Source organism: Antarcticirhabdus aurantiaca (assembly GCF_009765365.1).
Lineage (GTDB): Bacteria > Pseudomonadota > Alphaproteobacteria > Rhizobiales > Rhizobiaceae > Antarcticirhabdus > Antarcticirhabdus aurantiaca.
The window spans coordinates 1-56,582 of record NZ_VTOM01000020.1 but is presented as its reverse complement, the minus strand read 5'-3'; the positions used below and the strand labels follow the sequence as shown (position 1 = coordinate 56,582).

49 protein-coding genes and 2 pseudogenes (1 of these 51 running past the window's edge) are annotated in these 56,582 nt (G+C 69.2%); 34 read left to right on the top strand and 17 right to left on the bottom strand.

Annotated features, from left to right (window positions below):
- The 4 genes from bchE to FZN60_RS21145 all read left to right on the top strand — a co-directional run.
- Positions 1-1,343 carry the 3' portion of a magnesium-protoporphyrin IX monomethyl ester anaerobic oxidative cyclase gene (bchE, locus tag FZN60_RS21160; RefSeq protein WP_158875505.1) on the top strand. Its footprint begins 205 nt before the window's first position, so 1,343 of the gene's 1,548 nt are visible here — the last part of the coding sequence; the start codon falls outside the window, past its left edge; it ends in the stop codon at positions 1,341-1,343.
- 113 nt (positions 1,344-1,456) lie between these two features.
- Entirely contained in the window at positions 1,457-2,896 is a 1,440-nt protein-coding gene (locus tag FZN60_RS21155) for an NAD(P)-dependent oxidoreductase (protein ID WP_158875504.1), read from the top strand.
- 17 nt (positions 2,897-2,913) lie between these two features.
- Positions 2,914-4,257 (top strand): NAD-dependent dihydropyrimidine dehydrogenase subunit PreA, encoded by a 1,344-nt coding sequence (gene preA / locus FZN60_RS21150; RefSeq protein WP_158875503.1) that lies wholly within the window; start codon positions 2,914-2,916, stop codon positions 4,255-4,257.
- Positions 4,258-4,380: 123 nt separating this feature from the next.
- Positions 4,381-6,831, top strand: coding sequence for a putative bifunctional diguanylate cyclase/phosphodiesterase (locus FZN60_RS21145; RefSeq protein WP_158875502.1), 2,451 nt, complete (start codon positions 4,381-4,383; stop codon positions 6,829-6,831).
- A gap of 6 nt (positions 6,832-6,837) precedes the next feature.
- Here the strand turns inward: FZN60_RS21145 and rutR are convergent, their stop codons facing one another.
- Entirely contained in the window at positions 6,838-7,485 is a 648-nt protein-coding gene (gene rutR, locus FZN60_RS21140) for an HTH-type transcriptional regulator RutR (protein WP_158875571.1), read from the bottom strand.
- A 172-nt stretch (positions 7,486-7,657) separates the two neighbouring features.
- On the opposite strand from rutR, the gene aptA reads away from it, so the two are divergent.
- The 3 genes from aptA to hydA all read left to right on the top strand — a co-directional run bounded on the left by aptA (position 7,658) and on the right by hydA (position 12,010).
- A complete protein-coding gene (aptA, locus tag FZN60_RS21135) occupies positions 7,658-8,986 on the top strand; it encodes an omega-aminotransferase AptA (protein ID WP_158875501.1) in 1,329 nt (442 codons plus the stop codon).
- A 252-nt stretch (positions 8,987-9,238) separates the two neighbouring features.
- Complete coding sequence (locus tag FZN60_RS21130; protein ID WP_158875500.1) at positions 9,239-10,486, top strand: Zn-dependent hydrolase; 1,248 nt, start codon at positions 9,239-9,241, stop codon at positions 10,484-10,486.
- A gap of 72 nt (positions 10,487-10,558) precedes the next feature.
- A complete protein-coding gene (gene hydA, locus FZN60_RS21125; protein WP_158875499.1) occupies positions 10,559-12,010 on the top strand; it encodes a dihydropyrimidinase in 1,452 nt (483 codons plus the stop codon).
- Between the two features lie 25 nt (positions 12,011-12,035).
- On the opposite strand, the gene FZN60_RS21120 is transcribed toward hydA, so the two are convergent.
- On the bottom strand, positions 12,036-12,455 hold the full coding sequence (locus FZN60_RS21120) for a cupin domain-containing protein (RefSeq protein ID WP_158875498.1): 420 nt from the start codon (positions 12,453-12,455) through the stop codon (positions 12,036-12,038).
- A 75-nt stretch (positions 12,456-12,530) separates the two neighbouring features.
- On the opposite strand from FZN60_RS21120, the gene FZN60_RS21115 reads away from it, so the two are divergent.
- From FZN60_RS21115 to FZN60_RS21095, 5 genes and pseudogenes are all read left to right on the top strand, one after another.
- Positions 12,531-13,352, top strand: a complete 822-nt coding sequence (locus FZN60_RS21115) for an ABC transporter ATP-binding protein (RefSeq protein ID WP_158875497.1) — start codon at positions 12,531-12,533, stop codon at positions 13,350-13,352.
- 82 nt (positions 13,353-13,434) lie between these two features.
- Positions 13,435-13,845, top strand: a pseudogene (locus FZN60_RS21110) (endonuclease domain-containing protein); the annotation flags it as partial.
- A gap of 122 nt (positions 13,846-13,967) precedes the next feature.
- The gene (locus FZN60_RS21105) at positions 13,968-14,912 is read left to right on the top strand and encodes an ABC transporter permease (RefSeq protein ID WP_158875495.1); all 945 of its coding nucleotides are present in this window, start codon (positions 13,968-13,970) and stop codon (positions 14,910-14,912) included.
- Positions 14,909-15,907: an ABC transporter permease gene (locus FZN60_RS21100; RefSeq protein ID WP_158875494.1), complete on the top strand. Its 999-nt coding sequence runs from the start codon at positions 14,909-14,911 to the stop codon at positions 15,905-15,907. The genes FZN60_RS21105 and FZN60_RS21100 overlap by 4 nt, the downstream gene beginning before the upstream one ends.
- Before the next feature lie 18 nt (positions 15,908-15,925).
- Positions 15,926-16,918, top strand: coding sequence for an ABC transporter substrate-binding protein (locus FZN60_RS21095; RefSeq protein WP_158875493.1), 993 nt, complete (start codon positions 15,926-15,928; stop codon positions 16,916-16,918).
- Positions 16,919-17,128: 210 nt separating this feature from the next.
- Here the strand turns inward: FZN60_RS21095 and fliI are convergent, their stop codons facing one another.
- Both fliI and flgF read right to left on the bottom strand, forming a co-directional pair.
- Positions 17,129-18,472: a flagellar protein export ATPase FliI gene (fliI, locus tag FZN60_RS21090; RefSeq protein WP_158875492.1), complete on the bottom strand. Its 1,344-nt coding sequence runs from the start codon at positions 18,470-18,472 to the stop codon at positions 17,129-17,131.
- Positions 18,469-19,194 carry a flagellar basal-body rod protein FlgF gene (gene flgF / locus FZN60_RS21085; RefSeq protein ID WP_158875491.1) on the bottom strand — a complete coding sequence of 242 codons (726 nt, stop codon included), beginning with the start codon at positions 19,192-19,194 and terminating at the stop codon, positions 18,469-18,471. The genes fliI and flgF overlap by 4 nt, the downstream gene beginning before the upstream one ends.
- A gap of 172 nt (positions 19,195-19,366) precedes the next feature.
- On the opposite strand from flgF, the gene motA reads away from it, so the two are divergent.
- The 7 genes from motA to FZN60_RS21050 all read left to right on the top strand — a co-directional run bounded on the left by motA (position 19,367) and on the right by FZN60_RS21050 (position 24,950).
- Entirely contained in the window at positions 19,367-20,236 is an 870-nt protein-coding gene (motA, locus tag FZN60_RS21080) for a flagellar motor stator protein MotA (RefSeq protein ID WP_158875490.1), read from the top strand.
- Positions 20,237-20,240: 4 nt separating this feature from the next.
- On the top strand, positions 20,241-21,185 hold the full coding sequence (locus FZN60_RS21075) for a FliM/FliN family flagellar motor switch protein (protein ID WP_158875489.1): 945 nt from the start codon (positions 20,241-20,243) through the stop codon (positions 21,183-21,185).
- The gene (locus FZN60_RS21070) at positions 21,166-21,483 is read left to right on the top strand and encodes a hypothetical protein (protein WP_158875488.1); all 318 of its coding nucleotides are present in this window, start codon (positions 21,166-21,168) and stop codon (positions 21,481-21,483) included. The genes FZN60_RS21075 and FZN60_RS21070 overlap by 20 nt, the downstream gene beginning before the upstream one ends.
- Before the next feature lie 223 nt (positions 21,484-21,706).
- Positions 21,707-22,006 (top strand): flagellar motor switch protein FliN, encoded by a 300-nt coding sequence (gene fliN / locus FZN60_RS21065; RefSeq protein WP_199266619.1) that lies wholly within the window; start codon positions 21,707-21,709, stop codon positions 22,004-22,006.
- 19 nt (positions 22,007-22,025) lie between these two features.
- Positions 22,026-23,075 carry a FliG C-terminal domain-containing protein gene (locus tag FZN60_RS21060; protein WP_158875486.1) on the top strand — a complete coding sequence of 350 codons (1,050 nt, stop codon included), beginning with the start codon at positions 22,026-22,028 and terminating at the stop codon, positions 23,073-23,075.
- Positions 23,076-23,164: 89 nt separating this feature from the next.
- Positions 23,165-24,253, top strand: a complete 1,089-nt coding sequence (gene flhB / locus FZN60_RS21055; RefSeq protein WP_158875485.1) for a flagellar biosynthesis protein FlhB — start codon at positions 23,165-23,167, stop codon at positions 24,251-24,253.
- Between the two features lie 265 nt (positions 24,254-24,518).
- A complete protein-coding gene (locus FZN60_RS21050) occupies positions 24,519-24,950 on the top strand; it encodes a BspJ family T4SS effector nucleomodulin (RefSeq protein WP_158875484.1) in 432 nt (143 codons plus the stop codon).
- Positions 24,951-25,128: 178 nt separating this feature from the next.
- On the opposite strand, the gene FZN60_RS21045 is transcribed toward FZN60_RS21050, so the two are convergent.
- The 5 genes from FZN60_RS21045 to queF form a co-directional block, all read right to left on the bottom strand.
- Positions 25,129-26,118, bottom strand: a complete 990-nt coding sequence (locus FZN60_RS21045) for a threonine ammonia-lyase (protein WP_158875483.1) — start codon at positions 26,116-26,118, stop codon at positions 25,129-25,131.
- A 231-nt stretch (positions 26,119-26,349) separates the two neighbouring features.
- Complete coding sequence (gene cysG / locus FZN60_RS21040; RefSeq protein WP_158875570.1) at positions 26,350-27,810, bottom strand: siroheme synthase CysG; 1,461 nt, start codon at positions 27,808-27,810, stop codon at positions 26,350-26,352.
- 212 nt (positions 27,811-28,022) lie between these two features.
- Complete coding sequence (locus FZN60_RS21035; protein WP_158875482.1) at positions 28,023-29,642, bottom strand: alpha-amylase family protein; 1,620 nt, start codon at positions 29,640-29,642, stop codon at positions 28,023-28,025.
- Positions 29,643-29,716: 74 nt separating this feature from the next.
- Complete coding sequence (gene ribB / locus FZN60_RS21030; RefSeq protein ID WP_158875481.1) at positions 29,717-30,832, bottom strand: 3,4-dihydroxy-2-butanone-4-phosphate synthase; 1,116 nt, start codon at positions 30,830-30,832, stop codon at positions 29,717-29,719.
- Between the two features lie 92 nt (positions 30,833-30,924).
- Entirely contained in the window at positions 30,925-31,383 is a 459-nt protein-coding gene (gene queF, locus FZN60_RS21025; protein ID WP_158875480.1) for a preQ(1) synthase, read from the bottom strand.
- A 290-nt stretch (positions 31,384-31,673) separates the two neighbouring features.
- Between queF and FZN60_RS21020 the strand changes: the two are divergent.
- The 9 genes and pseudogenes from FZN60_RS21020 to FZN60_RS20980 form a co-directional block, all read left to right on the top strand.
- Positions 31,674-32,288 (top strand): annotated as a pseudogene (locus tag FZN60_RS21020) (TerC family protein); the annotation flags it as partial.
- Positions 32,289-32,523: 235 nt separating this feature from the next.
- Positions 32,524-33,405 (top strand): LysR family transcriptional regulator, encoded by an 882-nt coding sequence (locus FZN60_RS21015; protein ID WP_158875478.1) that lies wholly within the window; start codon positions 32,524-32,526, stop codon positions 33,403-33,405.
- A 97-nt stretch (positions 33,406-33,502) separates the two neighbouring features.
- Positions 33,503-33,979 carry a formate dehydrogenase subunit gamma gene (locus FZN60_RS21010; RefSeq protein ID WP_439647311.1) on the top strand — a complete coding sequence of 159 codons (477 nt, stop codon included), beginning with the start codon at positions 33,503-33,505 and terminating at the stop codon, positions 33,977-33,979.
- Positions 33,976-35,532, top strand: coding sequence for a formate dehydrogenase beta subunit (locus tag FZN60_RS21005; RefSeq protein WP_158875476.1), 1,557 nt, complete (start codon positions 33,976-33,978; stop codon positions 35,530-35,532). Before FZN60_RS21010 ends, FZN60_RS21005 begins: the two co-directional genes overlap by 4 nt.
- Before the next feature lie 199 nt (positions 35,533-35,731).
- A complete protein-coding gene (gene fdhF, locus FZN60_RS21000) occupies positions 35,732-38,578 on the top strand; it encodes a formate dehydrogenase subunit alpha (protein ID WP_158875475.1) in 2,847 nt (948 codons plus the stop codon).
- 214 nt (positions 38,579-38,792) lie between these two features.
- Positions 38,793-39,638 (top strand): formate dehydrogenase accessory sulfurtransferase FdhD, encoded by an 846-nt coding sequence (gene fdhD / locus FZN60_RS20995; protein WP_158875474.1) that lies wholly within the window; start codon positions 38,793-38,795, stop codon positions 39,636-39,638.
- Positions 39,628-39,885 carry a formate dehydrogenase subunit delta gene (locus FZN60_RS20990; protein WP_158875473.1) on the top strand — a complete coding sequence of 86 codons (258 nt, stop codon included), beginning with the start codon at positions 39,628-39,630 and terminating at the stop codon, positions 39,883-39,885. The genes fdhD and FZN60_RS20990 overlap by 11 nt, the downstream gene beginning before the upstream one ends.
- Before the next feature lie 96 nt (positions 39,886-39,981).
- Positions 39,982-40,890 (top strand): polysaccharide deacetylase family protein, encoded by a 909-nt coding sequence (locus tag FZN60_RS20985; RefSeq protein WP_158875472.1) that lies wholly within the window; start codon positions 39,982-39,984, stop codon positions 40,888-40,890.
- A gap of 34 nt (positions 40,891-40,924) precedes the next feature.
- Entirely contained in the window at positions 40,925-41,587 is a 663-nt protein-coding gene (locus FZN60_RS20980; RefSeq protein WP_158875471.1) for an HAD-IA family hydrolase, read from the top strand.
- 255 nt (positions 41,588-41,842) lie between these two features.
- Here FZN60_RS20980 and FZN60_RS20975 read toward each other — a convergent pair whose 3' ends face one another.
- The 5 genes from FZN60_RS20975 to FZN60_RS20955 all read right to left on the bottom strand — a co-directional run bounded on the left by FZN60_RS20975 (position 41,843) and on the right by FZN60_RS20955 (position 48,713).
- Entirely contained in the window at positions 41,843-43,015 is a 1,173-nt protein-coding gene (locus FZN60_RS20975; protein WP_158875470.1) for an osmoprotectant NAGGN system M42 family peptidase, read from the bottom strand.
- 4 nt (positions 43,016-43,019) lie between these two features.
- Positions 43,020-44,810 (bottom strand): N-acetylglutaminylglutamine synthetase, encoded by a 1,791-nt coding sequence (gene ngg, locus FZN60_RS20970; protein ID WP_158875469.1) that lies wholly within the window; start codon positions 44,808-44,810, stop codon positions 43,020-43,022.
- 16 nt (positions 44,811-44,826) lie between these two features.
- Entirely contained in the window at positions 44,827-46,602 is a 1,776-nt protein-coding gene (locus tag FZN60_RS20965; protein WP_158875468.1) for an N-acetylglutaminylglutamine amidotransferase, read from the bottom strand.
- A gap of 127 nt (positions 46,603-46,729) precedes the next feature.
- Positions 46,730-47,608 carry a DMT family transporter gene (locus FZN60_RS20960; protein ID WP_158875467.1) on the bottom strand — a complete coding sequence of 293 codons (879 nt, stop codon included), beginning with the start codon at positions 47,606-47,608 and terminating at the stop codon, positions 46,730-46,732.
- Positions 47,609-47,672: 64 nt separating this feature from the next.
- The gene (locus FZN60_RS20955) at positions 47,673-48,713 is read right to left on the bottom strand and encodes an alcohol dehydrogenase catalytic domain-containing protein (RefSeq protein WP_158875466.1); all 1,041 of its coding nucleotides are present in this window, start codon (positions 48,711-48,713) and stop codon (positions 47,673-47,675) included.
- A 109-nt stretch (positions 48,714-48,822) separates the two neighbouring features.
- Here FZN60_RS20955 and FZN60_RS20950 point away from each other — a divergent pair, with 109 nt between their 5' ends.
- Entirely contained in the window at positions 48,823-49,647 is an 825-nt protein-coding gene (locus FZN60_RS20950; protein ID WP_158875465.1) for an SDR family oxidoreductase, read from the top strand.
- Positions 49,647-50,159: a MaoC family dehydratase gene (locus FZN60_RS20945; RefSeq protein ID WP_158875464.1), complete on the top strand. Its 513-nt coding sequence runs from the start codon at positions 49,647-49,649 to the stop codon at positions 50,157-50,159. Before FZN60_RS20950 ends, FZN60_RS20945 begins: the two co-directional genes overlap by 1 nt.
- A gap of 9 nt (positions 50,160-50,168) precedes the next feature.
- Here the strand turns inward: FZN60_RS20945 and FZN60_RS20940 are convergent, their stop codons facing one another.
- Entirely contained in the window at positions 50,169-51,005 is an 837-nt protein-coding gene (locus FZN60_RS20940) for a transglutaminase-like domain-containing protein (RefSeq protein WP_158875463.1), read from the bottom strand.
- 137 nt (positions 51,006-51,142) lie between these two features.
- On the opposite strand from FZN60_RS20940, the gene gph reads away from it, so the two are divergent.
- Positions 51,143-51,859: a phosphoglycolate phosphatase gene (gene gph, locus FZN60_RS20935; protein WP_158875462.1), complete on the top strand. Its 717-nt coding sequence runs from the start codon at positions 51,143-51,145 to the stop codon at positions 51,857-51,859.
- Between the two features lie 96 nt (positions 51,860-51,955).
- Entirely contained in the window at positions 51,956-52,207 is a 252-nt protein-coding gene (locus FZN60_RS20930; RefSeq protein WP_158875461.1) for a DUF2188 domain-containing protein, read from the top strand.
- A 244-nt stretch (positions 52,208-52,451) separates the two neighbouring features.
- Here the strand turns inward: FZN60_RS20930 and FZN60_RS20925 are convergent, their stop codons facing one another.
- Together FZN60_RS20925 and FZN60_RS20920 are read right to left on the bottom strand one after the other, a co-directional pair.
- The gene (locus FZN60_RS20925) at positions 52,452-53,051 is read right to left on the bottom strand and encodes a tyrosine phosphatase family protein (protein ID WP_158875460.1); all 600 of its coding nucleotides are present in this window, start codon (positions 53,049-53,051) and stop codon (positions 52,452-52,454) included.
- 17 nt (positions 53,052-53,068) lie between these two features.
- Complete coding sequence (locus FZN60_RS20920) at positions 53,069-54,688, bottom strand: peptide chain release factor 3 (RefSeq protein WP_199266614.1); 1,620 nt, start codon at positions 54,686-54,688, stop codon at positions 53,069-53,071.
- Positions 54,689-54,888: 200 nt separating this feature from the next.
- Here FZN60_RS20920 and FZN60_RS20915 point away from each other — a divergent pair, with 200 nt between their 5' ends.
- Entirely contained in the window at positions 54,889-55,335 is a 447-nt protein-coding gene (locus FZN60_RS20915; protein WP_158875459.1) for a DUF2383 domain-containing protein, read from the top strand.
- A 196-nt stretch (positions 55,336-55,531) separates the two neighbouring features.
- On the top strand, positions 55,532-56,582 hold a 1,051-nt coding region (locus tag FZN60_RS29030; RefSeq protein WP_246727038.1), incomplete at its 3' end, for a methyl-accepting chemotaxis protein.

Here is a 56,582-nt window from a genome sequence, read left to right as displayed (position 1 = left end):
TCTTCGGCCATTCCGGCTCGACCTCCGGCCACCCGGTGATCCGCGACGTCGCCCGCCGCGTTTCGCTCGCGCTGCCCGGCGTCGCGATCGTCTACGGCGGCGTCTTTCCCACCTATCACTGGCGCGAAATCCTCGCCGACGAGCCCTGGGTGACGGCGATCGTGCGCGGCGAAGGCGAGGAGACCGCGCGACGGCTGATGGCGGCGCTGTCGGTGGACGCGCCGCTCGGCTCGATCCCCGGCATCGCCTATCGCGGCGAAGCCGGCCCTTGCGCGACGCGCCCCGCGCCGGTGATCGCCGACCTCGACGCCTACCGCGTCGGCTGGGAGCTGATCGACCACGCGCACTACAGCTACTGGGGACGGCTGCGCGCCGTGGTCGTCCAGTTTTCGCGCGGTTGCCCGCACCTGTGCAGCTATTGCGGGCAGCGCGGCTTCTGGACGCGCTGGCGCCATCGCGATCCCGTCCGCTTCGCCCGCGAGATCGCCCGCCTCCACCGCGAGCACGGCGTCAAGGTCTTCAACTTCGCCGACGAGAACCCGACCGTGTCGAAGAAGGCGTGGCGGCTGTTCCTCGAAACGCTGATCGCCGAAGAGGTCGACGTGATCCTCGTCGGCTCGACCCGCGCCGACGACATCGTGCGCGACGCCGACATCCTGCCCCTCTACAAGCGGGCCGGCTGGCAGCGCTTCCTTCTCGGCCTGGAGAACACCGACGAGAAGACGCTGGAGATGGTGAGGAAGGGCGGCGCGACGGCGAGCGACCGCGAGGCGATCCGGCTCCTGCGCGAGAACGGCATCCTGTCCATGGCGACCTGGGTCGTCGGCTTCGAGGAGGAGACCGACCGCGATCTCTGGCGGGGCCTTCGCCAGCTCCTCTCCTACGATCCCGACCAGGTGCAGCTGCTCTACGTGACGCCGCACCGCTGGACGCCCTTCTTCCGCCAGGCGGCGGAGCGCCGCGTCATCCAGACCGATCGCCGCCGCTGGGACTACAAGCACCAGGTGCTGGCGACGCGCCACATGCCGCCCTGGCGCACGCTTCTCTGGGTCAAACTCATCGAGGCGATACTGCAAGGGCGCCCGAAGGCGCTGCGCCGCACCTTCCTCCACCCCGACCCCGGCCTGCGTCATGCCATGCGCTGGTACGCGCAGATGGGCCGGCGAGTCTGGCCCTACGAGATCGTCAACTTCGTGCTGCGCCGCCGAATAGCCGGCGGTCCGACCGTGTCGTCCTTTTGGGGCCTGCCGCAGGACGCCGAGGAGGAGTCGATGGTGCCGGCCCGGCACGCGACGTCACCCGCCCGCCGCGACGTTGTCCCAGGCTTGCCGGTCGATCTTTGACCATCCGATAAAAAATTTGACCTTCCGATAAAGTCGCGGCAGTCTCCTTTTGAACGGTTCCAGACTAGCCCGGCAGGCGGGCCGTCGGACCGGCAGGGGAAAGGGTCGTCGCGATGAACGAGTTGGCTCCTCAACGCCCGGATATCGCGGGCGCCCGCCTCGATCCGCAGGCGCTCGCCCGTAACTTCTCGGACGTTCATCCGCCGCTGGAGGCGCACGAGGCGCTGGTCGAGGCGGACCGCTGCTACTTCTGCTACGACGCGCCCTGCATGGAGGCCTGCCCGACCTCCATCGACGTGCCGCTGTTCATCCGCGAGATCCAGGCCGGCAACCCGATCGGCGCGGGCAAGACGATCCTGTCCGCCAACATCCTCGGCGGCATGTGCGCCCGCGTCTGCCCGACCGAGACGCTTTGCGAGGAGGCCTGCGTTCGCGAGGCGGCCGAGGGCAAGCCGGTGAAGATCGGCCTCCTCCAGCGCTACGCCACCGACGCCGTGATGGACACGGGACGCCACCCCTTCACCCGCGCGGCGCCGACGGGCAAGCGCGTCGCGGTGGTCGGCGCCGGGCCGGCGGGCCTGTCCTGCGCCCATCGCCTCGCCATGCTCGGCCACGACGTCGTGCTCTTCGACGCGCGCCAGAAGCCGGGCGGCCTCAACGAGTTCGGCATCGCCGCCTACAAGGCGACCGAGCGCTTCGCGCAGAAGGAAGTCGACTTCATCCTGTCGATCGGCGGCGTGAGCGTCGAGACCGGCAAGGCGCTCGGCCGCGACATCCACCTCGCCGACCTGCGCCGCGACTACGACGCCGTGTTCCTCGGCCTGGGTCTCGCGGGCGTCAACGCGCTCGGCCTCGACGACGAGACGGCGGGCGGCAGCCACGATGCCGTCGCCTGGATCGCCGAGCTGCGGCAGACGACGGACCTCGCGGGCCTGCCGGTCGGGCGGCGCGTGGTCGTGATCGGCGGCGGCATGACGGCGATCGACGCGGCCATCCAGGCCAAGGCGCTGGGCGCGCAGGAGGTGACCGTCGCCTATCGCCGCGGCCAGGATGCCATGAACGCGTCGCGCTACGAGCAGGAGCTGGCCCAGACCCGCGGCGTCCACATCCGCTGCAACCTCACCCCGAAGCGCATCCTCGCCGCCAACGGCCACGTCTCGGGCATCGAGCTGGAGCGCACGGCCACCGTCGACGGCCGGCTCGTCGGCACGGGCGAGACGGTGATCGTCGAGGCCGATCAGGTCTTCAAGGCGATCGGCCAGGCCTTCGATCCCGCGGGCATCGCCTCGGACGGCTCGGAGGCGCAAGGCCTCGCCACCGAGAACGGCCGCATCAAGGTCGACGCCGAGCGCCGGACCAGCCTCCCCGACGTCTGGGCCGGCGGCGACTGCGTGGTCGGCGGCGAGGACCTGACCGTGGTGGCGACGGAGCACGGCAAGGTCGCCGCGATGAGCATCCACGCGGCGCTGACGGCCGAGCCGCGCGGCGCGGTCGAGGCGATCAAGAACAAGGTGCTGGGCGCCGTCGAAGCGCTGACCGGCGCGACTCGCTGAAGGGAAGGGGAACCATCATGGCCGACCTGTCGACGACCTTTCTGGGGATCCGCTCGCCCAACCCCTTCTGGCTGGCCTCGGCGCCGCCGACGGACAAGGAATACAACGTCCAGCGCGCCTTCGAGCAGGGCTGGGGCGGCGTCGTCTGGAAGACGCTCGGCGAGGATCCGCCGGTGGTCAACGTCAACGGCCCGCGCTACGGCGCCTTTCACGGGCCGGACCGGCGGCTGCTGGGGCTCAACAACATCGAGCTGATCACCGACCGGGCACTCGACACGAACCTCGAGGAGATCGCGCGGGTCAAGCGCAACTGGCCGGACCGGGCGATGATCGTCTCCCTGATGGTCCCCTGCGAGGAAGCGCCCTGGAAGAAGATCCTGGCGCTCGTCGAGCAGACCGGCGCGGACGGCGTCGAGCTGAACTTCGGCTGCCCGCACGGGATGAGCGAGCGCGGCATGGGCTCGGCGGTCGGGCAGGTGCCGGAATACATCGAGATGGTCGCGCGCTGGTGCAAGCAGCATTCGCGCCTTCCGGTGATCGTGAAGCTGACGCCCAACATCACCGACGTGCGCTATCCCGCGCGCGCCGCCAAGCGCGGCGGCGCCGACGCCGTGTCGCTGATCAACACGGTCTCCTCGATCATGTCGATCGACCTCGACAACTTCGCGCCGACCCCGACCATCGACGGCAAGGGCTCCCACGGCGGCATGTGCGGGCCGGCGGTGAAGCCGATCGCGCTCAACATGGTGGCGGAGATCGCCCGCGACGCGGAAACCGCCGGCATCCCGATCTCCGGCATCGGCGGCATCACCACCTGGCGCGACGCGGCGGAGTTCATCTCGCTCGGCTGCGGCACGGTGCAGGTCTGCACCGCGGCGATGACCTACGGCTTCAAGGTGGTGAAGGAGATGGCCTCGGGCCTGTCCGAATGGATGGACGAGAAGGGCTATCGCACCATCGAGGACTTCCGCGGACGCGCGGCGCCCAACGTGACGGACTGGCAGTACCTGAACCTCAACTACGTCACCAAGGCGCGGATCGACCAGGACCTCTGCATCAAGTGCGGCCGCTGCCACATCGCCTGCGAGGACACCTCGCATCAGGCGATCACGTCGATGCTGGACGGCCGGCGCCACTTCGAGGTGATCGACGAGGAATGCGTCGGCTGTAATCTCTGCGTCAACGTCTGCCCCGTCGAGAACTGCATCACCATGGAGCAGATCGCCGGATGCGATCCGCGCACGAAGAAGCCGATCCCCGACGCCTACGCCAACTGGACCTCGCATCCCAACAATCCGATGGCGCGCGAGAAGCAGCAGTTCGCCGCCGAGCCGGTGCTGCTGCCCGACGCGGCAGAATAACAAGGCGCCCGGGCGAAGAGACCGGGCCGTAAGAGAAGAGAAACCAGGATGTCCTAAGACTGCAGAGGACGGGGCGGTGCCGATCGGGCGCCGGCCGATCTTCAATCGCATGCGCCGGCATCCATGTCCCTGCAACTGAAGCTCCTGGCCGGCGGTGTCATCTTCGCTCTCGCGACGATCCTGTTTGCTGCCTTCAGTCACGGCACCCTGGTCGAGTCGCGCGCCCTGTCGTCGGACCTCTACGAGCGGGGCATGCATTCGCTGAACCGCCTGCAGGAGGCTCAGCGCTACGCCTCCGTCCTGTCCGACCGCTACCAGCGCATCCTGTCGGAAGTCGGGGGATCGACGCCGGCCTATTCGCTCGGCAGCGCCGAATCGCTCGACGTGCCGATGTCCGACATCTCGGCCATGCTGAAGGAAGCGGCCGACGGCACGGCGTCCCCTGAGGTGACGAAGCGGATCGGCGACCTCCTGTATCCGCTGAGCCGGCTCGCGGCCTCGCAAGGGGAGGTGAGCCTGCGTCTCGCCTCGCGCGAGCTCGCTCGCATCGCCTCCAACCTCGACGTCATCGTGTCCGAGGTGCGCGCCGAGGTCACGCAGACGCGCGAGCAGGCGGACCGGCAGTTCAACGGCGCCGCGACGCAGACCTGGATCGGGCTCGCCATCGTCGTCGCGCTGGGGCTGGCGGCGACCGGCATCATGAGCTGGCGCGTCGGCCGGCTCGTCGGCGATCTGCGCCGTCAGGCGCGCAGGATCGCGCGGGGCGACATCCTCCACCCGATAAAGCGCAACGACGAGCGGGAGTTCGCCGAGGTCTTCGACGCCATCGAGGTGCTTCAAGCGTCCTGCGCGTCTCTGCAGGAGCGGATCGGCCGGCAGGCGACGACCTTCGACGAGCGCCTGCAGAACCATGAGAACCGGTTCCTCGCGGCGCTCAACAACATGCCGCAGGGCCTGTGCATGCTCGACGGCGGCTTCAATCTCCTGGTCTACAACGACCCCTTCGCGGCCATGTTTCCGAACCTGAAGCCGGGAATGTCGGCGCGCGAGATCCTCGGCGACAAGCGCTTCCACACGGTCCTCGAGCCCGACGCGACCGGCGAGTTCGTCAAGGAGATGCCGGACGGGGAGGTGATGCGCATCAAGCGCCGCGGCATGCGCGACAAGGGCCTGCTCGTCACCTTCGAGAACATCACCGCCCAGCATCATGCCTCCCAGCGGATGGAGCACCTGGCAGGTCACGACGGGTTGACCGAACTCGCCAACCGCCGCCGCTTCTGCGAGCGGCTGGACGAGATTCTGGCTCTGCGCGGCTCGGCCGCGCAGGACATCGCCGTCATCACCCTCGACGTGAACGACTTCAAGTCGGTGAACGACACCTTCGGCCATCCCGTCGGCGACGCGCTCCTCAAGGCGGTCGGCGACCGTTTGCGCGCGGTGACGGGCCGGCGCGACGTGGTCGCCCGGCTCGGCGGCGACGAGTTCGCGGTGATCCAAGTCGGCGCCCGCCAGCCCGAGGGCGGCGAGCGGCTGGCCGCCCAGATCGTCGCGGCGATGGGCGAGCCCTTCGAGATCAACAACCGCCACATCCACAGCGGCGTGTCGCTCGGCGCCGTTCCCGTGCCGCGCCGGATGGTCGGCACCATGGGCGATGCCGATCACGTCATGCAGAACTGCGACCTCGCGCTGTATCGCGCCAAGGCCGAGGGTCGCAGCGGCTACCGCATCTTCGAGCCCTCGATGCGCGAGGCGCTGAACGAGCGCCGCGAACTGGAGCGCGACCTCCGGCTCGCGCTGGAAAACGACGAGCTGGAAATCTTCTACCAGCCCTTCGTTCATGCCGACCGGCAGGCGGTCTCCGGCTTCGAGGCGCTGCTGCGCTGGCGTCACCCCAGGCGCGGCCTGGTCTCGCCCGGCGTCTTCATTCCGCTGGCGGAGGAGATCGGCCTCATCGAGCAGATCGGCGTCTGGGCGCTGCGGACGGCGTCGGCCCAAGCCGCCAACTGGCCGGGAGACCTCATCCTGTCGGTCAACCTGTCGCCCGTCCAGTTCCGCAGCCGGACGCTCGTGGCGGACGTCCGCCAGGCGCTGGCGCGCTCGGGTCTCTCGCCGCGCCGGCTGCAGCTCGAAGTCACCGAATCGCTCTTCCTCGACGACGGCGACAACACGCTGGCGATCCTGACCGACCTGCGGTCGGACGGAATGATCATCTCGATGGACGATTTCGGCACGGGGTATTCCTCGCTCGGCTATCTCAGCCGGTTCCCCTTCGACAAGATCAAGATCGACCAGTCCTTCGTGCGCGACATGACACTGCCGGAGAACATGGCGATCGTGCGCGCCGTGATCGGCCTCGGCCGCGCGCTGAAGATGCCGGTCATCGCCGAGGGCATCGAGACGGTGGAGCAGCTGCGCATGCTGCGCGCGGAGGGCTGCCGCGAGATGCAGGGCTTCCTTTTCTCGCGGCCGCGTCCGGCCGGCGACCTGCCGCGCATCCTCGCCGAGGTGCAAGCCTTCTGGGCGAGCGAGCGGGAGGCGGCGCACTCCGTCGCGCGCGTGGCGGAAAGCGGCTGAGGGCGCTCAGGCCCGGGGGCGGACGCCGTTGAGGATGATCGACAGGACGGCCTGGGCCGCCTGCTCGGGAAAGCCGCGGCCGTCGACCTGCTCGCCGAGGATGGCGCGCACCTGGACGTCGAAGTCGGCATAGTGCTGCGTCGTCGCCCAGATCGCGAAGATCAGGTGCACGGGGTCGATGGGCGCGAGCCGCCCGTCCGAGACCCAGCCGCGGATCACGCCCGCCTTCTCCTCCACAAGTGTCCGGAGATCGGTGGCGAGGAAGCCGCGAATCACCGGCGCGCCGGCCAGGATCTCGTTGGCAAAGAGGCGCGAGGCCTGCGGCTGCTCCTGGCTCATGCGCAGCTTGAAGGTGATGTAGCGCCGCAGCTCCTCGATCGGCTCGCCGTCGGCGCGGATCGCCGCCAGCGGCTCGAGCCAGAGCGCCAGCGTGTCGCGCAGCACCGCCTCGTAGATGTCCTGCTTGCGGCGGAAGTAGTAGAGGAGGTTGGGCTTGGAAAGCCCGGCCTTGGTCGCGATCTGGTCCAGGGTCGAGCCGCGGAAGCCGTGGACCGAGAAGACCTCCAGCGCCGCCTGGAGGATGATCTCGCGGTTGATCGCCTGGATGCGGGTCTGCCCGCCGCCCGCCGGTTCCTCGTCCACCCGCGCGTCCATCTCGCCCTCGTCGCGCCGCCGGTCCGAGCGGATCCGCACTGCACAATTTTGAACCATTCAAGAGAGCTTGACCGGCCCTCAGGCACCTTCTAGCCTGACATTTGACCAATCAGTCAAGTTTCCGCCGAGGCCGTTTCGTGCACCGGCGGAGTGTGCGGGAGGATGCGGCGCGATGAACGAGATGACCAGGGTCGCTCCCAACAATCTCGACGCCTTCTGGATGCCGTTCACGGCGAACCGTCAGTTCAAGCAGGCGCCGCGCATGTTCGTGGGCGCGAAGGACATGCACTACACCACCGCCGACGGGCGGCAGGTGCTGGACGCGACCGCCGGCCTCTGGTGCGTGAATGCCGGCCATTGCCGGCCGAAGATCACCGAGGCGATCGCGACGCAGGCCGGCGAGCTGGACTACGCGCCGGCCTTCCAGATGGGCCACCCCAAGGCCTTCGAGCTGGCCTCGCGCCTCGCGACCATCGCGCCGGCCGGCCTCGACCACGTCTTCTTCACGAACTCCGGCTCCGAATCGGTCGAGACCGCGCTGAAGATCGCGCTCGCCTATCACCGGGCGAAGGGCGACGGGTCGCGCTTCCGGCTGATCGGGCGCGAGCGCGGCTATCACGGCGTCAACTTCGGCGGCATCTCGGTCGGCGGCATCGTCGCCAACCGCAAGATGTTCGGGACGCTTCTGACCGGCGTCGACCACATGCGCCACACCCACGACCCGGCCCGCAACGGCTATTCGCGCGGCGAGGCCGAGCACGGCGTGGAGCTCGCCGACGACCTCCTGCGCATCGCGACGCTCCACGACCCCTCGACCATCGCCGCCGTGATCGTCGAGCCGGTGTCGGGCTCGACCGGCGTCCTGCCCCCGCCCAAGGGCTACCTCAAGCGCCTGCGCGAGATCTGCGACCAGCACGGCATCCTCCTCATCTTCGACGAGGTCATCACCGGCTACGGGCGCATGGGCACGGCCTTCGCGGCCGACTATTTCGACGTGACGCCGGACCTGATGGTGACGGCCAAGGGCCTGACCAACGGCGTCATCCCGATGGGCGCGGTCTTCGCGTCGGGCAAGATCCACGACGCCTTCATGGGCGGGCCGGAACACCTGATCGAGTTCTTCCACGGCTACACCTATTCCGGCAATCCGATCGCCGCGGCCGCGGGCCTCGCCACCCTCGACACCTACAAGGAGGAGGGGCTGTTCGAGCGGGCCAAGGCGCTGGAGCCGGTCTGGGCCGACGCGCTTCACTCGCTGAAGGGCGAGCCGCACGTCGTCGATATCCGCACCATCGGCCTCATCGGCGCCGTCGAGCTTCAGCCGATCGACGGCCAGCCGACCAAGCGCGCCTTTTCCGCCTTCCTCGACGCCTACGAGAACGGCCTCCTGATCCGCACCACGGGCGACATCATCGCCATGTCGCCGCCGCTGATCGTTTCGGAGGCGCAGATCGGCGAGATCGTCGACGGGCTGCGCGCGATCCTGAGGCGGCTGAACTAGGGCAGCGGGAGGCGTTTCGATGAAGCCGATGGGATGGAGATTAGCCGAATCCTGGTGGTTGCCTCCTGTGCTCGGCGGGCTCGCAGTCGGACCGGTTCTGGCTGGACTCGCGGCCATGGGTGTCGAGCCGACCTACGCCACATGCGCGGTGGTCACGGTTGCCACCATCGCGGCCGTCGACCTTGTCTTCCGGCGCGTTCAGTCACGAAACTGAGCCTTATCCTGCAAGCCCTTTCGTAGAAGAGTTGTCCTATGGACCTTGCTTCCAACCTCCAGATCAACGGCGACCGGCTCTGGGACTCGCTGGAGGAGATGGCGAAGATCGGCCCAGGCATCGCCGGTGGCAACAACCGGCAGACGCTGACGGATTCCGACGCCGAGGGGCGGCGCTTGTTCCAGCGCTGGTGCGAGGAGGCCGGCCTGTCGATGGGCGTCGACACGATGGGCACGATGTTCGCCCGCCGCGAGGGCGCGGACCCGTCGCTGCCGCCGGTCTATGTCGGCAGCCACCTCGACACCCAGCCGACCGGCGGCAAGTACGACGGCGTCCTCGGCGTCCTCGGCGCGTTGGAGCTGGTGCGCTCGCTGAACGACCTCGGCATCCGCACCAAGCACCCGATCGTCGTCACCAACTGGACCAACGAGGAGGGGGCGCGCTTCGCCCCCGCCATGCTCGCATCCGGCGTCTTCGCCGGCGTCCACGACATGGGCTGGGCCTACGACCGGCGCGACGCGGAGGGAAAGCGCTTCGGCGAGGAGCTGGAGCGCATCGGCTGGAAGGGCGAGGAGCCGGTCGGCGGGCGGCCGATGCGCGCCTTCTTCGAGCTGCACATCGAGCAGGGTCCGATCCTGGAGGACGAGGGCATCGACATCGGCGTCGTCACCCACGGCCAGGGCCTGAAATGGCTGCAGGTGACGCTGACCGGCCGCGAGAGCCATACCGGCTCGACGCCGATGCCCAAGCGCCGCAATGCCGGGCTCGGGATGGCGCGGGTGACGGAGCTCGTCCACGAAGTGGCGATGGCCTACCAGCCCGACGCGGTCGGCGCGATCGGCCACGTCGAGGTCTACCCGAACTCGCGCAACATCATCGCCGGGCGCACGGTCTTCACGATCGACATCCGCTCGCCCGACAAGTGCGTCCTCGACGCCATGGACGGGCGCATCCGCGCCGGCATCGCGCAGATCTGCGAGGCGCTCGACATCGCCCACGAGATCGAGCAGGTCGGCCACTTCGACCCCGTCGCCTTCGACGAGGGATGCGTGAAGGCCGTGCGCGACGCCGCCGAGCGGCTCGGCTACAGCCACCGCGACATCGTCTCGGGCGCCGGCCACGACGCCTGCTGGATCAACCGCGTCGCTCCCACCGCCATGGTCTTCTGCCCCTGCGTCGACGGCCTCAGCCACAACGAGGCGGAGGCGATCACCAAGGACTGGGCGAAGGGCGGCGCCGACGTCCTTCTCCACGCGGTGGTCGAAACGGCGGGCATCGCGGAGTAGGGCGGAACCGGCGCCCCACGCTCTAGGCACATTCCGAACCGACCTCTCCGACGGACAAGAAGGAACGCTCTCATGACCATCGCGATCAAGGGCGGCACCGTTGTCACCGCCGACCTGACCTACCGGGCCGACATCCTGGTCGACGGCGGCACGATCGTCGCGGTCGGGCCGGATCTCCATGGCAACGAGGTGATCGACGCGTCCGGCGCCTTTGTCATGCCGGGCGGCATCGATCCGCACACGCACCTCGAAATGCCCTTCATGGGCACCTTCTCCTCCGACGACTTCGACACGGGCTCGGCCGCCGCACTGGCCGGCGGCACGACGATGACGGTCGATTTCGTATTGCCCGCGCCGAACCAGGGTCTCATCGAGGCGCTGCAGGAATGGCACCAGAAGGCCGGCAAGGCGCGCACCGACTTCTCCTTCCACATGGCGATCACCTGGTGGGGCGAGCGCGTCTTCGAGGAGATGCCGAAGGTCGTGGCGGAGGGGATCAACACCTTCAAGCACTTCATGGCCTACAAGGGCGCGCTGATGGTGAACGACGACGAGATGTTCGCCTCGTTCTCGCGCTGCGCCGAACTCGGCGCCATGCCGCTCGTCCACGCCGAGAACGGCGACGTCGTCGCCTTTCTCCAGCAGAAGCTCCTGGCCGAAGGCAACAACGGCCCCGAGGCGCACGGCTATTCGCGCCCGCCCGAGGTCGAGGGCGAGGCGACCAACCGCGCCATCATGATCGCCGACCAGGCGGGCGTGCCGCTCTACGTCGTCCACGTGTCCTGCGAGCAGAGCCACGAAGCCATCCGCCGCGCCCGCGCCAAGGGCATGCGCGTCTTCGGCGAGCCGCTGATCCAGCACCTCGTCCTCGACGAGAGCGAATACTTCAACGCCGATTGGGACTATGCCGCCCGCCGCGTGATGAGCCCGCCCTTCCGCAACCAGCTGCACCAGGATTCGCTCTGGGCCGGTCTCCAATCCGGCTCGCTCCAGGTGGTGGCGACCGACCACTGCGCCTTCACGACGGCGCAGAAGCGCACGGGGCTCGGCGACTTCACCAAGATCCCGAACGGCACGGGCGGCCTCGAGGACCGGATGCCGGTGCTCTGGACCAAGGGCGTCAACACCGGCCGTCTGACCATGAACGAGTTCGTCGCGGCGACCTCGACCAACATCGCCAAGATCCTCAACATCTATCCCCGCAAGGGCGCGATCCTGCCCGGCGCCGACGCCGACCTCGTGGTCTGGGACCCCACGGCGACGAAGACGATCAAGGCCGCCGCCCAGAAGTCGGCGATCGACTACAACGTCTTCGAGGGCATCGAGGTGAAGGGCCTGCCGGCCGTCACGCTCTCGCGCGGCAAGGTCGCTTACCGCGACGGCGAGGTGCGCGCCGAGACCGGCGACGGCCGCTTCGTCGAGCGCCCGGCGAACGCGCCGGTGACCAAGGCGCTCTCGACCTGGAAGGAGCTGACGGCGCCCCGCAAGGTCGAGCGCAGCGGCATCCCGGCGAGCGGCGTCTGAGACGCCGCCCGTCATGCTCGACCCGTCAGCCCAGGCGATCGGCCACCAGCGCTTCGAGGTCGGGGCGCAGGACGACGCTTTCCTGCTCGTTCGGATCGGTGCGCGCGATGACCGCCACGCAGGGCTCGCTGCCCGGGTTGAAGGGCAGGTGGGGCATGCCGGCGGGGATATAGAAGAGGTCGCCGGCCCTGGTGACGGCGTGATGCTCCAGACGTTCGCCGTAGAAGGTCTCGGCGATGCCGCTGACGACGAAGATCGCCGTCTCATGCGCCTCGTGAAGATGCGCCTTGGCCCGGCCGCCGGGCGGAATGGTCAGGAGATGCATGCAGATGCCGCTTGAGCCGACGCTTTCCGCCGAGATGCCCGCCCGGTACGTGAAGCCCTGTTTGCCGTCATACGTCTCCTCCGGCCGGATCAGCGCGCAGTCCTTCGCTCTCGTGTCCATGGTCATGAGCTCCCTCGTCTCCGCGATGCGCCATCCTATCCGGCTTTTGAACGGCCTTCACGCGGAGTTCGGCCGATGAGCGCCGCGCCCTCGCTCGCGCCTGCGCCCGCTCCCGCAGTCGGTGACGAGGTGATCGCCGCGCGCAAGCTCGGCCTCGTCTTCGGCACGAACGACGGGTCCGTCCACGCGCTGAAGGACGTCGACCTCACCATCCGGCGCGGCGAGTTCGTGTCCTTCATCGGCCCGTCCGGCTGCGGAAAGACGACGCTTCTGCGCGTCGTCGCGGACCTGGAACAACCGACGGCCGGCTCCATCACCGTCAACGGCATGACCCCCGACGAGGCCCGGCGCGCCCGCGCCTACGGCTACGTCTTCCAGGCCGCGGCGCTCTATCCCTGGCGCTCCATCGCGCGAAACGTCGCCCTGCCGCTCGAGATCATGGGCGTGCCCAAGGCCGAGCGCGCGCGGCGTATCGCAGCCAACCTCGACCTCGTCGGCTTGGCGGGCTTCGAGACGAAGTTCCCCTGGCAGCTGTCGGGCGGCATGCAGCAGCGCGCCTCCATCGCCCGCGCGCTGTCCTTCGACCCCGACCTCCTCCTGATGGACGAGCCTTTCGGCGCCCTCGACGAGATCGTCCGCGATCACCTCAACGCCGAGCTCCTGAAACTCTGGGCGAAGACGCGGAAGACGGTCGTCTTCGTCACCCACTCCATTCCCGAAGCCGTCTTCCTGTCCACCCGCATCGTCGTCATGAGCCCGCGCCCCGGCCGCATCACCGAGATCATCGACTGCGACCTCGGGGCCGAGCGCCCGCTGGAGATCCGCGAAACGCCGCGCTTCCTGGAGATCGCCCACCGCGTGCGGGAAGGCTTGAGGGCGGGGCATGGGTATGAGTGAGCGGGCCGATACTGCGTTAGCAACGGCAAAGGACGAGACGCCCCCTTCTCCCGTTTCGGGAGAAGGTGCCCCGAAGGGGCGGATGAGGGTCTTTCATGCCAAGCCGAAACGCCTCACCAAGAACGCTCGGACTCTTCGGCGCGAGGACACGGATGCCGAGCAGCGGCTCTTGAGCGAGCTGCGCGACCGCAGATTGAACGGTCACCGCTTCGTGCGTCAGTTCGTCGTAGAACCATACATTCTGGACTTTGCCTGTCGCGCAGCTCGCCTCGTCGTGGAATTGGACGGCAGCCAGCATGGAGAAGCGGCCTATGATGAGCGACGCACCGATCAACTGAACCGTCGGGGATGGTCCGTGCTGCGCTTCTGGAATGACGAGGTGCTGAAGGAGCGGGCGGCTGTCTGCGAAACGATCCTGGCGGTGCTTGATGGACGGATGATGGAGCGCTGCGATGGCGGCGGCTTGATCCATGGCCTGAGGTTTGCGCCCGGCAGACCCTCACCCGTCCGCACCGCTATCGCGGCGCGTCCACCCTCTCCCGAAACGGGAGAGGGGTGTGCGCCCCGTCCGGCAACGCTATCGCGAGCGATTGAGGCTGCTGAGGACCTGTGCCCATGACCCTCTCCGCCCCCATCGCAGAGCCCGGCGCCGGCATCGGGTACCGCGCTCGGCCGTCGCTGCGCTCGCGCATCGCGGGCGGTCGTGCCGGGCCCGTGCTGGTCGTTCTGATCGCCGTTCTGGCCCTGTGGTACGCGGGCGCCGTCCTGTTGAACTGGCCGACGGAGAGCGCGCGGCTTGCCCGTGGCGATCCGGATGTCTCCTCGGCTGAGATCCTCGCCGCCACGCTGTCCGCGCAGCGCCCCGTTCTCCCGGCGCCGCACCAGATCGCGGTGGAGATCTGGAACACGACAGTGAAGGTCTCGCCGACGGCGCCGCGCTCGCTCGTCTACCATGCGGGCGTGACGCTCGGGCCGACGCTACTCGGCTTCGCGCTGGGCACGCTGCTGGGCGTATTGCTGGCGGTCGGGATCATCCATTCCCGGACGCTCGACAAGAGCCTGATGCCCTGGGTGATCACCTCGCAGACCATCCCCATCCTCGCCATCGCGCCGATGGTGATCGTGGTCCTGAATTCGATCGGCATTTCGGGGCTCGTGCCGAAGGCGATCATCTCGACCTACCTGTCGTTCTTTCCCGTGACGGTCGGCATGGTGAAGGGGCTCCGCTCGCCCGACGCCATGCATCTCGACCTGATGCGGACCTACAATGCGAGCGGGCGGCAGACGCTCGCCAAGCTGCGGGCGCCGGCCTCGCTGCCCTTCCTTTTCGCCAGCATGAAGGTGGCGGTCGCCGCCGCGCTCGTCGGGGCCATCGTCGGCGAGCTTCCGACGGGGGCGCAGGCGGGGCTCGGAGCGCGGTTGCTCGCCGGCTCCTATTACGGGCAGACGATCCAGATCTGGTCGGCGCTGGTGGCGGCCTCGGTGATGGCGGGCGTCCTGGTCTGGCTCGTCGGGCTGGCGGAAACGGCGGCGCGGCGCCGGGCGGGGGCGCGGACATGAGCGCGGTCGCATCGCCCATGCTGCGCAGAGGCCCGGCCGCGCCGATGTCGATCCTGGCGAGCGCCGCCGTGGCGCTCGGCGCCGCGGCACTGGCCTTCGGGCTTCTCGGCGGCGGGCGCGGGGGCGTCGGCCTTTTCTTCTGGCTCGCCGTCCTCGTCTTCTGGCTCGGCGCTTGGCGACTGACGGGCGGCATCGCCGCGCTCTCGCCGAAGGGCGCTGCGGCGCGGCGGACGGCGGACCTCGCAGTGCCCGTCCTCTTCGGCCTCACCTGCATCGTGCTTTGGGAACTCGTGGTGCGCGGGCTCGACGTGCCGATCGTGCTCCTGCCGGCCCCGAGCCAGATCGCCGCGCGCATCGCCGCGTCCACCGGCATTCTCTGGGCCGACTTCCGGCAGACCTATCTCAAGGCCGTGCTCGCCGGCTGGGCACTCGGCTGCGGGCTCGGCTTCCTCGCGGGCGTGGCGGTGGATCGCTCGCCCTTCCTCAAGCGCGGGCTGATGCCGGTCGGCAACCTCGTCTCCGCGCTGCCGGTGATCGGCATCGCGCCGATCATGGTCATGTGGTTCGGCTTCGACTGGCCGTCCAAGGCGGCCGTCGTCGTCGTGATGACCTTCTTCCCCATGCTGGTGAACACGGTGGCGGGGCTGGAGGCGGCGGGCGCGATGGAGCGCGACCTCATGCGCACCTATGCGGCCAGCCCCGGCCAGACGCTGCTCAAGCTCAAGCTGCCGGCGGCGATGCCGTTCCTGTTCAACGCCTTGAAGATCAACTCGACGCTGGCGCTGATCGGGGCGATCGTCGCGGAATTCTTCGGCACGCCGATCGTCGGCATGGGCTTTCGCATCTCGGCCGAGATCGGCCGCTTGAACACCGACATGGTCTGGGCCGAGATCGCGGTGGCCGCGCTCGCCGGGTCGCTTTCCTACGGGCTGCTGGCGCTTCTCGAGCGCGCGGCGACGTTCTGGCATCCATCCACCCGCGCGGGGCGGGCGTGACACGAAGGAGCTAAGGGCATGAGGCATCTTCTCGGGGGCGCGGCGATCATGGCGATCGTTGCAGGGAGCGCGCTGCCCGCCGCGGCGCAGGACGCGCTGACGCTGCAGCTGAAATGGGTGACGCAGGCGCAGTTCGCCGGCTACTACGTCGCCGAGGCCAAGGGCTATTACGACGAGGCGAACCTCGACGTGACGATCAATCCCGGCGGCCCGGACGTGGCGCCGACCCAGGTCATCGCCGGCGGGGGCGCGGACGTCGTGATCGACTGGATGCCCTCGGCGCTCGCCGCGCGCGAGAAGGGCGTCTCGCTCGTCAACATCGCCCAGCCCTTCGCGCGGTCCGGCATGCAGCTCACCTGCCGCAAGGATTCCGGCATCGCCTCGCCGGCCGACTTCAAGGGCAAGACCCTCGGCGTCTGGTTCTCGGGCAACGAGTACCCGTTCCTGTCCTGGATGTCGAAGCTCGGCGTGTCGACCGAGGGCGGGCCGGAGGGCGTCACCGTCATCCGCCAGGGCTTCAACGTCGATCCGCTGATCCAGAAGCAGGCCGACTGCATCTCGACCATGACCTACAACGAGTACTGGCAGGTGATCGACGCCGGCATCCCGGCCGAGGATCTCGTGGTCTTCAACTATACCGACGAGGGCGTGGCGACGCTGGAGGACGGGCTCTACGTCCTGGAGGCGAACCTCGGCGACGCCGCCAACGTCGACAAGTACGCCCGCTTCGTGACGGCTTCGATGAAGGGCTGGCAGTATGCCAAGGAGCACCCGGACGAGGCGGCGCAGATCGTCCTCGACAACGACACGACCGGCGCCCAGACCATCGAGCACCAGACGCGCATGATGACCGAAGTCGCCAAGCTGCTCGGCGATAATGCGAAGCTCGACGTGGCGGCGGCCGAGGGCACGGTGAAGGTGCTGATGGGCGGTGGCTCGGACCCGGTGATCACCAAGCAGCCGGAAGGCGCGTGGTCGAGCGCGGTGACGGACAAGGCCGGCGCGATGTGAGGACGCTGTCGCGGCGGCATCGATGAACGATGTCGCCGCGGTATCGAACGAGGCGCCTTCACTCGCCCGCTCGCGGGTGAGGGTGTCGGCCGCGCAGGCGGCTGATTACGGACCAACGTCGCGTCCGCCTTGAACCACTCTCATCCGCCTGCCGGCACCGTCTTCCGCCGGCGGGAGACGGGAGCAACATTCAGCACAGCGGAGATGGGCTCACCCCTTCGGCGCCATGCCTTCCTTCAGCCGGCGGCTGATCTCGTCGAAGGGGGCGCGGACCTGGGGGTCTTCGGGCTTCTGGATGAGGATGTCGTAGAGGATCGGCACGAGGTCCACGGCGATGTCGAGGGTCTGGTCGCTGCCGCGCTGGTAGCCGCCGAGGAGCCGCAGGTCGCGGGTGTCCTCGAAGCGGGCGATCATGGAGCGCAGGCGCGTGACGAGCTCGCGCTCGCTGCCCTGCCAGGCATGGGGGGCAAGGCGCGAGATCGACTTCAGGACGTCCATCGCCGGAAAGCGGCCCTGCTCGGCGATGGCGCGGTCGAGGACGATGTGGCCGTCGAGCGTGCCGCGGATTGAGTCGGCGATCGGGTCGTTGTGGTCGTCGCCGTCGACCAGCACGGTGAAGATGCCGGTGATCGTCCCCGAGCCTTCGCGCCCCGGGCCGGCGCGCTCGAGGAGCATCGGCAATTCGGAAAAGACGCTCGGCGGATAGCCGCGCGAGACCGGCGGCTCGCCGGCCGCCAGCGCCACGTCGCGGGCGGCATGGGCGAGGCGGGTGACGGAATCGACGATCAGGAGGACGTTCTCGCCCTGGTCCCGGAAGCACTCGGCGATGGCCATCGCGGTCTTGGGCGCGAGGCGGCGCATCATCGGGCTCTCGTCGCCGGTCGCGACCACCGCGACGACCTTGCCCAGCGTGTCGCCCAGCGTGTCCTCGACGAATTCGCGCACCTCGCGGCCGCGCTCGCCGACGAGCGCGACGACGACGCTGTCGAAGCCGTCGGCGCGCGCCAGCATGCCCATCAGCGTCGACTTGCCGACGCCGGAGCCCGCGAAGATGCCGATGCGCTGGCCGAGGACGAGGGGCGTGAAGACGTCGATCAGCATGACGTTGGTCTTCACCGGACGGCCGGTGCGGGCGCGGTCGAGCGCGCGGGGCGGCTCGCCGTCCTCGGGCGCGAAGCGCTGCGCGCCCTGCTCGATCGGGCCCTTGCCGTCGCAGGGGCGGCCGAAGGCGTCGACGACGCGACCCTTCCAGGCCGCGTGCGGGGCGATGGTCATCGGGCCGATGCGGCGGGCGAAGCTGCCGACCTGCGCGCCGACGCCGACGCCGAAGGGCTTCACGGTGGCCGCGTCGTTCTCGACGCGCACGACCTCGCCGAGCTCCTCGCCGTCCGGGCCCTCGCAGGCGATGCAGTCGCCGAGCCGCACGAAGGGCGACAGGCCGCCGACGCGCCAGGAGGTCGGCGCGACGTCGACGACGCGGCCGGAGATGGCGAGGCGAGGGGCGTCGAGCGCGGCGAGCGCCGAGAGGCGGGCCTCGGTCGCGGTCGCCGTCACGACACCGTTCCGAGGTCGCGCACCGCCCCGTCGAGCGTCTTCTCGGAGCTCTGGATGAGGTTCGAGGCGCTCTCGAAGGCGCGCTGCACCTCGATCAGGCGGGTGATGGCGAGGATCGGGTTGACGTTGGAGCCCTCGACGAAGCCCTGCTCGACGGCGATGCCGTTGAAGTCGAGGACGGGCTGGACGGCCTGGTCGGGGATGACGCCGGAATTCTCGAAGCGCGCGAGGTTGGCGTTCGCGGGGATCGCGAAAAGGCCGACCGCGCCGATCTGCTGGCCGCGCTGCTGGATCATGCCGTCGCGGGCGATGGTGAGCGGGCCGCCGTTCGGATCGACGCTGATCGGCGAGCCGCCGGCGTCGACGATGCCGTAGCCGTTCAGCGTCTGGAGGTTTCCTTCCGCGTCGATCCGCATGCGCCCGTCGCGGGTGTAGACGCGACCCTGCGGCGTCTGGATGCCGAACCAGGCGTCGCCGCCGATGGCCATGTCCAGCGTATTGCCAGTCTGGGTCAGCTCGCCGCTCTCGCGCGACAGGTAGGTCTGGCCCTCCGACACGAAGGCGACCGGCTTCTGGGCGGCCGACGAGATCATCTGCTCGAACTTCACCTCTTCCGAGCGGAAGCCGGCGGTGCGGGCGTTGGCGAGGTTGTGCGCGATGGTCTCGAGCCGCTTCTCCATCGCGAGCTGGGCGGAGAGCGAAACGGGAAGAGCGGTCTGCATGGGGCTCAGGCCTTTGATTCGACTGCCTTGAGCATTCCGGCATGTCGCTTGCCTCAGCCTGTTGATCGGCAAGGCTGTCGCGACGCGAAAGAAAAGGTTAACGCGGGCAAGGTTTGGGCAAGCGCCTTGCCCCAAACGATTTCCATTCTTCGCAAAAACCAAGGGCGAATCGATGGGAATCCTGCTCGGTCTGGTGGTGACGCTAGGCTGTCTCCTCGGCGGCTTCGTCGCGATGGGCGGCCACCTCGAAGTGCTGGTTCAGCCCTTCGAATACGTCATCATCCTCGGCTCCTCGATCGGAACCTTTCTCGTCGCCAACCCCACCAAGGTGGTGAAGGACACGGGCAAGGCCGTCATGGAGGCCTTCAAGAACAAGGTGCCGACGCAGAAGGACTATCTCGAAGTCCTCAGCCTCCTGCACCAGCTGATGCGCGAGATGCGCTCGAAGTCGCGCTCCGAGGTCGAGACGCACATCGACACGCCCGCCGAGTCGCCGATCTTCAAGGCCTACCCGAACATCCTCGCCAACACCTCGCTGCTCCACTTCATCTGCGACTATGCCCGCCTGATCATCATCGGCAACGCACGGCCGCACGAGATCGAGTCGCTGATGGAGGAGGAGATCGGCACGATCACCCGCGACACCATGAAGCCCAAGCAGGCGCTCCAGGACATGGCCGACGGCCTTCCCGCGCTGGGCATCGTCGCGGCCGTTCTCGGCGTCATCAAGGCCATGGGCGCCCTCGACCAGAGCCCGGAAGTCCTCGGCCACCTCATCGGCGCCGCGCTCGTCGGCACCTTCGCGGGCATCTTCTTCTCCTACGGCGTGGTCGGCCCGATCGCGACCAAGGTGAAGGCGGTGCGCGACAAGAAGGCCCGGGTCTACACGATCATCAAGTCCACCCTCATCGCCTACATGAACGGCGCGATGCCGCAGGTGGCGCTCGAATACGGCCGCAAGACCATCTCGGCCTACGACCGCCCGAGCATCGATCAGGTCGAAGCCGCGACCATCGGCGGCGGCGCGGCGCAGGCGGGCTGATCCGATGAGCGCCGTCGAAGCCATCGTCCCGTCCTCCGAGGTTCCCGAGCGCCTGCGCTCGGTCGCCGGGATCGATCCCGCCCGCCTGCCCGGGCTGCACCGCCTCGCCGCCCGCATCGCGGCCGCCGCGGCCGAAGCCCTCAAGGAAGCGAGCATCGCTCCGCCCGACATCGCGCTCGACGCCATCGAGCGGGTGGAGGCTCCCACTGTCGCCGACGACAGCCTGTTTCCGGACGGCGGCTTCTTCGCCCCGCTGACCGGTCCCGCCTTCGAGACGGCCGGTTTCCTGTCGATCGGGCCGCGCTTCATGGACGGCGCGATCAGCGCCTTCTTCGGCGGCTCGCGGGCCGGCGGCGCTTCAAGCGGCCGGGCGCCGACCAACTTCGACCGCAGCGTCGCCGAGTTCGTCTTCGCGGCCGTCGCGGAAGTCGTCGAGACGGAGCTGCGCCCCCTCACGGCGCTGCAGATCAGCAAGGAGCCGCTCTGCACCCCGGCCGAGATCCCGCGCCTTCTCGGCGAGGACGCGGCGCCCGTCCTCGTGTTCCGCTTCGCGGTCCTGGCGGGCGGCGAGAAGGACCCGCTCTGCGTGATCATGCCCGAGCGCCTCTTCACGCCGCATCGCCGGGCCCTTGCGGTCGTCCCGAAGGACGAGAAGCCGACGCTCGACCCGGCCTGGCTGCGCGACATGGAAACGGGCGTCAGCCGCTCCGTCATGAACGTGCGCGTCGTCCTGTCCGCCCAGCACGTGCCGCTTTCGCGCGTCGCCTGCTTCGCGGTCGGGCAGACGATCGAGCTCGCCGCCACGCTGGACAGCCTCGTGGACGTCGAGATCGAGGGCCAGCGCTTCTTCCGCGGCCATGTGGGCCGCTCGCGCGAAAACTACGTCGTGCGCGTCGACGGGCAGATCGATCCGGGACAGGAATTCCTCGATGACATCCTATCTGATTGATTTCATTCTTCTGGCTGCCCTCGTCTTCACGAGCTGGCGGGCAGGCCGCATGCATCGCGAGATCGTCGCCCTGAAGCGCGACGAGCGCGAGCTCGCCGAGATGCTGGCCGTCGCGGACCGCTCGATCAACGAGGCCGCCCATTCGGTGGTGGTGCTCAAGGGCGAGGGCCTCGAGGCCGCGCGGATCCTCGCCTGCGTCACCGCCGAGGCCAAGGACGCGGCCGACCGGCTCCAGGGGCTCGTCGAGCGGGCCGACTGGCACGCCGGCCTGACCCGCCAGGACCGCAGCGCGGCCTGAGCCTCGATAAGCCCGGCATCCGGTTTCGCACCAGCGTCGGGCGTTAACAAAGTCATAACGGATCATCCGAAGCCCGCCCTTCGGGGCGGCGCCGGCGGAACCCTTCGAGCGGGGCGCCGGAGACCAGGAGCATGGAACCATGACGGACGACGACTTCATGATGAACCCGGCCCTGACCGCGTCCTTCGGCGACGAGGAGGGAGAGGGCTTCGGCGCGGAGACCATGCTGGAGGCCAACGGCGCCGGCGGCGAGGACACGCCCGATCTCGGCCTGGTGATGGACATCCCCGTCAACATGCAGGTCGTGCTCGGCACCGCCACCATGCCGGTCGGCAACCTCGTCAAGCTGTCGCGCGGCTCGGTGGTCAAGCTCGAGACGCGGGTCGGCGAGCCGGTGGACGTCATCGTCAACGGGCGCACGGTCGCGCGGGGCGAGATCGTCATCCTGGAAAAGGAAGAGCAGCGCTTCGGCATCACGCTGACGGAGATCGTCAAGCATTCGGCGCGCGCCGTCCGCAACTGATCCCGCAGGACCGCCTCCCATGTCGCCGCTCATCGCCTATCGAGACGCCGAGGAAACGGCCGCGCCGGCCGGCCCCGCCCGCGCCGTCATCCTGCTCCTCGCGCTCGGCGCGGAAGGGGCGGGCCGCCTCCTCAAGCACCTGCATCCGGACGAGATCCGCGACCTGAAGCTCTGCGCCGACCAGCTCCCGACGGTCTCGCGCGAGCAGATCGACGCGCTCGTCGAGGAGTTCCAGGAGCAGTTCCGCATCGGCCCGGCCCTGACGGGGCCCGCGCGCCAGATGCAGGACCTCCTCGAGGCCTCGCTGAGCCCCGAGCTCCTAACCGCGATCATGGAAGTCGGCGACGTCGGCGGCGCGGCCTTCGAGATCGACGAGAACATGTTCGGCCCGCCGCCCAGTGTGTGGGACGAGGTCGAGAAGCTCGAAGGCGCGGTGCTGGCGGGCAAGCTCGCCCAGGAGCATCCGCAGGTCGTGGCGCTCCTGCTCACCCGCATCTCCAGCCCGACCGCCTCGGCGATCGCGCGCCACCTCGACGCGCGCTTCCGCAACGAGGTCATGCGGCGGATGCTGGCGCTCAAGCCCCTGGCGCCGCCGATGGAAACGCTGTTCGAGGAGCACGTGCGCCTGGCCTACCTGCCGAGCGCCGAGGCCCCGGAGGAGGGCGGCAGCCACATCCTTCTCGCCGACATCATGAACCTCATGGACAAGCAGCACAGCGAGGCGCTGATCGAATCGATCCGCGAGTCGCAGCCGCGCGACGCCGAGAAGCTGCAGAGCCTGCTCTTCGCCTTCGAGGACGTGGCGGGGCTCACCCAGAAGGCGCGGCTCGTCCTGTTCGACCAGATCAACGCCGAGGTGGTCACCAAGGCGCTGCGCGAGATCGACGGCGAGCTCAAGGAGGCCGTCCTGTCGGCGCTCGGCGCGCGCACCCGGCGCATGGTCGAGGCCGAGCTCGGCCAGGCCAGCGAAACGCCGCCCGACGAGATCATCGGCGCCCGCCGCATCATCTCCTCGACGGCGCTCCGCCTCGCCGGAGAAGGCCGCATCCAGTTGCGGCCGGCCGCCTGAACGTTTGCGACGTTCCGAAATCGTTGACCCTGAAGCGACGTCGCCGCCGCCATTCACGCGGCGGCAACCGGCCCCGAGGTAGGTGATCCGTGGCGGAAGCAGCCGATCGGGACTCGAAAACAGAGGAACCGACAGAAAAGAAGATCCGCGATACGGTCGAGAAGGGCAACCTTCCGGTCTCGCGGGAGGCGCCGATCCTCGCCTCCCTTCTTGCCAGCATGGCGTTCATCGCGTTCCAGTCGCGCGAAGGGGCCCATCGGCTGCTTCTCACCCTCGAAACGACTTTCGAGAATCCCCTTCAATGGGATCTGGAGACCGGCGCCGATGCCCTACACCTCCTCAGGATGTTCTCGATCGAGTCGGGGCACATCGTCCTGCCGGCGACCGCCTTCTTTCTCATCGGCGGCATCGTCGCGGCTCTCGTCCAGAACCCGCTGCAGTTCAACGTCGAGCGCGTCCGCCCGAAATATTCCAACGTGTCGCCGACGTCGGGCTGGTCCCGAATCTTCGGCCTTCGCGGCCTGATCGAGTTCGGAAAGGCCGTGTTCAAGTTCGTTGTCATCGGAGCCGTCAGCGGCTTCATTCTCTTCGGGACGCTGCCGACGCTTCTGCGCACGATGCAGTCGGACCCGGTGCTCCTGCCCGAGCTCATCCTCGAAATGGCGATGAAGCTCCTGGCCGGCGTGTCGATGGCGACGATCATCCTCGTCGCGGCCGACCTCGCCATGAGCCGGATCACCTGGCGCCGCGACCTGCGCATGACCAAGCAGGAGATCAAGGACGAGCACAAGCAGAGCGAAGGCGACCCCATGGTCAAGGCGCGCCAGCGCCAGATCGCCCGCGACCGCGTGCGCAAGCGCATGATGAGCGCGGTGCCCGGGGCGACGCTCGTCATCGCCAATCCGACCCACTACGCCATCGCCCTGCGCTACGTGCGCGAGGAGGGCGGCGCGCCGACCGTCGTCGCGAAGGGCACGGACCTCGTCGCGCTGAAGATCCGCGAGATCGCCGAGGAGCACGACATCCCCGTCATCGAAGACAAGCTCCTGGCAAGATCGATGTACGACCATGTCGAAATCGACCAGATGATCCCGCCCCAGTTCTTCAAGGCCGTGGCGGAGCTCATCTACTTCCTTTATTCCCGTACGGGAGCGAAAGTCGGCATCCACGCGGCCTGATGGCTCTTGCGCGGACAGCGACGGCGCCCTGCCGACGGTCCAACCGGCCGCCCGAATGCGGCCCAGCGGGAGCGCGAGAGACCCTTATGCCGGCACCGTCGACACCGTCTCGCAGCGTTGAATCCGCGACCCGCGGCACGCGTTCGGCCTCGGCCGACCGCGTTTCGGGATCTCGCATCCCCGTCTTCGTCGCCGCCGAGCCGTCTCTGTCGTCACGAAATGATATGGTAAGCATGTCAAATATCGTGCGGCAGGTCGGCTGACGATGCTCGATATCCGCAAACGCCACACGCTCGCCCGCGAGCGGCTCCTCGCCGAAGCGATCAAGGAACTCGCGGCCGAGCTGCGCCTCGTGGACGTGATCGACTTCGTCGCCTTCGTGCGGCTCGAGCACTTCGGCAACATCGCCGATATCGTGCACTCCTCGTCCGAGCTCTACTTCAAGCCGGGTGTCCTGCGCTTCGCCGACTCGGCGGAGGTGGATCTGGCCTGGAATTCGAAGCCGATCGTGGCGCTGGCGCTCCAGTTCCGCCACGGCGGGGTCGAGGCGCATTTCCGCCTGGAGCTCGCTTCGGCCAGCGCCGCCGTCGACATCACCTACATGTCCTTCGACGTCGTCGACGGCGATCCGGAAGCGAACACGCAGGCCTTCGCCGCGGCGATCAAGGATTCCCGCATCCTCGACGAGGACGACTGAGAGCGTCTGACAGAACCTCCGGGTGGAGGGCTGGCGAGGGATTTTTCGTCGCAGCGACGAGCCGAGCGGAGCCTATGCAGCGCATGGGCGAGCATCGGGGAGGAAGCGGCGGCGGAAAAGCACCGACAGACCGACCCCGCGAAGTTTTGTTAGACGGTCCAAGGCGGGCCGGCGGCGATCAGCCGCCGAGGACGCCGGCGAACTGCGCCGGATCGACGTTGCCGCCCGACAGGACCACCAGCACCGTCCGGTCGCGGCAGTCCACCTTGCCCGACAGCACCGCGGCGAGCGCCACAGCGCCGCCCGGCTCCACCACCACCTTCAGCTCCAGGAAGGCGGCGCGCATCGCCTCCGCGACCTCCGCGTCGCTGACGAGCGCGACGCCCGACAGGAGACGGCGATTGACCGCGAAGGTCAGCTCGCCCAGGCGCCCGAGCAGAGCGTCGCAGAAGGACGTTCCGCCCGGCACGATGTCGAGCCGCTCGCCCGCCCGGAGCGAGCGCGCCGTGTCGTCGAAGGCTTCCGGCTCGGCGGCGTAGAGACGCGCTTCGGGGAAGGCGTCGGCGACGGCCGTCGCCGAACCGGCCGTGAGCCCACCCCCGCCGCAGCACACCACGAACGTATCCACCGACAGCCCGAGGGCGCGCGCCTCGTCCGCCGCTTCCAGGCCGACCGTGCCCTGGCCGGCGATGATGCGGGGATGGTCGAAGGGCGGGATCAGCACCGAGCCGCGCTCCTGCGCGATCGTCCGCGCGATCGCCTCGCGGTCCTCGCGCCAGCGGTCGTAGAGAACGACCTCGGCGCCGAAGGCGCGGGTGCGGGCGATCTTCAGCGCGGGCGCGTCGGCCGGCATGACCACGACGGCCGGACAGCCGGCTTCGGTCGCGGCGAGCGCCACGCCTTGCGCGTGGTTGCCGGAGGAAAAGGCGACGACGCCGCGCTTCTTCTCCTCGGGCGTCATCTGGGCGATGAAGTTGAAGGCGCCGCGGTACTTGAACGAGCCGGTCTTCTGCAGCGGCTCGGCCTTGATCAGGATGCGGCCGCCGACGCGGCGCGACAGGCTTTCGCTCTGGAGGAGGGGCGTTCGCACCGCGTGGCCTTCGAGCCGCGCCGCCGCCGCCCGGATCTCGCCGATCAGCCCGTTGGTCTCGTCAAGCCGCGTATCCATGCCCCAATCTCCGTTCCAGTCCGCCGGACGACAACAGGATTAGGCACGCGAAGGAGGCGAGGCAAACCGGCTCTTGTCACCGGGACACTTTTCGCCGTCACGCGTTCGCTGCGGCCAGTCGGACGTCGGATTGGTTAATGGTGCCAGCGCGATAGCGGCCGCGGCTCAGACGGTGCCCGAACGGCTTCACTTTCCTCTGGAGGATGAGCGGTGCGCGCGTGGTGTCCGCTCTCACCCGGCCGCCGCCGTGCTCCAGCTCTCGGCTTCGCCGCGGCCATCGCCGGACTGGGCGCGGGCGGCGGCGAAGACGCCGCCGACGCCGATGAGAATCGGCCGATCGACGCCCACGGCCTCGACGATGGCGCCGAGGTCGGCGAGGCGGCCGGCACGGCGCGTCTCGTCGGCGCGGGACAGGTTGGCGGCCACCGCCACCGGGGTTTCGGGCGAGAGGCCCTCGCGAACGAGCGCCTGCGCGATGCGCCCGGCCATGCGCCCGCCCATGTAGAAGATCGTCGTCGCGCGCGGGTTGGCGAGCGCGCGCCAGTCGAGGTCGTCCGGCAGGTCGCCCTTGCGGGAATGACCGGTGACGAAGCGCAGTTCCTGCGCGTGGTCGCGGTGGGTGAGGGACACGGAGAAGGCGGCGGCGAGCGCGGAAGCCGCGGTGATGCCCGGCACGATCTCGACCGGGATGTTCTCGCGCCGCAACTCCTCGATCTCCTCGCCGGCCCGGCCGAACACCGACACGTCGCCGGACTTCAGGCGCACGACGTGACGGCCGGCCTTGGCCAGCGCGATCATCGTCGCGTTGATGTCCTCCTGCTTGCAGCTCGTGCGGCTGGCGCGCTTGCCCACCAGCATGCGCTTGGCCTCGCGGCGGGCAAGTTCCAGCACTTCCGGCGAGACGAGGTCGTCGAACAGGATGACGTCGGCGGCCTGGAGGGCGCGCACCGCCTTCAGCGTCAGGAACTCGGCTTCGCCCGGACCGGCGCCGACGAGCGTCACGCGTCCGCCCGCGTCCGGCGCGGTGGCGAGGCGCTCGATGAGGCCGCGCGCCTTGGCCTCGTCGCCCGCGTCCGGCGCCTTGGCACCGAAGGCCTCCCCGGAGAAGCGCTCCCAGAAGGCGCGGCGGGCGGGGCCGGGGGCCAGCCGCTCCATGACGCGCTCGCGCAGGCGTGCGGCGAGGCCCGCCCAGGCGGCGAGGCTCTGCGGCAGCAGCGTTTCGATGCGGCGGCGGATCGCCTGTCCGAGGATGGGCGCCGCGCCGTCCGTCGAGATTCCGATCACGGCGGGCGAGCGGTTGACGATGGTGCCGAAGCGGAACTGGCAGAAGGCCGGCTTGTCGATCACGTTGACCGGCACGCCGGCCGCCCGCGCCGCGCAGGCGAAGGCCTGCGCCTCGCCATCCGTTTCGATGTCGGCGACGGCGAGCGCCGCGCCTTCGAAGACGTCCGTCGCCCAGGGGCGGTCGTGATGGCGGAGCGAGCCGGGCACGTCGAGCGTGCCGGCCGCGAGGGCCGCGAGAAGCGCGCGCATCTCCTCGCCGAGGCTTTCGGCCGGCTCATACAGATCGACGCGGGCACCCGCCGCCGCGAGGAGCTCGGCCTTCCAGGCCGCGCCCGCCGAGCCGCCGGCCATGGCCGCGCGCTTGTCCGACAGATCGAAGAAGACGGGAAGGGTGGCGAGCGGACCCATGCGCCCGAAGCGCAGCGGCGCAGCGTCCGCTGCGGCCCTCCCGTCGAGGTTCGACTCTGCCATCGTGCCGTCCATGCGCTGCGCGGCGCCCGAGCCGCTCGTCCGTGACGGCAGTCTAGAATCCTTGCAGCTGGCTCGCGAGAGCAAAGATTGGGCGATCCGCACAAAGATTGGAACGCCTTACCGCGTCCGCCCCCATCGACGAAATCGCGTCAGCTCAGCCGCAGCCAGGCATAGCCGTAGGGGCCGAGCCGCACGTGGCGCGGCTCGCCGCCCTCGCCGAAGCTCGCCTCGCGGCTGATCACCGGTCGGCAGCGGCCGAGATCGAGGTCGGCCGGAAGGGTGACGCTGCGCGGCCCTTCCGCGAGGTTGTGGAGCGTCAGCGTGCGGCTTCCGCGCCAGTCGTAGGCGAGGGCGATCACCGCCGCATCGCCGCAGTCGAGCACGCTGGCCTGCGACCAGCCGATCTCGGGGGCCGCGCGCCGAGCGCGGATCAGCCGCTCGACCTGGGTGAGGGTTGAGTCCGGGTCGACCTCCTGCTCCTCGACGTTGAGGTGGGAGAAGGCGAAGGGGCCGTCGGAAACGGGTGGGCGCACCAGCTTGTCCGGGGCCGCCGAGGAGAAGCCGCCGTTCGCCTCGGCGCTCCACTGCATGGGGGTTCGCACGGGGTGGCGCTCGGGCAGGTCGAGGTTCTCGCCCATGCCGATCTCGTCGCCGTACCAGATCACCGGCGTTCCCGGCAGCGACAGCATCAGGCTCATCGCCATCTGGATGCGGCGCTCGTCGCCGCCGAGCATGGGCGCGAGGCGCCGCCGGATGCCGCGCTCGTAGATCTGCATCGACTCGTCCGGCCCGAACGCGGCGAAGACCTCCGCGCGCTCCTCGTCCGACAGGCGGCCGAGATCGATCTCGTCGTGATTGCGCAGGAAGGTCGCCCACTGGCTCGCGGGCGGGATCTCGGGCAGCGCCTGCAGGAACTCGGCGACCGGCGCCGCGTCCCGCCGGGCGAGGCCGAGGAAGAGCTTCTGGTTGAGGGGGAAGTTGAAGACCATGTGCAGCCGGTCGCCGTCGCCGAAATAGGCGCCGGCTTCCTCCATGGGGATGTTGGCCTCGGCCAGCATGATCGCCTCGGCGCGCCGCCAGGACAGGAACTGCTGCATGTGGGCGAGGTAGCGCTCCGGCTCCCAGCCGGCGTGCTCGCCGGCGAGGTCCTCCAGCATGAAGGGCACGGCGTCGAGCCGGAAGCCGGACACGCCGAGCTGCAGCCAGAAGGCCATGATCCGCTCGATCTCCTCGCGCACGGCGGGGTTGGCGATGTTGAGGTCGGCCTGGTGCTTGTAGAAGCGGTGGAAGTAGTATTCGCCGCGCTTGCGGTCGAAGGTCCAGGTCGACTCCTGGACGCCTGGGAAGATGACGCCCTTCTCCGCGTCGGCCGGCTTGTCCTTTCGCCAGACGTACCAGTCCCGGTAGGGCGAATCCGGGTCGGAGCGGCTCGCCTGGAACCAGGGATGGTCAATCGAGCTGTGGTTCAGGACGAGGTCGACGATGACCTTCAGTCCGTGGTCGCGCGCGGCGTGGGTGAAGGCGACGAAGTCGCCGAGCGTGCCGAGCCGCGGGTCGACGCCGTAATAGTCGGTGACGTCGTAGCCGTTGTCGCGGTTGGGCGTGGGATAGAAGGGCAGGAGCCAGATGCAGGTGGCGCCGAGCGCCTCGATGTGTCCGAGCCGGTCGGCGAGGCCCCGGAAGTCGCCGACGCCGTCCCCGTTGCCGTCAGCGAAGGTCTCGACGTCGAGGCAGTAGATGACGGCGTTCTTGTACCAGAGATTGAGCATGCGCGTCGCGGCCTCCGAGCGGGCGAGGGGATCCCGCCCGCGCAGATAGCGCCCGCGCGCCGTTCGACCCGTTCTCAGTCCTCGACGAGGATGGTGCCGGCGATTTCGATGCCGAAGCCGGTCAGGCCGACATAGTCGCGCTCGGTGGTGGCCAGCACCGCGATGGAGCGGACTTTGAGATCGCGCAGGATCTGCGCGCCGACGCCGACCTCCCGCCAGCGCTGGCGGCGCTTCAGCGCGCTGCCGTGGCGCTCGCCGTCGGCATGGTCGGCCGGCGCGTCGAGGTTCAGCTCGGCGTCGTCGATCTGCGGCGTGCGCAGAAGCATCAGGACGCCGTGGCCGGCTTCGCGGATCTTGTCCGCCGCCTGGCTGACCCAATCCTGACCTTGGCGGGGCCGGGCGAACTGGTCGACCACGGGCTGCTCGCGATGGATGCGCGTCGGCACCTTCTCGCGTCCGCGCACGTCGCCGAACACGGCGACGACGTGCTGCATCTCGTCGAAGGGCGTCTCGTAGACGATCAGCGTCGCGGGCATGCCGGCCACCGTGGTCTTCTGCTCCTTGATCGGCGTCACGAAGCTTTCGCGCCGGATGCGGTAGGAGATGAGATCCTCGATCGAGACGATCTTGAGCGCGTGCTCCTTGGCGAACTCGATGAGTTCGGGCAGGCGCTTCACCGTGCCGTCGTCGTTGACGACCTCGGCGAGGATGCCGACCGGCGGCAGGCCGGCGAGCGTCGCGAGGTCGGTGCCGGCTTCGGTGTGGCCGGAGCGGGTGAGGACGCCGCCCTCGCGCGCGATCAGCGGAAACATGTGGCCAGGGCGCAGGAAGTCGGAGCCGACCGCGTTGTCGTTGGCGAGCGCGCGGGCGGTGTTGGCCCGCTCGTCGGCGGCGATGCCCGTCGTCATGCCGATCTTGTAGTCGACCGAGATGGTGAAGGCGGTGCGCATCGGGTCGAGGTTGTTGGCGACCATCGGCGGCAGGTTCAGCCGCTCGGCGCGATCCGCCAGCATCGGCACGCAGATGATGCCGCTGGTGTGGCGGATCATGAAGGCCATGGTCTCGGGGCTGGCGCGGCTCGCGGCCATGATGAGGTCGCCCTCGTTCTCCCGGTCGGTGTCGTCCACGACGATCACCAGCTCGCCCCTTTCGATCGCGGCGATCGCGTCTTCGATCCGGTCGAGTTCCATGGCGTTCCGCTTTCCCGCTTGCGACGTAACTGTTTGATCCAAGCGTCTAGTGGCTGACGCAGGCCGGATCAATCGACATGCGAGGCTTGTCCTCAGCCTCGCCCGCGATAGAGCGGAACGCCCTGGTCGGGCAGGAATGCGCCTTCGGGCGGCGCGCCGGTCTGCCAGAACACGTCGATCGGAATGCCGCCGCGCGGGTACCAGTAGCCGCCGATCCGCAGCCAGAGCGGCCGCGTCGCCTCGACGATCCGGCGCCCGACCGTCACCGTGCAGTCCTCGTGAAAGGCGCCGTGGTTGCGGAAGCTGGTGAGGAACAGCTTGAGCGACTTGGATTCGACGAGCCGCGCGTCGGGCGCGTAGTCGATCACGAGGTGGGCGAAATCCGGCTGGCCGGTCACCGGGCAGAGCGAGGTGAACTCCGGGCAGGTGAAGCGCACGATCGCCGGCGGCCCCTCGCCGCGCGTGTAGGGAACGGTTTCCAGAACGGCTTCGTCGGGGCTCGCGGCGGGACGGCTGTCGCGGCCGAGCTGAGTGAGATGGGGGTCAGTCAAGCGGGGCTCCTGATCGTCGGCGGGGACGCTCTCGCGGGTAATCGGGACGCGAATACGTTTCAATCGCGAAATCCATCCATCACGCCGCGTTGAAATTTCGCGTGATCCGTCATAAAGCCGGCGCAGCCAGGCCGGGCCCCTCTGGCAGCCACGCGGCTGCGATGTCGGACTGGCGGACGATCCCACTCGCGCCGCTGCGTCGCGACCTGCCGTCCGCCGAACCAGAAGGGCGGTGCGTCGGGGCCGAACGGGCGTCGCATGTCACCGTTCGCGGTCACGAAAGGCCCTCCATGTTCGAACTCCTCACGCCCGAAGGATGGTTGGCCCTCGGCCAGATCATCATGATCGACGTCGTCCTCGCGGGCGACAACGCCATCGTCATCGGCCTCGCGGTCGCCGGCCTGCCCAAGGAGCAGCGCGCCAAGGCGATCTTCTGGGGCATCGCCGCGGCGACCGGCCTGCGCATCGCCTTCACCGTCGTCGCCACCCAGCTCCTCGGCATCTTCGGCCTGCTTCTGGCGGGCGGCATCCTGCTCCTGTGGGTCTGCTGGAAGATGTGGACCGAGCTGCGCGTGTCGCATCACGACGCGGACGGCGAAGCGGGACTGTCCGGCGCCGAGACCGGCGCGCCGCGCAAGACCTTCCGACAGGCGGCGACGCAGATCATCCTGGCCGACGTGTCGATGTCGCTCGACAACGTGCTCGCCGTCGCCGGCGCCGCCGAGGGCCATCACTGGTCGCTCCTCGCCTTCGGCCTCATCCTGTCGATCGCGCTGATGGGCCTTGCCGCCAACTTCATCGCCAAGCTCCTGAACCGCCACCGCTGGATCGCCTATGTCGGCCTCGCCGTGATCCTGTTCGTCGCGGTGGAGATGGTGCTGAAGGGGCTCGTCCAGGTCTACCCGCCGATCGGCGAGTACATCCCCTTCGCGGTCAAGGACACCGCGCATCCGGCCCTGCCGGCCGGCGCCGAGGTGCCGGCCGCGGCACCGGCGACGCCTGCGCCCGCACCCGCGGCGCAGTAATAAGCAACCCTCGACGATCGATCGGGGTCGCTTCGCGTCGCCGGCGGTGTCAGACTGAGAACGCCGCGCCCGCGTCATCGGGCGCGGCGTCCTTCGTTGGGGAGCCCCGGCAGCGGTGATCGAAAAGCTCGAATACTTCATCGCGCTGGCCAGCGAGCGTCATTTCGGCCGGGCGGCCGAGCGGCTCGGCATCACGCAGCCGACCCTGTCGGCCGGCTTGCGGCACCTGGAGGAGCAGCTGGGCGTGACGCTCGTCAACCGGGGCTCGCGCTTCCAGGGCGTGACGGCTGAGGGCGAGCGCGTCCTCGCCTGGGCGCGCCGCATCGTCGGCGACGTGCGCTCCATGCGCGACGAGATCGCCAGCGGGCGCGCGCAGCTCAGCGGAACGCTGCGCATCGCGGTCATCCCGACGGCCCTCGCGGTCGTATCCCGCCTGACGACCCCCTTCCACGACAAGCATCCCGACGTCGCCTACGACATCCAGTCGATGACCTCGGCCGACATCGCGCAAGGGGTGGAGGACTTCGAGGTCGACATCGGCCTGACCTATATCGAGGACGAGCGGGTGCGGCGGCTCGATACGCGCTTCCTTTATGCCGAGCGCTACTGCCTCGTGACGACGGAGGGCAACGCTTTTTCCGAGCGCGCCGAGGTGTCCTGGGCCGAGGTCGCCTCGATCCCGCTCTGCCTCCTGTCGAGCTCCATGCAGAATCGCCGGATCCTCGACCGGCACCTGACCGCCGAGGGACGGCAGGTGCGCACCGTTCTCGAGTCCAACTCCATGGTCGCGCTGATCACCCACGTGCGCACCGGCCGCTTCGCCACCATCATGCCGCTGCGAACGGCCGAGATCCTGCGGTTCGGGGCGCCCATCGTGATGGTGCCGATCGCCGGCGGGGTGAGCTATCGCATCGGCCTCGTCACCGCCCGCCGCGCCCCGCGCCCCGCGCTCATCGAAGCCTTCTGGAACGAGGTGGCCGCGGTCGGCCTGTCTTGATAGATATCCTCTATCAAAGAACGCTTCGTTGCGCTTGATCTTCGGCGTGACTGCTGCCTAAGCTTGGAACGGTTCGAAGTTCGGAATGGAGGGCGCTTTGACCGTTTTCAAGGCGTTCGACGCCGAGGACGCCGCCGGGATCATCGCCGAGCTGAAGCATCTCGAAGGACCGCTTCTGCCGATCCTCAACGCCTTTCAGGCGCGATACGGCTTCGTCGGCGAGGACGCGGTGCGGCTCGTCTCGGCCGCGCTGAACCTGTCGCGCGCCGAGGTCTACGGCGTCGTGTCCTTCTACCATGACTACCACCAGGCGCCGCGCGGCCGGCACGTCCTCAAGGTCTGCCGGGCCGAGGCCTGCCAGGCGCGCGGCAGCGACGCCGTCGCCGAGGCGGTCGAGAAGGCGCTGGGCGTGTCGTTCGGTGAAACGACGCCGGACGGGCAGGTGACTTTGGAGGCCGTCTACTGCCTCGGCCTTTGCGCCAGCGGACCCTCCGCGATGATCGACCACGGCCGGCTCGTCGCGCGGCTGACGCCCGCCCGCGCCGAAGCGCTCGTCGAGGAGGTGATGCTGTGACCACCCGCATCTTCGTGCCCCTCGACAGCGCCGCGGTCGCCTGCGGCGCCGACGAGATCGCCGACAGCTTCGCGCGCGAGATCGCCCGCCGCGGCCTCGACGCGGTCGTGGTGCGCAACGGCTCGCGGGGCATGGCCTGGCTGGAGCCGCTGGTCGAGGTCGAAACGGTCGACGGCCGCGTCGGCTACGGTCCGGTGGAGCCGGAGGAGGCTGTGGCGCTGCTGGATGGCGCGCTGCTGACCGGTGGCAGGCATCCCAAGCGCGTCGGCCTCGTCGACGAGCATCCGTTTCTCAAGAACCAGACGCGCCTGACCTTCGCGCGCTGCGGCATCACCGACCCGCTCTCGCTGGACGATTATCGCGCCCATGGCGGCCTCGAAGGCTTGGCGCGCGCGATCGAGCTGGGCGCCGAGAAGACCGTCGCCGAGGTGCTCGAGTCGGGCCTGCGCGGGCGCGGCGGCGCGGGCTTCCCGACCGGCATCAAGTGGAAGACGGTCGCGGACTTCGCCGCCGACCGGAAGTACATCGTCGCCAATGCCGACGAGGGCGATTCAGGCACCTTCGCCGACCGGATGATCATGGAGGGCGACCCGTTCTGCCTCCTCGAAGGCATGGCGATCGCCGGCCTCGCGGTCGGGGCGACCAAGGGTTTCGTGTATCTCCGCTCGGAATATCCGGTCGCGATCCGGATCCTCAGCGAGGCCGTCGAGGTCCTGCGCCGTGAGAAGGTGTTCGGCACCTCCGTCCTCGGCAGCGGGTGCGCCTTCGACGTCGAGGTGCGCGTCGGCGCTGGCGCCTATGTCTGCGGCGAAGAGACCGCGCTGCTCGACAGCCTGGAGGGCAAGCGGGGGCAGGTGCGCTTCAAGCCGCCGCTGCCTGCGCACAAGGGTCTTTTCGGCAAGCCGACCGTCATCAACAACGTCGTGACGCTCGCCTCCGTGCCGGTGATCCTGGCCAAGGGCGCCGGCTTCTACAAGAATTTCGGCATGGGCCGCTCGCGCGGGACCATGCCCCTCCAGATCGCCGGCAACGTGAAGCATGGCGGCCTCTACGAGGCGGCGTTCGGCCTGACGCTCGGCGAGATCGTCGACGGTATCGGCGGGAACACCGAGAGTGGGCGTCCGGTGCGCGCCGTCCAGGTCGGCGGGCCGCTCGGGGCGTACTTCCCCCGCTCGCTCTTCGACATGCCCTTCGACTACGAGGCCTTCGCGGCGAAGGACGGCCTGATCGGCCATGCCGGCATCGTCGTCTTCGACGACAGCGTCGACATGATGAAGCAGGCCCGCTTCGCCTTCGAGTTCTGCGCCGTCGAGTCCTGCGGCAAGTGCACGCCCTGTCGCATCGGCGCGGTGCGCGGGCGCGAAACGGTGGAGAAGGTGATGCGCGGCGAGCGCGTCGCCGAGAACCTCGCCCTCGTCGAGGACCTCTGCAACACGATGAAGTTCGGCTCGCTCTGCGCGCTCGGCGGCTTCACGCCGTATCCGGTGATGAGCGCCCTGACGCACTTCCCCGAGGATTTCCACGGCACGCCGCTGCGGGAGGCTGCGGAATGAGCGCGGCTTTTCAGAAAAGGGCGCTCTTCGCCTCTCCCGCTCACGGAAGAGGGTGCCCCCAAGGGGCGGGCGAGAGTTTCTCCAGAAAGCGCAGCGTGGGCGGAAACAACCCTCGTCCGCCTGCCGGCACCTTCTCCCGAAACGGGAGAAGGGAGCAGCTTCGATGCCCTGCTATTGCTCCGACCCTTTGGAGGGTGACATGAGCCTCGTCCACGAGATCGACTACGGCACGCCGAAGTCCCGCGCCGAGAAGACGGTGACGCTCACCGTCGACGGCTTCGCCGTCACGGTCCCCGAGGGCACCTCCGTCATGCGCGCGGCGACGGAGGCCGGCATCGGCGTGCCGAAGCTCTGCGCGACCGACATGATGGACGCCTACGGCTCCTGCCGGCTCTGCGTCGTGGAAGTCGAGGGCATGCGCGGGACGCCCGCTTCCTGCACCACGCCGGTCGTGGAGGGCATGAAGGTCCGCACCCAGACGGAGCGCCTGAAGGCGATCCGCAAGGGCGTCATGGAGCTCTACATCTCCGACCATCCGCTGGACTGCCTGACCTGCGCGGCCAACGGCGACTGCGAGCTTCAGACGCAGGCCGGTGCCGTCGGCCTTCGCGAGGTGCGCTACGGCTACGAGGGTGAGAACCACCTCGGCAAGGCCAAGGACCAGTCGAACCCCTACTTCCAGTTCGACCCGTCGAAGTGCATCGTCTGCTCGCGCTGCGTGCGCGCCTGCGGCGAGGTGCAGGGCACCTTCGCGCTGACGGTGGACGGGCGCGGCTTCGACTCGCTGATCTCGGCCGGCACGAGCTACGACGACTTCCTCTCCTCCGAATGCGTGTCCTGCGGCGCCTGCGTCCAGGCCTGCCCGACGGCGACGCTGCAGGAGAAGTCGGTCGTCCAGATCGGCACGCCGGACCGTTCCGTCGTCACCACCTGCGCCTATTGCGGCGTCGGCTGCTCGTTCAAGGCGGAGATGCGCGGCGACGAGCTGGTGCGCATGGTGCCCTACAAGGACGGCAAGGCGAACCGCGGCCATTCCTGCGTGAAGGGCCGCTTCGCCTTCGGTTACGCGACCCACAAGGACCGCATCCTCAACCCGATGATCCGCGACCACTATTCCCAGCCCTGGCGGGAAGTGTCGTGGGAAGAGGCCTTCGCCTTCTCGGCAGCCAAGATCAAGGACATCCAGGACCGTCACGGCCGCGGCTCGGTCGGCGCGATCTCCTCCTCGCGCTGCACCAACGAGGAGGTCTATCTCGTCCAGAAGCTGGTGCGCGCCGGCTTCGGCAACAACAACATCGACACCTGCGCCCGCGTCTGCCACTCGCCGACGGGTTACGGCCTCAAGACCACCTTCGGCACCTCGGCCGGCACGCAGGACTTCGATTCCGTCGAATACACCGACGTCGCCCTGGTGATCGGCGCCAACCCGACCGACGGCCACCCCGTCTTCGCCTCGCGGCTGAAGAAGCGCCTGCGCGAGGGCGCCAAGCTCATCGTCATCGACCCGCGCCGCATCGACCTCGTGCGCACGCCCCATGTCGAGGCCGAGCACCACCTGGCGCTGAAGCCCGGCACCAACGTCGCGATGGTGACCGCGCTCGCCCACGTCATCGTCACCGAAGGCCTCGTCAACGAGAGCTTCGTGCGCGAGCGCTGCGACTGGGACGATTTCCAGGAATGGGCCGCCTTCGTCGCCGAGGAGCGCCATTCGCCGGAAGCGGTGGAGCGCGTCACCGGCGTGCCCGCCGAGGAGGTCCGCAAGGCCGCGCGCCTCTACGCCACCGGCGGCAACGGCGCGATCTATTACGGCCTCGGCGTCACCGAGCACTCCCAGGGCTCGACCACCGTCATGGCCATCGCCAACCTCGCCATGGTGACCGGCAATATCGGCCGCGTCGGCGTCGGCGTGAATCCCTTGCGCGGGCAGAACAACGTGCAGGGCTCCTGCGACATGGGCTCGTTCCCGCACGAGCTGCCGGGCTATCGCCACATCTCCACCGACGAGGTCCGCTCGATCTACGAGGACCTCTGGGGCGTCGTGATCGACAAGGAGCCCGGGCTTCGCATCCCCAACATGTTCGACGCGGCGGTGGAGGGCACCTTCAAGGGGCTCTACGTCCAGGGCGAGGACATCCTCCAGTCGGACCCGGACACCAAGCACGTCTCGGCGGGCCTTGCCGCCCTCGAACTCCTCATCGTCCACGACCTGTTCCTGAACGAGACCGCGAACTACGCCAACGTCTTCCTGCCCGGATCCTCCTTCCTGGAAAAGGACGGCACCTTCACCAACGCCGAGCGACGCATCAACCGCGTGCGCAAAGTGATGGCGCCGAGGAACGGCCTCGCCGACTGGGAGGTGACGCAGCGCCTCGCCCAGGCCATGGGCCTGGACATGAACTACGGCCATCCGTCCGAGATCATGGCCGAGATCGCCGCGACGACGCCCTCCTTCGCCAACGTCACCTACGACCTCCTGGAGCGCATGGGCTCGGTGCAGTGGCCCTGCAACGAGACCTTCCCGGAAGGCGCGCCGATCATGCACGTCGACGAGTTCATGCGCGGCAAGGGCAAGTTCGTCATCACGGAATACGTGCCGACCGACGAGCGCACCGGACCGCGCTTCCCGCTGCTCCTGACCACCGGTCGCATCCTGTCGCAGTACAATGTCGGCGCGCAGACCCGGCGCACGCAGAACGTCCTGTGGCATGACGAGGACGTCCTCGAGATCCACCCGCACGACGCCGAGCAGCGCGGCATCCGCGAGTCGGACTGGGTGCGCCTCGACAGCCGCTCGGGCTCGACCTCGCTGCGGGCGCGGATCACGACGCGCGTCGCGCCGGGCGTCGTCTACACGACCTTCCACCATCCCGCGACGCAGGCCAACGTCATCACCACCGACTTCTCCGACTGGGCGACCAACTGCCCGGAATACAAGGTGACGGCGGTCCAAATCTCGCCCTCCAACGGCCCGACCGACTGGCAGGAGGATTATCGCGAGCTGACGGAGGAAAGCCGAAGGATCGCCGTTGCCGAGGCGGCGGAGTGACGTCCGACACGGATAGCGCGACGCGGACGCTGCTCCCTTCTCCCGCTGGCGGGAGAAGGTCCCGGCAGGGGGATGAGGGTGGCTCATCGCAGGCGCTGCGTCGTGCGGGTTCTTTGCATGGCTGCTTCGCGGCCGACACCCTCACCCCCCGCCTTCGGCGGGAACCTCTCCCGCAAGCGGGCGAGGGAAACAGCGCCTTCTTCGGACCTCTCGCGTGACCGACCTCCCGCCGCCCGCCCGCCACATCCGCTCCATCGCCTTCCGCTCCGGCGGCTTCACTGTCGGCGAGCGCGCCGTGCCGGACGAAACCGCGGTGGCGATCTCGATCAACGGTTCGACGCACGCCGTGATGATGGCGACGCCGCGGAACGTCGAGGATCTCGGCCTCGGCCTCGCCCTGAACGAGCGCATCGTCTCGCATCCCCGCGAGATCGAGCGGATGGAGGTCGCCGAGACCGAGGCCGGCATCGACTGCCGGCTCTGGCTGAACGAGGCGCGCTCCGCCGGCTACACCGCGCGGCGGCGGATGATGACGGGGCCGGTCGGCTGCGGCCTCTGCGGCGTCGAAAGCCTGGAACTCGCGGCGCCGCCTCTGTCCTCGGTCGCAGGCGCCGGGCTCGTCGTCGCGCCGGACGACATCGCCAACGCGATGGACGCGATGTACGCGGCGCAGGCGCTGAGCCGGCTGACGCGCGCCGTCCACGCCGCCGGCTTCTTCGTGCCCGGCCGCGGCCTCGTCGTTTCGCGCGAGGACGTCGGCCGGCACAACGCGCTGGACAAGGTCGCCGGGCACCTCGCGCGCGACGGCGTCGATCCGGCCTCCGGCTTCGTCGTCGTGACGAGCCGCGTCTCGGTCGAGCTGATCCAGAAGGCCGCGGTGATGGGCGCGGGGCTGCTCGCCGCCGTGTCCGCGCCGACGGCGCTTGGCGTGCGGACCGCGGAGGAGGCGGGGCTCACCCTCGTCGCCGTGGTGCGCGGCGCCGAGTTCGAGATCTTCACTCATCCGCACCGCATCGCCGGCGCGCTCGAAGCCGGCAGGGAGCGGCCCGATGGATTCTGACAAGCTCGTGCGCATGGCGAACCAGATCGCCACCTTCTTCCAGTCGGCGCCGATGGGCGCGCGCTCGCCCAACGTCGCCGAACACATCAATATGTATTGGGAGCCGCGCATGCGCCGGCAGCTGTTCGAGCGGGTCGAGGCGGGCAAGACCGAGGGCATCCATCCGCTGGTGCTGGAGGCACTGCCGGAGATCCGCCGGCCCGAGGCACCGCTGGAAGCGCGCACCACCACCGCAACCGAAGGCTGAGGCGCCGACGCGCGGGCGCAGCGCGCGCCAACCCGGCATTAACCCTGGTCCGGCTACATAGACCCCGTCGTTCACCATGATCAGGACGGGTCAACCATGCGGCGCCAGCACCTCGCGGGCTTCGGGCTCCTTCTTTGCGCCTCCGCGCTCGCCGGCTGCGCGGGCATGCCGAACCGGCAGGCCGCATCCACCGACCTCGCCGAGGCGCCGGGTCTCGCCGCCGCCGACGCGCCGAGCCTCGCCTTCGCGGCGGAGGAGGGCGGTGCGGCGAAGACGCAGGCCGGCTTCCCGCTCGCCCGCTCCTTCGCGCCGCTCGCCGGCACCTCGCCGCTGAACGGGCGCACGATCCACGTCGGCGCGGTGGCGGACCTGAAGCTCGAGCTCAAGGAGGTGGTGCTCAGCTTCGACGACGGCCCGATGCCGGGCAAGACGCGCAAGATCCTCGACACGCTCGATCGCTACGGCGTCGGCGCGACCTTCCTGATGGTCGGGCAGATGGCCGACGCCTATCCCGACATCGCCCAGGACGTCGCCCGCCGTGGCCATGCCATCGGCTCCCACACCGAGCGCCACAAGAACCTGCGCACGCTCTCGGCCGATGCCGCGATGGCGGAGATCCACGAGGGCGAGCGCAGCGTCGACGCCGCGCTCGCGCCCGCGGGCCTGGAGGCCGCGCCCTTCTTCCGCTTCCCCTATCTCGCGGACACCGCGACGCTGCGCTCGCGCCTCGCGGACGAACACACGGTGCCGATCGACGTCGACATCGACTCCAAGGACTACTTCCGCTCCACGCCGGACGCCGTGCGCGCCCGGACGCTGGCGGCGGTGGAGAAGCAGGGCAGGGGCATCATCCTGTTCCACGATATCCACGGCGGCACGGCCGCGATGCTGCCGGGCCTCCTCGCCGACCTCCAGGAGCGCGGCTACAAGGTGGTGCGCCTCGCGCCGATGCCGGCGGACGGCGTGCTCCTGGCATCCGTGCCCTCGATGCAGGTTCAGCGGTAGACCCGGCGCCGCCGCTCGGATAGAGGCTCGGTCCATGACCCAGCCTCTTCCGACCCGCGGCTTCGCAGCCTTCCTGTTCGACATGGACGGGACGATCCTCACCTCGATCGCCGCCACCGAGCGCTGCTGGGGCGCCTGGGCGCGCCGCCACGGGCTCGACGTCGAGGCCTTTCTGCCGACGATCCACGGCCAGCGGGCGATCGACACGATCGCCCGGCTGAACCTGCCCGGCGTCGACCCGATCGCGGAAGCGCACGACCTTCTCCAGGCGGAGATGGAGGACATGGGCGGCATCGAGGCGATAGCCGGCGCTTCGGCCTTTCTCGGCGCGCTGCCGCCGGAGCGCTGGGCGATCGTCACCTCCGCGCCGCGCGATCTGGCGCTGCGCCGCCTCGCCGCCGCCGGACTGCCGCCGTCGGCGACCATGATCACGGCCGAGGACGTGACGCGCGGCAAGCCGGCGCCGGACTGCTTCCTTCTCGGTGCCGAGCGCCTCGGCGTCGATATCCGCGACTGCGCCGTCTTCGAGGACGCGCCCGCCGGCATCAAGGCGGCGGAGGCGTCGGGCGCGTCGGTGGTCGTGATCACGGCGCTCCACACGCACCCGGTGGATGTGCCCCACGCGACGCTGAAGGGGTATGACGGGCTCGCGGCGGCCGCCGACGGCCACGTGCTGCGGCTGACGGCGAAGGGCTGACGGCGAAGCTGCTCCCTTCTCCCGCTGACGGGAGAAGGTCCCGGCAGGGGGATGAGGGGCCCGAAGGGCGGGCGAGACGCGTGGCTCGCCCAGGGGTGCCGAAGGCGAAGGACGCTTTGCGACGTTGGTCTTCGCTCGGCCGCTTGCGCGGCCGACACCCTGCGCACCCACCGAACTCACGCTCGCCACCCTCTCCCGCAAGCGGGCGAGGGTGGCAGCGCTTTGCCCGGCCGGGTTCCGCCGACGGCCGTGCGCCTACACCACCCCCGCCGGCACGTGTGCCGGGGCCGGATCGTCCTCGATCACCTGCGGCGCTTCCCGCGTCGGCTGGCGCGTGAAGCCCTTGAGGCCGGCGTGATACTCGCGGTCGCGCTCGATCTCGATCGGTGAGGTGGCGTAGGCGGTGACGAGTTCGGCGAGCGAGCGCAGGGCGTGGACGTGGATGCGCTCGTAGCCGTGGCTCGCGTCGACGCCGAAGGTGATGAGTGCCGTGCGCACGTCGTGGCCGGCCTCGACGGCCGACGCCGAGTCCGAGCGGTAGTAGCGGAAGACGTCCTTCTGGAAGCGGATGTCCTCCTCGCGGCAGAGGCGCACGAGTTTCTGCGTCAGGTGGAAGTCGAAGGGGCCGGTCTGGTCGGCCATGGCGATCGTCACGCCGAACTCCGACGAGTTCTGGCCCGGCGCCGTGGTGCCGTTGTCGATCGCGACCATCGAGGCGACGTCCGGCGTCAGGATCGAGGCCGCGCCGACGCCGACCTCTTCCGCGATGGTGAAGAGGAAGTGGATGTCGACCTCGGTCTCGGCCTTCTCGCGAGCGAGCGCCTCGGCCGCGGCGAGCATGACGGCGACGCCCGCCTTGTCGTCCAGGTGGCGCGAGACGATGTAGCCGTTCTCCAGGAATTCGGGCTGCGGATCGATGGCGACGATGTCGCCGACGTCGATGCCGAGCTTCCTGGTTTCCGCGTCGGTGCGGGCGATCGCGTCGATGCGCAGCTCGACATAGGGCCAGCCGACGGGGAGGGTGTCGATCTCCTCGTTGAAGGTGTGGCCCGAGGCCTTCAGCGGCAGAATCGTGCCGCGATAGGTGCCGGCCTCGGAGAAGATCGTCGCGCGCGCGCCTTCGGCGAAGCGCGCCGACCAGTGGCCGATCGAGACGAGCTCCAGCCGGCCGTTCTCCTTCAGGCGCTTCACCTGCGCGCCGAGCGTGTCGACGTGGCCGACAATGGCGCGGGCGGCCGCGCGACCCTTGCCGCGATGGATGGCGATGATGCCGCCGCGGCGCGTCAGCTCGACGTCGAGGCCGAGCCGCTGCACCTCCTGCGTGACGTGGCGCACCACCGTGTCGGTGTAGCCGGTCGGGCTCGGGATCTTCAGGAGGGCCTTCAGCTGTTCGGTGAGGTACTGCGCGTCGATGGGAAGACGGGCCAACGGGTCAATCCTTTGCCGACGATCGGTCGAGCGATCCGGTCCGCGTAGATACGGGCACCGACAGCGGGAACAAGAGGTCGACGAATCGCTCGGCGGTCGGCTGCGGCTCGTGATTGGCGAGGCCCGGCCGCTCGTTGGCCTCGATGAAGACGTAGCTCGGCTCGCCCGGATCCTTGATCATCAGGTCGATGCCGGTGACCGGGATGCCGATGGCGCGGGCCGCCGCGATGCCCGCCTCGACGAGCCGGGGATGGACGATGTCGGTGACGTCGTGGATCGTGCCGCCGGTGTGGAGGTTGGCGGTCTTGCGCACGGTGACGCGCGCGCCCTGCGGCGGCACGTCGTCCATCGCGAAGCCGGCGAGCGCCACGCAGCGCTCGGTCTCCGCGTCGAGCGGCACGCGGCTCTCGCCGCCCGTCGCGGCCTGACGGCGGCGCGACAGGGCCTCGATCAACTGGCGCACGGTGGAGCGCCCGTCGCCGATGACCACCGGCGGCTTGCGAAGAGCGGCGGCGACGAGCTTGTAGTCGATGACGACGAGGCGCAGGTCGTCGCCCTCGAAGCAGGCCTCCAGGATCACCTCGGCGCACTCGGCCTTGGCCGCGGCGACGGCGGCTTTCGCCGCCTCGATGTCGGTCACGCCGACCGCGATGCCGCGGCCCTGCTCGCCGCGGGCGGGCTTCACGACGATGGAGCCGTGGCGATCGAGGAAGGCGGCGAGGGCCTCGTCGTCCGAATAGGTCTCGGCCTCGGCGACCGCCACGCCGGCGCCCTGGACGAGGCGGCGCGTCACCGACTTGTCGTCGCAGATCGACATGGCGACCGCCGAGGTCAGTTCCGACAGGCTTTCGCGGCAGCGGATCGAGCGCCCGCCCTGGACGAGGCGGAAGAAGCCGCCCTTGGCATCGATGATTTCGGCGTTGATGCCGCGCCGCCGCGCCTCGTCGACGATGATGCGGGCATAGGGGTTCAGCCCCGACAGCGCCTCGCTGGAGCCGATGAAGAGGCGCTCGTTGATCGGGTTCTTGCGCTTCACCGCGAAGAAGGGGATGCGGCGGAACTTCAGCTTCTCGTAGAGCGCGATGGCGCCCTCGTTGTCGTGCATCACGGAGAGGTCCATGTGGGCGCAGCCGCGCGCCTGGAAGTGCTCGGCGAGCCGGCGCACGAGCGCCTCTCCGATGCCGGGATGGGTCGCCTGCGGGTCGACCGCGAGGCACCAGAGCGAGGAGCCGTTCTCCGGGTCGGCGAAGGCGGGCCGCCCGTGAACGCCCGTCACGGTGCCGAGGATCTCGCCGGTCGTCTCGTCCTCGGCGACGAGGTAGGTGAGGACGCGGCTGTCGCGGTTCGCCCAGAAGAACTCGGGATCGACCTCGACCATCTGGCGCGCGAGGTAGATGCGGTTGACCGCCTTGGCGTCGGCCTCCGAGGACAGGCGGCGCACGAAGAAGCCGCGCGGCCGGCGCCGGCTGGAGCGGTAGGTGGCGAGGTCCAGCCGATAGGTGTGCGAGGGGTCGAGGAACAGCTCGACCGGCGCGTGGGCGAGAAGGACGTGCGGGTCGCGGACGTAGAAGGCGATGTCGCGGCGATCGGGCGCTTCCTCGCGCAGCGCCGCCGCGAGCTTGGCCGGATCGGAAAAGGTCTGCGCGAAGACGAGCCGTCCCCAGCCGCAGTCGAGGATCGCGTTCTCGGTTGTCGCGGCGCGGCCGAGCCCGTTCTGCGAGGTGGAGGGCCGCACGCTCAGGAGCCGGGCGCGCTTGAGCCGGTGGCCGCCGGCGCGGAAGCGGATATCGCTCATCGTCTCGTTCTCCCGGTCAGAGAGCGTTTTCCTGGAGCCAGAGTTCCAGGAGGGCGACCTGCCAAAGTTCCGAGCCGCGCAACGGCGTGATGTGGGACGCCGGCTCGGCGAGGAGGGTGTCGAGATAGCCCTGCTGGAACAGGCCGCGCTCGCGGGCCCTCTGCGAGCCGAAGGCGTCGCGCACCATGTCGAGGGTCGGGCCGGCGAGGTATTTGAGCTGCGGCACCGGGAAGTAGCCCTTGGTGCGGTCGATCACGGCGTGCGGGATGACGAGGCGGGCGGCATCCTTGAGGACGCCCTTGCCCCCGTGCTTGAGCTTCTCCGAAACGGGCAGGCGGGCGGCGAGCTCGACGAGCTCGTGGTCGAGGAAGGGGACGCGCGCTTCCAGGCCCCAGGCCATGGTCATGTTGTCGACGCGCTTCACCGGATCGTCCACCAGCATGACGTTGGTGTCGAGCCGCAGCGCCTTGTTGACGGGGTCCTCGGCGCCGGCCCGGGCGAAGTGGCTCCGCACGAAGTCGAGGCTGTGATCCGTGTCGCCGACCCATTCGGGCGAGAGGTGGGTGCGCAGGGTGTCGTGGCTGCGGTCGAAGAAGGCTTCGGCATAGGTCGCGACCGGGTCGCGCGAGCCGGCCATCGGCGGATACCAGTGATAGCCGCCGAAGACCTCGTCGGCGCCCTGGCCGCTCTGCACGACCTTGATGTGCTTCGAGACCTCCCGCGACAGGAGGTAGAAGCCGATGTTGTCGTAGGAGACCATGGGCTCCGACATGGCGCGGATCGCGCCCGGCAGGTTTTCCAGGAGCTCCGATCCGGCCACGAAGATCCGGTGGTGGTTCGTGCCGTAGTGCTTGGCGATGAGGTCGGAATATTCGAACTCGTTGCCGACCTCGCCGTTCGCGTCCTCGAAGCCGATCGAGAAGGTGGACAGGCCCGCCTGGCCCATCTCGGCGAGAAGGCCGACGATGACCGAGGAATCGACGCCGCCGGACAGGAGGACGCCGACCGGCACGTCCGCCACCATGCGCCGCGCGACGGCGAGGCGCAGCATCTCCAGCACCTTGTCGCGCCAGTCGTCGGCGGACAACCTGTCGTCGCCCGGCTGCGGCGCGAAGTCGGGCGACCAGTAGACGACGTCGTCGAAGCGCCCGTCCGGCTGGACCATGCGGGTGGTCGCCGGCGGAAGCTTCCTTACGCCCTTCAGGATCGTCATCGGCGGGGGCACGACGGCGTGGAAGGTCATGTAGTGGTGGAGGGCGACCGGGTCGATCGAGGTGTCGATGCCGCCGCCCTTCACGATCGCCTGCAGCGAGGAGGCGATGAGGAGCCGGTTCTCGTCGTGCGACAGGTAGAGCGGCTTGATGCCGAAGCGGTCGCGCGCGAGGCAGACGCGGCCGCTCTCGCGCTCGTGGATCGCGAAGGCGAACATGCCGAGGAAGCGCTTGACGCAGTCGCGGCCCCAGGCGTGGTAGGCCTTGAGGATGACCTCGGTGTCGCCGGTCGAGAAGAAGCGGTAGCCGAGGCCCTCCAGCTCGCGGCGCAGCTCGGGATAGTTGTAGATGCAGCCGTTGAAGGCGATGGTGAGGCCCAGCTCCGGGTCCTCCATCGGCTGGGCGGCCTTTTCCGACAGGTCGATGATCTTCAGCCGGCGGTGGCCGAAGCCGACGCGCCCGCGCACGATCTGGCCGGCGCCGTCCGGCCCGCGGCGGTCGAGGCAGCGGCCCATCCGCTCGATGCGCTCGGGCGAGGCCGCCGTCCCGTCGAATCGGATTTCACCGCAGATTCCGCACATGCCTCGGCCTCGCTCGCTGGGAACAACAGGGTGCCGGCGCGGGAGGAAGAGCGTCGGCCTGTTGCAGCGCATATAGGCGAAGGATCCGAGGCTCCAACCGCCGGATGAGCCTCGTCGGCCGCTCGCGTCAGGCGAGCGGCGCCGCGCGGCGCCGCGGCAGGTTGCTCGACAGGTACCAGCCGGTGGCGGCGAGGACGATCGCGGTGCCGACGAGAGCCGCCGTCCCCGGCGTCTCGGAAAAGGCGAGCCACACCCAGAGCGGCCCGAGCACCACGTCGAGGAGGCCGATCAGGCCGGCCTCGCCCGGCGGGATGAAGCGTCCGCCATGCAGGAAGAAGAGGTAGGCGAGGGCGCTGGTGGTGACGCCGAAGACCGCGAGAAGCACGAACTGCTCCAGGCTCGGCAGGCCGGCCGGCATCAGCGGCAGGCAGGCGAGGAAGCAGACGAGCGCGGCGAGGCCGTTGATCGAGGCCATGGACATGCCGGGCTCGCGCCGCGCCAGGATCAGGAGAAAGGCGAAGCCGGCCGTCATCGTGAAGGCGAGGAAGATGCCGAGGAGGTCGGCCGGCCGCACGGCCCCGGCCGTCATCACGAGGATGCCGGCGAAGGAGGCGAGGCTCGCGACGACCACCCGGCGCGAGGGCTTCTCGCCCATCCAGAGATAAGCGATGCCCACCGCCAGGAAGGGCAGTGTCGCGTACATCGTCATGACGTTGGCGACCGTCGTCATGGTGAGCGCGGCGACGTAACCGTACATCGACACGGCCGAGACGGGGATGGCGAGCCAGCCCCAGGGGCCGAGCGTGCCCAGCACACGGCCGACGCGCCGGCCGTGCTGGACGAGGAGGATCAGGAAGAGCGAGAGCGCGGCGAAGAAGGCGCGCCAGCCGAGCGTCTGCCAGACGTCGAGGTCTATGGCGCGCACGAAGAGGCCGGCGGAGCTCCACAGCACCGTCGCCCCGGCGACGAAGGCGATGCCGAGAAGCCGAGTGCGATCGATGCCCATGCGCCGTGCCGTCCGCGATGTGGAGAAGACCCGGCGCGAACAGGATCACTCCGGCGCGCGAAGTTCAAGGCCGCAGCAGCACCTTGCCGCGGTTCATGCCCTTCAGCGCCGCGGCGAGGCGATCGGGGGCCTCGGAGAGCGGCATGACCTCGGAAACGTCGGTCTTCCAGGCGCCGGAGACGAAGCGGGCCTGCACCGTCTCGAAGGCTTCGCGGCGCTGGTCCGGACTGGCGGCGCCGAGCCATTCGGTGAGCCAGAAGCCCTCGATGCGCTTCCCCGAGAAGACGAGCTGGCCGAGGCTCGGCAGCGGCGGGGACGTCGGCGAGAGCTTGCCGTAGACGATCCAGCGGCTCTTGCGCCCCATGGAGCCGAAGATCGCGGCCGACACTTCGTCGCCGACGGCGTCGAGGAGGATGCGCGGATCGCACTCGCCGATCATCTGCTTCAGCATGGCCGGAAAGTCGTCGCGCGCGCTGTTCAGGACGAAGGCGCCGAGCCCTTCCATCAGCGAGCGATGCTCCTCGCGCCGCACGACCGCGACGGGCGTCAGCCCCTCGTCGCGCCCGAAGCTCGCCATCAGGCGGCAGAGCTGGCTGGCGCCGGCGGTCATGACGAAGCTCTTCGCCCCCGCCTCCTTCGCGAGCCGCACCATGGCGAAGGCGGTGAGCGGGTTGACGATGAGCGCGGCCGCGTCCTCGTCGCGTAAGCCCGGATGGAGCGGCACGCAGGTGCTCGCATCGGTGAGGGCGTAGGTCGCCCAGGCGCCGCTGCCGCTCTTCACCACGGAGATCGCGACCCGGTGGTTCATCAGCCGCTGCGCCGCCGGGTCGTTGCCGGCCGCGACCACGGTGCCCATCGCTTCGAAGCCGGCCGGCACGCCCTTGCGGCGGGGCTGGCCGTATTCGCCCTTGATGTAGTGGAGGTCGGACGGGTTGATGTTGGCAAGGCCGACCTTCACCAGCACCTGCCGTCCTGACGGCTGCGGCACGGGCAGGCTTTCCAGGCTCACCCAGTCGGCGAGGTTCTCGATCGTCGGCCCTTCCGAACGGCCGGAATAGCCGTCCTCGCGGCAGACGAGGCCCTGCATCGTGTCGGGTAGCGTCATGGATCTTCTCCCTTCGCGCCTTGGCTGCGGCAGATAGGGGTGGAGCCGGCGCTGGACAGGCGCGCGGCCGGCATGGCAAGCCGGCTGCGCGACAAGCGGGAGGAACCCCATGGTGCAATCGCTCGCCGATCGGCTCTTCGGCGTGTCCGGCAAGACCGCGCTGGTGACCGGCGGCGCGACGGGCATCGGCCGGATGATCGCGGCCGCGCTCGTCGGCGGCGGCGCCCGCGTGCTGATCGCCTCGCGGAAAGTCGAGGCCTGCGAGGCCGCGGCGGCGGAGATCAACGCCGAAGGGCATCCGGGCCGCGCGGAAGCGCTCGCCGGCGACGTGTCGACGGAAGCGGGCGTCGCCGCGCTGGCCGAGGCCGTCGAGGCGCGCGCCGAGCACCTGCACATCCTCGTCAACAATGCCGGAACCTCCTGGGGCGCGCCGCTCGGCAGCTTCCCGCACGCCGCATGGGAGCGCGTCCACGCCGTCAACGTCGCCGGGCCGTTCTCGCTGACGCAGCGCCTCCTGCCGCGGCTCGCCGCTGCGGCCTCGGACGAAGACCCGGCGCGGGTGATCAATCTCGGCTCGGTGATGGGGACGGCGGCGCTCGGCGACGGCGCCTATTCCTACGCGGCCTCCAAGGCGGCCATGCACCACCTGACGCGCATCCTCGCCAAGGAGCTCGCCGGCCGCCGGATCACCGTCAACGCCTTCGCGCCGGGACCCTTCCCGAGCAAAATGACCGCCTTCGCCACGGGCACGGCCGAGGGCGCCGCGCGCACCGCGGCGGGCGTGCCGCTCGGGCGCATGGGGACGCCCGAGGACATCGCGGGCGCGACGCTCTATCTCTGCGGCCGGGCGGGCGCCTACGTCACCGGCGCGATCCTGCCGATCGACGGGGGCATCGCCGTGATGTCCGGTCCGGCGCTTTTCGGGGACGAATGATGGCTTTTTCCAGCGTGGCCGAAACCGAAGCGGCGCTGCGCGCCCGGCTCGTGCCGATCGACGCCTATCGCGCGCACAAGGAGGGCGAGCCGCTCGTCTCCGATTGGCTGACGGTCGACCAGGGCATGATCGACCGCTTCGCCGATGCCACCAACGATTTCCAGTTCATCCACGTCGATCCCGAGCGCGCGGCGCGCGAGACGCCCTACGGCGGCACGATCGCCCACGGCTTCCTGACGCTGTCGCTCCTCTCGGTGCTCGCCTATGACGCGCTGCCGGGCGTGATCGGCACGCGAATGGGCGTCAACTACGGCTTCGAGAAGGTGCGCTTCATCACGCCGGTAAAGGCCGGCGCCAGGGTGCGCGGAAGCTTCCGAATGGTCGACCTCGTGGAGCGCGCCGTCAGCCTTCAGACGCACTGGGCCGTCGACGTAGAGATCGAGGGGGCGGCCAAGCCCGCGCTCTCCGCGCACTGGATCACGCTCGCCGTCCTCGACGCTCCGGTGGGCTGAGACGGCGCCTCAGCTCTCGGACAGGCTGATCGCGTCGGTGGTCGGCTGGTCGTCGGCCGGCTCCTCGACGGCCTCGCAGAACACCGTCATGTCCGTCGGCTCGACCTGTCCGACGAAGTCGGCGAAGGCGACCTCGGAGGCGTCGCGGCCGATGCCGATGCGGACCAGACCGTCGAGTGCGGCTTGGCGCGTGCCGTCGAAGAGGTACCAGCGCCCGCCGAGATAGGCCTCGAACACGGCGTGGAAGTCGGGCGGGTCGAGCTTCCAGGCATAGGCGCTGACGTAGCGCGCGGGGATGCCGAGCGAGCGGCAGAGCGCGATGCCGAGATGGGCGAAGTCGCGGCAGACCCCGGCGCGATCGACCAGCGTGACGAGGGCCGAGGTGTGGGCGTCGGAAGACCCCCGCAGGTACTCGATCCGCTCGTAGATCCAGTTGCAGATCGCCGTCACGCGCTCGTGGCTGGGGGGCAGGTCGCCGAAGTCCGACAAAGCGGCGCGCTGGAGCCGGTCGGACTCGCAGAAGCGGCTGGGGTAGAGGTGCGGCAGGACCGGGAAGGGCAGGGTCTTGAGGTCGATCGCCGACACGCTTTTCGGATCGCGGCGCTCGGGCGTGTGTTCGACCACGGCGTCGTAGGTGACCGAGACCGCCCCCTTCGGCGCCTGGAAGCGGATGTAGCGGTTGCCGCTTTCGGGCATGACGTAGGTTTCGAGCGGCACGTCGGGCTCGACGACGAGCTTCTCCTCGAGAACCGTCTGGTTCTCGCAATGCGCGGCCTGGATGTTGAAGACGAAGCCGGAATCCACCTTCGCGTCGTAGGTGAGACGGCACCCGACCTTGAACCGCATGAGCCTCGTTCCCTCTACCGTGCCGCAACCCCAGCGTTTGTGGCGCTGCGAAAAGATGCGCGGCGCCGAAAGGTTCCCGGCCATCGACGTGTTCCCAATGCGGCGCTATCGTTCGGCCGGTCTGCCAGGGAGTGCGCATGCCCGATCCAACGCCGAACCGCGACACCTCGTCCTGGCCGAAGGCCGTGTTCTTCGACCTCGACGGAACGCTGGTCGATTCCGTCCCCGACATCCACGAGGCGCTGAACGAGACGTTGGCAAGCTACGGCGAGCCGCCCTTCACGCTGGAAGCGGTGACGCGCATGGTCGGGCGGGGCGTGCCCGTCCTCATCGAGCGCGCTTATGCGAGCCTCGGGAAGGACATCGACCCGGCAACCCGCGACAAGGTCGTGGCGCGCTTCCTGTCGATCTACGGCCCGCGGGCGGCGCGGCTTTCCACGCTCAACGCCGGCGCGAGCGAGACCGTGCGGCGGCTGAACGAGGCCGGGATCGCGATCGGCTGCGTCACCAACAAGCCGGAGGCCGAGACCCGCGAGATCCTGGCCCATTTCGGGCTGGAGGACCTGATGGCCGTCGTCGTCGCGGGCGATGCCGGGCCGGAGAAGAAGCCGGCGCCCGGGCTTCTGCTGCTGGCCGCCGAGCGCGCCGGGATCGATCCAGGCGACGTTCTCTTCGTCGGCGATAGCGAGAACGACGTGGCGGCGGCGCGCGCGGCGGGGATGCCGATCCTGGTGCTGCGCGGCGGCTATACTGCGCTCGCGGCCGAGGACCTGGGTGCCGACGCCGTCGTGGATCGCCTCGACGCGATCGAGCCGTATTTCGCCGCGCTCGGTCCCGTAGGCCACGGATCCTGAAGCGCTGGAACGCGTGGGGCTCCACCGCCGTTCGACGGGCAAGGACCGGCGGGCGAGGGCGCCCGCGCGGTTCGCCGGAGGATCCGAGGAGACGAGATGAGCGAACTCACCTACACCATCGTCCAGCACGACGGCGGCTGGGCCTACAAGGTCGGCGACGTCTTCTCGGAAACCTATCCGAACCACGACGCCGCGCTGAAGGCGGCACGCGACGCCGCCGCCCGCCAGAGCTTGGCCGGCGAGACCGACGGCATCACCTACGAGGACGCCGATGGCCAGTGGCACGACGAGATCGCCCGCGGCGACGACCGACCGGAAACGCGGGTCGTGGACGGCGGCAAGAGCTAGGCGCGGCGGCAACGCTTGTCCCTTCTCCCGCTGGCGGGAGAAGGTGCCGGCAGGCGGATGAGGGTGCTGTCGAAGGCACGCGACGCGTCGCGACGTTTTTTGCTGGCCGCTTGCGCGGCCGACACCCTCACCCGGCCGGCTTTCGCCGTCCCCTGGTCGAGCCGCTCGTCTCGCCCGTCCTTGCGGACCCCTCTCCCGCGAGCGGGCGAGGGGAGGCGCCATTACCGGGCGAGGTCGCGGCCGTTCACCCCTTCGTCGCCATCTGCACTTCGCGGGAGCGGCCGAGATTGCCCATCCATTCCACCAGCCGCGGCTCGTGCTCGATCTGGTGGGCGTAGTGGCGGCGCAGCGCCTCGACGAGGCGGCCCTGGCGCGACAGGAGATCGTCGGCGAAGCCGATCATCACGGAGTTCGGCCAGGCGCGGGGGCGGATCTCGCGCAGGCGCGCGAAGAGGTCGTCCTCGATATCGTCCGGGTCGCTCTGCGCCATCAGCGTGATCATCGCTGCGGTCGAGCGCGACACGCCCATGTGGCAGTGGACGAGAAGGTGGCCGTCCCGGCCGGTCTCGGCGATGTCCGAGCCGAAGGCGAGGATCGCCTCGAGATCGTCCAGCTTCGGCATGATCTGGCCCGGGAGCGGGTCGATGATGTCGTGGAAGTGGAGCGTCGTGCGGCGATGCTCGCCATAGGCCTCGAAGGCCGGCAGCTCGGGAAAGCCGGGATCGAGGATCGACAGGACGTGCGTCACTCCCGCGCTCTGCAGCGAGGGAAGCTCCTCGATGCCGCAGATCGTGCGGGTCGAAACGGCGATGGTCTTCGTCGGAAGGGCAGACTCGGAATTCATGAGGCTCTCGGGACCGGTCAGGAGGAGACGAGCTCGCGCGTTTCGGCGAACTCGACGCTCGGGAAGTGCTTGCGGGCGTAGTTCAGTTCCCACGAGTCCTTCGGCAGGAAGACCGGCCTTTCGTCGCGGTCGCGCGCGACCTGCATGGTGTTCGCCTCGATGAAGGTCTGCAGCGTCTTCTCGTCGGGCGCCGAGATCCAGCGGGCGGTGGTGTAGGGCACGCTCTCGAAGGAGATTTCGGTCTTGTACTCGCCGCGGATGCGCGAGGCGAGGACGTCGAGCTGGAGCGGGCCGACGACGCCGACGATCCAGTTCGAGCCGAAGATCGGCCGGAAGACCTGGACGAGGCCCTCTTCGGCGAGGTCCTCCAGCGCCTGGCGCAGCTGCTTCACCCGCATCGTGTCGGCGAGGCGCACGCGGCGCATCACCTCGGGGGCGAAGGAGGGCAGGCCGGTGAAGCGGAAGCTCTCGCCCTCCGTCAGCGTGTCGCCGACGCGCAGCGTCCCGTGGTTCGGGATGCCGATGACGTCACCGGCAAAGGCTTCCTCGGTGAGCGCGCGCTCCTGCGCGAAGAAGTAGATCGGGTTGTTGATCGCCAGCGCCTTGCCCGAGCGCACGTGGTTCAGCTTCATGCCGCGTTTGAAGTGGCCCGAGCAGAAGCGAACGAAGGCGACGCGGTCGCGGTGGTTGGGATCCATGTTGGCCTGGACCTTGAAGACGAAGGCCGAGACCGCCTTGGAGGTCGGCTCCACCTCGCCCTTGTCGGAGGGCTGTGGCCGTGGGGAGGGCGCGTGGGCGGCGACGATCTTCAGGAGCTGGTCGACGGAGAAGTCGCGCAGCGCCGAGCCGAAGACGACGGGGGTAAGGTGTCCCTGGCGGTAGGCCTCGGCATCGAAGGCGGCGTAGCCCTCGGTCGCGAGCTGCGCCTCGTCGCGGAAATGGCCAACGACGTGTTCCGGCACGAGCCCGTCGAGCTTTGCGTCGAGGACGCCGTTCGTCGGCGTCACGGTGTCGAAGGGACCGTGGGCGCGCGCCTTGGAATGGAGGAAGTCGCCGGAGGCGAGGTCGAAGCAGCCGGCGAAGTCCGAGCCCATGCCGACCGGCCAGACCATCGGCGCGACGGACAGGGCCAGCGTCGATTCGATCTCGTCCAGGAGCTCGAAAGGGTTCTTGCCCTCGCGGTCCACCTTGTTGACGAAGGTGATGATCGGAATGTCGCGCAGGCGGCAGATCTCGAAGAGCTTCAGCGTCTGGGCCTCGATGCCCTTGGCCGCGTCCACCACCATGATCGCGCTGTCGACGGCGGTGAGGGTCCGGTAGGTGTCCTCGGAGAAGTCCGAGTGGCCGGGCGTGTCGAGGAGGTTGAAGGTGATGCCCTCGCGCTCGAAGGTCATGACCGACGACGTGACGGAGATGCCGCGCGACTGCTCGATCTCCATCCAGTCCGAGCGCGCACGCCGGTTCTCGCCGCGCGCCTTCACGGCGCCCGCCATGTTGATCGCGCCGCCGGCCAGCAGCAGCTTCTCCGTCAGCGTCGTCTTGCCGGCGTCCGGGTGCGAGATGATGGCGAAGGTGCGGCGCGTCGCCGGGCCTTGCACAACAGGGGCTCTCGCGGCGGGCGAGGTCATGACGTTCATGCGAAAAGGGTCCTTGGCCGCGAAAACCGGGTCGATGCGGGGCGTCTCGGGGTCGCGCTTCACATGAACCCTGGGGAACCTCCTTGCAAGAGGCGCACCGCGCCTCGCTTGGCTGTCTACGGGTTGTCTGCCTAAAGATTTGCCGAGGAACGGCCTCTTCCGCCGCGCCATTGACCCGGCTCAACAGGAGACCCCCTTCAATGGTGACCACAGTCGGAACCGAGTCCACCTTCGAGAAGATGGTCGAGAACCTTCTTTATCTCGAGCACGACGCGATCGCAGCCTACGACAAGACCATCGATAAGCTCGACGATCCCGTCGCCAAGCAGAAGATCGCCGAGTTCAAGGGCGATCACGAGCGCCACGTCGCCGAGCTGACCCGCATGGCCGGAGCGCTCGGCGTGACGCCGCCGACGCAGGGCGACGCCAAGCAGATGCTGACCACGGGCAAGATCTCGCTCGCCAGCCTCGTCGGCGACCGGACGGTGCTGAAGGCCATGGCGACCAACGAGATCGAAACCAAGATGGCCTACGATCAGGCCGCCCGGAACGACGCCGCGCCGCCCGAGGCCCAGGGCTTCTTCCGCCAAGCCTTCGCCGACGAAGACCGGCACAAGGCCTGGATGGACTCCGCAGCCGCCGCCTAACGCGGCCACGATCGATCGAAGGGCGGAGCCGGCCGATTCCATCCGAGGCCGGCCGGCTCGTCCCTCGTATCGCGACCGCGACAGGCGAAAAGATCACCTACACTGCGAAAGTGCGAAGGAAACCTACCGTAAGGTGGAATTAATTAGCGTGTCGCATTGTGCCGGCTCCCTCTGGTTCTAGTGGAGATGCGGAGCGATGCGCCTGACGGTCGCGAAGAAACTTGCCGCCTACGTGGCGTTTGCGGTCGTGATCGTGACCGCCGCTTTGGCCGCCCAGCTCGTCACGATCCGTGACCAGCTGTGGACGGATCGCGAAGCGATGCTCAAGATCCAGATCCAGTCGATCCACACGATGGTGGAGGACCTGGAAGCGAAGGTGCAGGCCGGCGCTCTGAGCCAGGAGGCCGCCCAGGACATCGCGCGCTCGACGATTCGACCCATGCGGTTCGGAAACAACGAGTACTTCTTCGGCTACGACTCGAAGGGCAACCGCACCATCTTCCCCAAGCAGGAGGAAGAGGGGAAGAACGTCTGGGACAAGGTCGACACGAACGGCGTCTACATGGTGCGCGAGCTGATCGCCAACGCCAAGGCCGGCGGCGAATACACCCGCTACATGACGACGAAGCTCGGCGAGGAGACGCCCTCTCCCAAGATGGGCTATTCGGAATACATCCCAGCCTGGGACTGGGTGATCGGCGTCGGCATCTACACCGACGACATCGATGCCCTGATGATGCGCCGGATGATCGAGGCTGGCCTCTGGCTCGTCGGCCTGACCGCGCTCCTCGGCCTTGGCGGCTGGGCTCTGTCGCGCAGCCTGACACGGCCCCTGAGCGAGGCGGTCCAACTTGCCGAAGCGATCGGCGCCGGCGACGTGTCGCGCCGCGTCGAGGCGAAGAGCCGGGACGAGATCGGCGACCTCCTGCGCGCCATGAACCGGATGAGCACCAAGCTGTCGGAGATCGTCGGCGCGGTGCGCCTGTCGTCGAGCCAGGTGGCCTCCGGCTCGGCCCTGTCGGCCCAGACGGCCGAGCAGCTCTCCTCCGGCTCGACCGAGCAGGCGGCCGCCTCTGAGCAGGCCTCGGCCGCGGTCGAGGAGATGACCGCGAACGTGCGTCAGAACGCCGACAACGCCGCCCAGACCGAGAAGATCGCCGCCCAGGCGAACGTCAACGCCGAGAAGACCGGCACCGCCGTCGCCCAGTCGGTGGAAGCCATGCGCACCATCGCCGAGAAGATCACCG

What these genes read in the sequence shown, in the direction of transcription:
- FZN60_RS21155 (WP_158875504.1), top strand. Translation starts at nt 1,457, where the DNA reads ATGAACGAGTTGGCTCCTCAACGCCCGGATATCGCGGGCGCCCGCCTC.
- preA (WP_158875503.1), top strand. Translation starts at nt 2,914, where the DNA reads ATGGCCGACCTGTCGACGACCTTTCTGGGGATCCGCTCGCCCAACCCC.
- FZN60_RS21145 (WP_158875502.1), top strand. Translation starts at nt 4,381, where the DNA reads ATGTCCCTGCAACTGAAGCTCCTGGCCGGCGGTGTCATCTTCGCTCTC.
- rutR (WP_158875571.1), bottom strand. Translation starts at nt 7,485, where the DNA reads ATGGACGCGCGGGTGGACGAGGAACCGGCGGGCGGCGGGCAGACCCGC.
- aptA (WP_158875501.1), top strand. Translation starts at nt 7,658, where the DNA reads ATGAACGAGATGACCAGGGTCGCTCCCAACAATCTCGACGCCTTCTGG.
- FZN60_RS21130 (WP_158875500.1), top strand. Translation starts at nt 9,239, where the DNA reads ATGGACCTTGCTTCCAACCTCCAGATCAACGGCGACCGGCTCTGGGAC.
- hydA (WP_158875499.1), top strand. Translation starts at nt 10,559, where the DNA reads ATGACCATCGCGATCAAGGGCGGCACCGTTGTCACCGCCGACCTGACC.
- FZN60_RS21120 (WP_158875498.1), bottom strand. Translation starts at nt 12,455, where the DNA reads ATGGACACGAGAGCGAAGGACTGCGCGCTGATCCGGCCGGAGGAGACG.
- FZN60_RS21115 (WP_158875497.1), top strand. Translation starts at nt 12,531, where the DNA reads ATGAGCGCCGCGCCCTCGCTCGCGCCTGCGCCCGCTCCCGCAGTCGGT.
- FZN60_RS21105 (WP_158875495.1), top strand. Translation starts at nt 13,968, where the DNA reads ATGACCCTCTCCGCCCCCATCGCAGAGCCCGGCGCCGGCATCGGGTAC.
- FZN60_RS21100 (WP_158875494.1), top strand. Translation starts at nt 14,909, where the DNA reads ATGAGCGCGGTCGCATCGCCCATGCTGCGCAGAGGCCCGGCCGCGCCG.
- FZN60_RS21095 (WP_158875493.1), top strand. Translation starts at nt 15,926, where the DNA reads ATGAGGCATCTTCTCGGGGGCGCGGCGATCATGGCGATCGTTGCAGGG.
- flgF (WP_158875491.1), bottom strand. Translation starts at nt 19,194, where the DNA reads ATGCAGACCGCTCTTCCCGTTTCGCTCTCCGCCCAGCTCGCGATGGAG.
- motA (WP_158875490.1), top strand. Translation starts at nt 19,367, where the DNA reads ATGGGAATCCTGCTCGGTCTGGTGGTGACGCTAGGCTGTCTCCTCGGC.
- FZN60_RS21075 (WP_158875489.1), top strand. Translation starts at nt 20,241, where the DNA reads ATGAGCGCCGTCGAAGCCATCGTCCCGTCCTCCGAGGTTCCCGAGCGC.
- FZN60_RS21070 (WP_158875488.1), top strand. Translation starts at nt 21,166, where the DNA reads ATGACATCCTATCTGATTGATTTCATTCTTCTGGCTGCCCTCGTCTTC.
- fliN (WP_199266619.1), top strand. Translation starts at nt 21,707, where the DNA reads ATGCTGGAGGCCAACGGCGCCGGCGGCGAGGACACGCCCGATCTCGGC.
- FZN60_RS21060 (WP_158875486.1), top strand. Translation starts at nt 22,026, where the DNA reads ATGTCGCCGCTCATCGCCTATCGAGACGCCGAGGAAACGGCCGCGCCG.
- FZN60_RS21050 (WP_158875484.1), top strand. Translation starts at nt 24,519, where the DNA reads ATGCTCGATATCCGCAAACGCCACACGCTCGCCCGCGAGCGGCTCCTC.
- FZN60_RS21045 (WP_158875483.1), bottom strand. Translation starts at nt 26,118, where the DNA reads ATGGATACGCGGCTTGACGAGACCAACGGGCTGATCGGCGAGATCCGG.
- cysG (WP_158875570.1), bottom strand. Translation starts at nt 27,810, where the DNA reads ATGGGTCCGCTCGCCACCCTTCCCGTCTTCTTCGATCTGTCGGACAAG.
- FZN60_RS21035 (WP_158875482.1), bottom strand. Translation starts at nt 29,642, where the DNA reads ATGCTCAATCTCTGGTACAAGAACGCCGTCATCTACTGCCTCGACGTC.
- ribB (WP_158875481.1), bottom strand. Translation starts at nt 30,832, where the DNA reads ATGGAACTCGACCGGATCGAAGACGCGATCGCCGCGATCGAAAGGGGC.
- fdhF (WP_158875475.1), top strand. Translation starts at nt 35,732, where the DNA reads ATGAGCCTCGTCCACGAGATCGACTACGGCACGCCGAAGTCCCGCGCC.
- FZN60_RS20990 (WP_158875473.1), top strand. Translation starts at nt 39,628, where the DNA reads ATGGATTCTGACAAGCTCGTGCGCATGGCGAACCAGATCGCCACCTTC.
- FZN60_RS20985 (WP_158875472.1), top strand. Translation starts at nt 39,982, where the DNA reads ATGCGGCGCCAGCACCTCGCGGGCTTCGGGCTCCTTCTTTGCGCCTCC.
- FZN60_RS20980 (WP_158875471.1), top strand. Translation starts at nt 40,925, where the DNA reads ATGACCCAGCCTCTTCCGACCCGCGGCTTCGCAGCCTTCCTGTTCGAC.
- ngg (WP_158875469.1), bottom strand. Translation starts at nt 44,810, where the DNA reads ATGAGCGATATCCGCTTCCGCGCCGGCGGCCACCGGCTCAAGCGCGCC.
- FZN60_RS20965 (WP_158875468.1), bottom strand. Translation starts at nt 46,602, where the DNA reads ATGTGCGGAATCTGCGGTGAAATCCGATTCGACGGGACGGCGGCCTCG.
- FZN60_RS20960 (WP_158875467.1), bottom strand. Translation starts at nt 47,608, where the DNA reads ATGGGCATCGATCGCACTCGGCTTCTCGGCATCGCCTTCGTCGCCGGG.
- FZN60_RS20955 (WP_158875466.1), bottom strand. Translation starts at nt 48,713, where the DNA reads ATGACGCTACCCGACACGATGCAGGGCCTCGTCTGCCGCGAGGACGGC.
- FZN60_RS20950 (WP_158875465.1), top strand. Translation starts at nt 48,823, where the DNA reads ATGGTGCAATCGCTCGCCGATCGGCTCTTCGGCGTGTCCGGCAAGACC.
- FZN60_RS20945 (WP_158875464.1), top strand. Translation starts at nt 49,647, where the DNA reads ATGGCTTTTTCCAGCGTGGCCGAAACCGAAGCGGCGCTGCGCGCCCGG.
- FZN60_RS20940 (WP_158875463.1), bottom strand. Translation starts at nt 51,005, where the DNA reads ATGCGGTTCAAGGTCGGGTGCCGTCTCACCTACGACGCGAAGGTGGAT.
- gph (WP_158875462.1), top strand. Translation starts at nt 51,143, where the DNA reads ATGCCCGATCCAACGCCGAACCGCGACACCTCGTCCTGGCCGAAGGCC.
- FZN60_RS20930 (WP_158875461.1), top strand. Translation starts at nt 51,956, where the DNA reads ATGAGCGAACTCACCTACACCATCGTCCAGCACGACGGCGGCTGGGCC.
- FZN60_RS20925 (WP_158875460.1), bottom strand. Translation starts at nt 53,051, where the DNA reads ATGAATTCCGAGTCTGCCCTTCCGACGAAGACCATCGCCGTTTCGACC.
- FZN60_RS20920 (WP_199266614.1), bottom strand. Translation starts at nt 54,688, where the DNA reads ATGAACGTCATGACCTCGCCCGCCGCGAGAGCCCCTGTTGTGCAAGGC.
- FZN60_RS20915 (WP_158875459.1), top strand. Translation starts at nt 54,889, where the DNA reads ATGGTGACCACAGTCGGAACCGAGTCCACCTTCGAGAAGATGGTCGAG.